Raw genomic sequence first — 55,319 nt, forward strand, 5'->3', positions numbered from 1 at the left:
ATGGATAAGTTGCTGAACAAAAAGATAAAAGTTAAGCAGTCTAACGAGCTTACCGAAGCTGCTTACTACCTCTCGCTAAAAGCAAAGCGCGTTCTCTGGTTATGTCTTATGCAGACGTATTTCACAGCTTCAGTAAGCGAAGATGATGATGAGATGGCTGTACTCGGTGACTCTACTTTCAAAGTAAAGGTGGCTGACTATGAGCAAATTTTTCAGGTAAGCCGTAACCAGGCTATCAAGGATGTTAAAGAAGGCGTGTTTGAGTTAAGCCGTTCTGCGGTAATCTTTTACCCGAAAGAAGGGAGTTTTGACTGCGTCGCGCGCCCCTGGCTAACAGAGGCTGGCAGCCGATCAGCTCGTGGTATCTGGGAAATCGAATTTAACCATAAACTCCTGCGGTACATTTACGGCCTGACGAACCAGTTCACCACCTACTCGCTCCGCGATTGTGGCAGTCTTCGAAATCCACGGACGATCCGCCTTTATGAAAGTCTTGCTCAATTCAAATCTTCAGGCTTATGGGTTACTACTCATGCTTGGTTAAATGACCGTTTCCTTTTGCCGGAATCCCAACAGAAGAACTTGGCAGAGTTGAAACGATCTTTCCTTGATCCTGCACTCAAGCAGATAAATGAGAAAACACCTTTACTTGCTAAGTATAGTATTGATGATTCAGGAAAATTTCTGTTCTCAATAATTGATAAGCAAAATCCCGTCTGACATAAATCAGCACACATGAGCCTGTCATTTGACAAATTTTTGTCATGAAGATGGGCGAATTTCCACACAGCACCGGCGCCCGGCAAGGTGGGCGGATTCCCACACGGCACCGGCGCCCGGCAAGGTGGGCGGATTCCCACACGGCACCGGCGCCCGGCAAGGTGGGCGGATTCCCACACAGCACCGGCGCCCGGCAAGGTGGGCGGATTCCCACACAGCACCGGCGCCCGGCAAGGTGGGCGGATTCCCACACGGCACCGGCGCCCGGCAAGGTGGGCGGATTCCCACACGGCTCCGGCGCCCGGAAAGGGTGGGCGGATTTCCACACAGCACCGGCGCCCGGCAAGGTGGGCGGATTCCCACACGGCACCGGCGCCCGGAAAGGGTGGGCGGATTTCCACACAGCACCGGCGCCCGGCAAGGTGGGCGGATTTCCACACGGCACCGGCGCCCGGCAAGGTGGGCGGATTCCCACACGGCACCGGCGCCCGGCAAGGTGGGCGGATTTCCACACAGCACCGGCGCCCGGCAAGGTGGGTGGATTCCCACACGGCACCGGCGCCCGGTAAGGTGGGCGGATTTCCACACGACAGCGGCGCCCGGCAAGATGGGCGGATTCCCATATCGACATGTATGTAGCTTGTGTTATCCGTGGATTGTGCAGCTCAGCGGGTCGCTGGTCGTATGGCGTAGTGTCCCCCGTAACCGGCCGCGTGCGGCCGCTAACTCGCAGTACGGCGCCGCGACCCGAAGGCGGGCCGCCGTTCCCGCGCGCAGGCGCGCGGCGCCCACTGCGCACCCCCGTGGGGGACATACGGCAGCTGTGTGGCGGTGAGCGGGATTAGGGCTTTGCAGGGAGGGGGCTGGGTCGGGCGATACGTTCAGCATTGCGGTTTCCGGCGATTTGCGGCCGGTGCCCGTTTAACTCCGGCGTGGTCGCCTTCCATGCCCTGACGGCATAAGAAAATAAAACCGCCATGCTGCGGTCATTCATGATTTTGTGGTGTAGCGATAAATAGTCATGCGAGAAACGTTGAAGCGCTTAGCAACTGCACCAACTGTCATTTCAGGATCAGCAAGTAAGATTCTAATTTGTTTAACATCTTCTTCAGAAAGTGACGGTTTTCTCCCTCCCACACGGCCCCTTGCGCGTGCAGCTGCAAGGCCTGAGCGCGTTCTTTCAATATTGCGGTTGCGTTCAAAGCTAGAGAATATCGCCATCAGATGAGTATAGATTTCCCCTATAACTGGCGCATTTGTGTCTATTCTGTCCTTGATGGCTATGAAAGTTATTCCGCGTTTCTTCAGGTCGTCGAGTAAAGTAATGACTTGACCCAATGAACCGCCGAGCCGATCTAGTGCCCAAACTACTAGGGTATCTCCCTCGCGCAATGCTTTCAGGCAGTTCTCCAGTTCCGGCGCACCTTTTTTGTCGCGCTTTGGGCCGCTACGTGAGGTCTGATCCTGATAGATTTGCTCACATCCAGCTTTTGTTAGTTCGTCAACCTGGTGCGCCACATCCTGAAGATGCGTAGATTTACGTGCATAGCCGATTTTCATTCTTTTCTCGCTAATTAGTTATGGGGTTATTGTTATGTTGATACAGTAACGAGTTTTGTTACATGAGGGGAGTCATTTTTCGGGAGAAGTCAGGACTTTTCAAGACTGTCACAAAAACCATCGTTTTTGATACATTAATTTAACCAATAGGTTGCAGATCAAATCGCCTGTAACAGCCTTTCTGGCTGTTTGTCGTTTTCAGAAGACGGCTGCACTGAACGTCAGAAGCCGACTGCACTATAGCAGCGGAGGGGTTGGATCCATCAGGCAACGACGGGCTGCTGCCGGCCATCAGCGGACGCAGGGAGGACTTTCCGCAACCGGCCGTTCGATGCGGCACCGATGGCCTTCGCGCAGGGGTAGTGAATCCGCCAGGATTGACTTGCGCTGCCCTACCTCTCACTAGTGAGGGGCGGCAGCGCATCAAGCGGTGAGCGCACTCCGGCACCGCCAACTTTCAGCACATGCGTGTAAATCATCGTCGTAGAGACGTCGGAATGGCCGAGCAGATCCTGCACGGTTCGAATGTCGTAACCGCTGCGGAGCAAGGCCGTCGCGAACGAGTGGCGGAGGGTGTGCGGTGTGGCGGGCTTCGTGATGCCTGCTTGTTCTACGGCACGTTTGAAGGCGCGCTGAAAGGTCTGGTCATACATGTGATGGCGACGCACGACACCGCTCCGTGGATCGGTCGAATGCGTGTGCTGCGCAAAAACCCAGAACCACGGCCAGGAATGCCCGGCGCGCGGATACTTCCGCTCAAGGGCGTCGGGAAGCGCAACGCCGCTGCGGCCCTCGGCCTGGTCCTTCAGCCACCATGCCCGTGCACGCGACAGCTGCTCGCGCAGGCTGGGTGCCAAGCTCTCGGGTAACATCAAGGCCCGATCCTTGGAGCCCTTGCCCTCCCGCACGATGATCGTGCCGTGATCGAAATCCAGATCCTTGACCCGCAGTTGCAAACCCTCACTGATCCGCATGCCCGTTCCATACAGAAGCTGGGCGAACAAACGATGCTCGCCTTCCAGAAAACCGAGGATGCGAACCACTTCATCCGGGGTCAGCACCACCGGCAAGCGCCGCGACGGCCGAGGTCTTCCGATCTCCTGAAGCCAGGGCAGATCCGTGCACAGCACCTTGCCGTAGAAGAACAGCAAGGCCGCCAATGCCTGACGATGCGTGGAGACCGAAACCTTGCGCTCGTTCGCCAGCCAGGACAGAAATGCCTCGACTTCGCTGCTGCCCAAGGTTGCCGGGTGACGCACACCGTGGAAACGGATGAAGGCACGAACCCAGTGGACATAAGCCTGTTCGGTTCGTAAACTGTAATGCAAGTAGCGTATGCGCTCACGCAACTGGTCCAGAACCTTGACCGAACGCAGCGGTGGTAACGGCGCAGTGGCGGTTTTCATGGCTTGTTATGACTGTTTTTTTGTACAGTCTATGCCTCGGGCATCCAAGCAGCAAGCGCGTTACGCCGTGGGTCGATGTTTGATGTTATGGAGCAGCAACGATGTTACGCAGCAGGGCAGTCGCCCTAAAACAAAGTTAACCCAGGATGAGAACCTTGAAAGTATCATTGATGGCTGCGAAAGCGAAAAACGGCGTGATTGGTTGCGGTCCAGACATACCCTGGTCCGCGAAAGGGGAGCAGCTACTTTTTAAAGCATTGACCTACAATCAGTGGCTTCTGGTGGGTCGCAAGACGTTTGAATCTATGGGCGCACTCCCCAATAGGAAATACGCGGTCGTTACCCGCTCAGGTTGGACATCAAATGATGACAATGTAGTTGTATTTCAGTCAATCGAAGAGGCCATGGACAGGCTAGCTGAATTCACCGGTCACGTTATAGTGTCTGGTGGCGGAGAAATTTACCGAGAAACATTACCCATGGCCTCTACGCTCCACTTATCGACGATCGACATCGAGCCAGAGGGGGATGTTTTCTTCCCGAGTATTCCAAATACCTTCGAAGTTGTTTTTGAGCAACACTTTACTTCAAACATTAACTATTGCTATCAAATTTGGAAAAAGGGTTAACAAAGCTATGCAATCGACGGCAAAAAGCTTCGTTCGCTTCGCGCACTACGCCTTTTCCGCGATTGATAGCGACGTTATGTGAATATTGAAATGAGCATTCCAAAGAAAGGAAGTAGAAAAATTATCGTGGGCGAAAATGAGTTTTTGTGGCTCATTAGGTCAAAACTCACATATTCGCAGGACTGTTTAGGTACAGAAATGACTGCGGTCGTTGAACCGGATGCCGGTCCTCACTGATGAAGAAGTGAACACCGTACGGGAATCGTGCCGGCAGCTTGGAGCTATCGGCCGGAACCTCAACCAGGTGGCCAGGGCCTTGAACATCGAGTTCAGGGAAAGTGACAAGCTCAAGCAAGAGGCCATCGAAAAACTGGCCGAACGGATCGACCAGCATTTGGACCATGTGTCTGAGCTGTTCGATAAGACCTGGAGCCGGTGGCACGATTGTCATTTTCAGAAGACGACTGCACCAGTTGATTGGGCGTAATGGCTGTTGTGCAGCCAGCTCCTGACAGTTCAATATCAGAAGTGATCTGCACCAATCTCGACTATGCTCAATACTCGTGTGGGCTCTGTTGCAAAAATCGTGAAGCTTGAGCATGCTTGGCGGAGATTGGACGGACGGAACGATGACGGATTTCAAGTGGCGCCATTTCCAGGGTGATGTGATCCTGTGGGCGGTGCGCTGGTATTGTCGCTATCCGATCAGCTATCGCGACCTTGAGGAAATGCTGGCGGAACGCGGCATTTCGGTCGACCATACGACGATCTATCGCTGGGTCCAGTGCTACGCCCCGGAGATGGAGAAGCGGCTGCGCTGGTTCTGGCGGCGTGGCTTTGATCCGAGCTGGCGCCTGGATGAAACCTACGTCAAGGTGCGGGGCAAGTGGACCTACCTGTACCGGGCAGTCGACAAGCGGGGCGACACGATCGATTTCTACCTGTCGCCGACCCGCAGCGCCAAGGCAGCGAAGCGGTTCCTGGGCAAGGCCCTGCGAGGCCTGAAGCACTGGGAAAAGCCTGCCACGCTCAATACCGACAAAGCGCCGAGCTATGGTGCAGCGATCACCGAATTGAAGCGCGAAGGAAAGCTGGACCGGGAGACGGCCCACCGGCAGGTGAAGTATCTCAATAACGTGATCGAGGCCGATCACGGAAAGCTCAAGATACTGATCAAGCCGGTGCGCGGTTTCAAATCGATCCCCACGGCCTATGCCACGATCAAGGGATTCGAAGTCATGCGAGCCCTGCGCAAAGGACAGGCTCGCCCCTGGTGCCTGCAGCCCGGCATCAGGGGCGAGGTGCGCCTTGTGGAGAGAGCTTTTGGCATTGGGCCCTCGGCGCTGACGGAGGCCATGGGCATGCTCAACCACCATTTCGCAGCAGCCGCCTGATCGGCGCAGAGCGACAGCCTACCTCTGACTGCCGCCAATCTTTGCAACAGAGCCTCCGTCGCCATGCTCACCTCGCTTTGGTGCACACGAGTATTGAGCATAGTCGAGATTGGTGCAGATCACTTCTGATATTGAACTGTCAGGAGCTGGCTGCACAACAGCCATTACGCCCAATCAACTGGTGCAGTCGTCTTCTGAAAATGACACTGTTTGTATATAATCATGAAAAAATGGTGAGTAGAGTTTCAGGGTAACAGGGGATGCTTATGTCGGTTTTCCACAACTGGCTACTTGAGATCGCATGTGAGAATTACTTCGTCTACATCAAACGCCTTTCCGCCAACGATACCGGCGCAACAGGTGGTCACCAGGTAGGGCTTTATATCCCTTCAGGTATCGTTGAAAAACTCTTTCCGTCTATCAACCATACCCGTGAACTGAACCCTTCGGTTTTTCTCACCGCACATGTGTCATCGCATGATTGCCCTGACAGCGAAGCCAGGGCAATTTATTATAACAGCCGTCATTTTGGTAAAACCCGGAATGAAAAAAGGATTACCCGCTGGGGTAGAGGCAGCCCACTTCAGGATCCTGAAAATACAGGGGCTCTGACGCTCCTGGCTTTCAAGCTTGATGAGCAAGGGGGGGACTGTAAGGAAGTAAATATTTGGGTATGCGCCAGCACTGATGAAGAGGACGTCATTGAGACCGCTATTGGTGAAGTTATACCCGGAGCGCTTATATCCGGCCCCGCAGGACAGATTCTAGGCGGACTATCTCTACAGCAAGCGCCAGTAAATCATAAATATATTCTACCTGAAGACTGGCACCTGCGCTTTCCGTCGGGAAGTGAAATTATTCAGTATGCAGCCAGCCATTATGTGAAAAATTCCCTTGATCCGGATGAGCAACTTCTTGACCGCCGGCGCGTGGAGTACGACATATTTCTATTGGTTGAGGAACTGCATGTTCTGGATATCATCCGGAAAGGATTTGGCTCTGTGGATGAATTTATTGCGCTGGCCAATTCTGTCAGCAATCGCCGTAAATCCAGAGCCGGGAAGTCGCTGGAACTGCACCTGGAGCATCTATTCATTGAGCACGGCCTGCGACACTTTGCGACGCAGGCCATCACAGAAGGTAATAAAAAACCCGATTTCCTTTTCCCTTCCGCAGGGGCTTACCACGATACTGAGTTTCCCGTAGAAAATCTGCGCATGCTGGCAGTCAAGACTACCTGTAAGGATCGCTGGCGTCAGATACTGAATGAGGCCGATAAAATTCATCAGGTGCATCTGTTTACACTCCAGGAGGGAGTTTCTCTGGCTCAATATCGGGAGATGCGGGAGTCGGGTGTCAGATTGGTCGTGCCATCATCTCTGCACAAAAAATACCCGGAGGCGGTGAGAGCTGAGCTAATGACGCTAGGTGCGTTTATTGCTGAGCTGACAGGGCTTTACGCAGATATTCCATAGATTATCTCCCGGCATAAATACCGGGAGGAGCGATCAGATTCGTTCAACCTTGCACGAATCGGCATTAACCGCTTTCAGGATATAAGGTTCAAGCAGTTTGGCTACGGCTTCAAACACGGGCACCACTACGGAGTTACCGAACTGCCTGTACGACTGAGTGTCTGACACAGGAATGCGAAAAGGCCTGCCATCTACTTTTTCAAAACCCATAAGGCGCGCGCACTCTCGCGGAGTCAGCCTGCGGGGCCGATGCGCCTGATTTTCTTCGTTCGCGAAGTCTGTTTCACCTGTGGCCATATCCCAGCCACGGTCTATCAGAATTTCAGACCCGTCTTTGTGATAGCGAGCAGAAAGCGTACGGGCAATGCTTTCTTTATTTTCAGGATTAACGAGGCCAAAACCGAATCCGTTACCCTTAGCTGCGTGCTTTTTGGCGTAGTTATAGAGATACTCCCAGAGTTTCGGCGTCAGTATATATTTGCTGTCAACCACGGGTTCCAGCAGTTCGCCAAATGACGGACGCTGTTCCGGATAAAAACGACTAATATCGCGCAGGGTAAAGCCCTGGTGAATGTTCAGATCACGGCGGAAACCGACCAAAACGATACGTTCTCGGTGCTGAGGTAAAAAGTGCTTTCCGTCGATAACTTTAGGATCGTTTTTGCCCATCTCAGCTGCATCCGCAACTTCATAGCCCAGTTCGTCGAGGGTATCCATGATGACTTTAAAGGTTTTACCCTTGTCATGGCTCTTCAGGTTTTTAACGTTTTCAAGAACAAAGATGGCAGGTTTTTTTGCGCGGATAATACGCGCCACATCGAAGAAAAGCGTTCCCTGAGCCTCACATTCGAAACCATGCGCGCGCCCGAGCGAGTTTTTCTTGCTTACGCCCGCAAGGCTAAACGGTTGACAGGGGAAACCTGCTAGAAGTACATCATGATCCGGCACATGCTCATTAATGTAAGCATAGGCATCGTTTTCAGGTACTTCAGGTTTATCACTGAGCGTGACTTCACGAATATCGAGATTGAAAGTGTGTTCCTGAGCATCGTTAAACCAGTTAGCTTTATATGTGCGCACAGCCTCTTTATTCCATTCACTGGTAAAAACGCACTGGCCACCGATGGTTTCGAAGCCCTTCCGTATACCTCCAATCCCAGCAAACAGGTCAATAAACCGGAAGGCATAGTCAGGGTGATGTGCAGGCGCTTCCGGAAGCATTTTTCGTAGAAGTTCCTCTTCGGCTAACGTCAGCGTCTTAGGTGAGCACTTACCATTAATCCAGCGATTAAGAGTCTCGCGACTCCACTCATTTTTACCAACTTTTCTAAGCAGTTCAGCCACGTACTTCTGGTCATAGATTTCCAGCACCTGCCCGAGCAGCTTTTTATCATTTTCCTGTCGCAGTTGTTCTTCCGCTTCTGCTTTCTCAAGCAGATCCTGCGCCAGTAATTCAAATTCAGACATATTGCCTCCATTGGGTCTTATGGGTGAAACTGTATCACTCATTTGACCCAGATTGAATGTTTTTATCTGGATATTTAAACAGGTTTATTGTTAGGTAACGCACGTTGGCCACGCTGGAGCGTCTTCTGGGCCTGCTGTCGGCCTTTGAGGTCGTGGTATGGATGACGGATGGCTGGCCGCTGTATGAACCCCGCCTGAAGGGAAAGCTGCACGTTATCAGCAAGCGTTACACTCAGCGCATTGAGCGACATAACCTGAATCTGAGACAACATCTGGCAAGGCTGGGACGGAAGTCACTGTCGTTCTCAAAATCGGTGGAGCTGCATGACAAGGTCATCGGGCATTATCTGAACATAAAACACTATCAGTAAGTTGGAGTCATTACCGGTTCTCTTTGTCTTTTAGTGATTCTATAAACCTCATTACGTCTGAATATAAAAATCTATTATTTGATTTATGTGGCTCATGAGGTTGTGGGATGGTCTTGTTTTTGAATGTGCCAGTTTTCTTAATGGCAAAGATTAACTCACCTTCTGTTATTCCTAACATTTCAGCAAATGTTTTTGCTTCTATAGTTACTGACTTCATTTAATTAACTCTCATGGTATCGATTTTCTTTACCGGCATCTTTAACAATGGTGCTCGTTTCTAGTGTTGCTGCGGTACGCTTCATCATCGTCTGCGGGGCGGTTGCGATAGTGAAGGAGCTGCCGGGCGTGAGCAAATCTATCAGGCGCTGGCCGCTGATAATCTCCATCCGTTCACTGGCAATACTGACAGATTTTGAACCTGCGCCGGTTTTCCCGGTATGGCAAAACAGACCGCGACAGTTATGACGTTTAAGCAACTTCTCGAACTCCTGTACGTGCTGTAAAGCAATATGGCCGCGATAGCGTTTAGCCTGAATAAGATAGCGATATTTTCCTATTATTACCTGGCCGTCAATGCCTCCATCGCCGGTATAGCGTTTGTTTCTGATGGTTCTGAAGCCATGCGCTTCAAATCCTTCCAGCAACAGTTCTTCAAACACAAAAGGATCAATTTTCCTCAGGTAGTTAATTTTTTGTGGGAAGCCCGGCAACGTCTTTATGCGCTCCAGCACCCGCCGCGCACTTTGCTGCTTCCTTTTGTGTCGCCTGTGCCGTACTGAACGCCGGAAGAATACAACGGCAAGCAGTGCGATGGCGCTGCAAGCCCATAGAATAAGGTTTTCTGTAGTGGGGAAGGGGATCATGGTCATAGTGGGCTTTCTGAGGGTAAAGAAAAGGGCGGTTAAACCGCCCTGGTGTTTAGCGACGGCTGTATACCTGCCACGAAGCGCTGCCTGACTGATTCTGGCAAATCCGCCCGTAAAGTACGGTGCCGGTCGAGTAGCGGGCGCCATTCAGATAGCAATAGCCGCTGGATTGCAGCAGTTCGTTGCGCAGCTTTTCTTCCTGCTTTGATAGCCGGGACTCCGCAGACTGCAAACGAACGGATAATTCGTTAATCTGGCGTTGCTGGTTATTCAGCTGGCTCTGCATCGCATTACCTTTATCCTGGCTGACGCAACCAGTTAAGAGAGCTGTACAGGCTAATGCACTTAATATTATTTTTTTCACGTTGGCTCCTTAAATTGAGATTATTCCTAGTTCGCCTATAAGCGAACTTTCCCGTATTTACTTATGATCTGGCTTATCATCGACTGGTTACTTCCACCTTCGCCATTATCCGGGCATTCATTAAGAAAAGCCTTCCTGGCATCCTTCGTGTGGTTGGGTAAAAAGCCGTGCTTGTTCTTTTTAACGATATTGAAGAAAGCAGCTTCAGCACTGTTACACTCGCTTCCGCCGCTATCGCCGGTGAGCTTGCCCGCCATGCACATAATAACTTTGCAGGGATCTTCAGCATGGCTGGCAGGAATATAAAGCAGACTACCAGCTGCTATCAGAGGTATTAAGAGTTTCTTCATTGTTTTGTCCTTAACAGTTTGTTCAGATATACACTCGCCAGAATGTTGATAACGGTAAGCAATATTAATAATAACGCTGCGTTATAAATAGATTTGTAACCTATATCGCCTGCAATATATTCGACAACAAAAACGAAAATCGTTAAAATTGTGTAAAACTTGATTAACTTTCCTGTAATTTTCTTAACAATATAAGCAACTGAATAAGAGCCGGATTTGATGATGCTGGCGAGTAACCTGATCGCATGGACACGAAATTTTCTAAAAATGGGCGGAATGGAAGATGCCTTTTTCTTCCTTCTGCTTTTTTGCCTTTCCGCAAAATCAATAAGTTCGCCCATTTTTATACCCTCCGGTTATATCTTCAGATCATCAAGTGATAAACCACTATCAAGCAGCTCTTTGAGCCATGTGGGTCGGCGGCCAGTCCCGGACCAGGTATTTTCTGCGTTCCTGGGGTCGCGGTATTTTGCTGGTCTATGTTCTCTGGGGTTGGCTACGCCCTGCATCTTCATGGCTTCCAGGCTAATGCCAGCGTCCAATTTTGCAGTTAGCCAGGCCGGGCGCTTCCCTATACCAGTCCACGTATTAAAAGGGTTATCCGGGTCACGATACACGGGTTCGCCTTTTGGTCGTTTTTCTGATTTCAGGGGAACCAGCATCACCTTCCTTCCTTCAGCGGTTTTCTTTTCGTTTCTTCTTGACACGATCTCATTAGCCCTTATCATAAACAAAAGTCGTCGAAATTACAATTACGCGGTGAAACATAAATGAGTAAACATCCAAAACTCCTGGTTCTCGCTCTGGCCTGCCTTGCTTGTGCTGGCCGTGCCAGTGCTGCGCCTGCCTCCGATGAAGTTGCCAGGCTTGCGCAGAGATGTGCGCCTGATGTTTCACCCTTAACGATGGCGTACATCGTCGGCCATGAGTCCTCAAATGGGCCGTACAGGATCAATATTAACGGTAGTATTCAGTTAAAACAGCAACCGCGTACTGAAGCTGAGGCCGTCAGCGTTGCGAAAGTTCTGCTGAAGGATAATAAAAGTTTTGATATGGGCCTTGCACAAATTAACTCAAATAATTTAGTGGGCCTGGGTCTTTCGGTTGACGATATTTTCAAACCCTGCATCAACCTGCGGGCGAGCCAGACCATCCTTAAAGCCTGTTATGATAGCGCCCTGAAATCCTACCCAGCCGGGCAGGTTGCGCTGAGACACGCGCTTTCCTGCTACAACACCGGCTCACTCACAAACGGGATTTCTAACGGGTATGTCACGAAAGTTATCAACGTGGCGCGTCAATCAACTGATTTGAAAATCCCTACGCTGCTACCTGACGGCCAGACCAGTGAGGACAGCACCGCGACTGAGCCTCAGCAGGCAAAAAGTACGGCGCCGCAGTATGACGGTGAACAAGATGTTTTTGGTTCGGGTGATGGCGATGCCTTCAGCCGAAATAATACGGATGCCTTTTTAACCAGACAGGAAACAGCGAAGGGGGAATGAGGTTATGGATGGAACGTTTGTACCTTGTATTGCAATCACAGATCCTGGAGCTATTTGAAGCAGGAAAAGTGAAGGAGGTAACGATAGAACGGGTTTCATTAAAGAAGTGGTATCCCGTTTTTCAGATAGACGATGAACAGCTGGGCCAGATCGCATGTTCCATTAGGGTTAACAAAGAGCATGAGCTACGAACCTGGGCTGATTTAAGGCTACTGGCAGAGTTTTTGAAAGATAAGTGTGGCGTTGAAGAATGCCGGTTAAATCTGCAATCAACAGAAGATAGTGAGTAAGGAGAAAGTATGACCACGTTGTTTAAGAAGTATGGCCCTGCGGTAGTTATGGGCGTTTTGTCCATTGCCCTGCCGCAAATTGCGCTGGCCGCTGGCACCGATACTGGTGAATCAACCGCTACATCAATCCAGACGTGGTTGAGCACATGGATTCCAATTGGTTGTGCTATTGCGATCATGGTTAGTTGCTTTATGTGGATGCTTCACGTAATCCCAGCCAGCTTTATTCCTCGTATCGTAATCTCGCTGATTGGTATTGGTTCTGCATCATTTCTGGTTTCCCTGACGGGCGTAGGAAGCTGAACAACGCGAAAAGGGGGGACTTTTGTCCCCCAAAGTGAGGACTACAAAGATGTTCGTTGACGGGAAAAGACCGCTTTTCAAAGGTGCGACTCGCTTACCTCGCGCGCTGGGTGTACCACGTAATGTAGCTATGATGATATTCATGATTTCTGCCTCGCTTTTTATGATTATTCATATGTGGGCGATTCTGGTGTTCGTCTTTTTGTGGATTCCTTCAGCTGCATTAACAAAATATGACGACCGCATGTTTCGAATTATGGGCCTGTGGTTGAAAACCAAATTCAGTAATTGGTTTGATTCTCCGTTTAAGCAGTGGGGAGGATCGTCTTATTCCTCTGTTGACTACAAACGTAAGGGTTTAAAATAATGAGAGCTGCCACCGCTACGAAGCCAAAAAAAATTGATGCCTACCGTAAGGAGCCATCAGTAAATAAAAAGTATTTGCCCTATTCTTATCACCTCAATGATTACGTGATTTCGATGGAAAACGGCGATCTGATGGCTTTTTTCAAGCTGGATGGCCGCACACATGACTGCGCATCAGATCGGGAACTGGTCACCTGGCATAAAGACCTTAATACGCTGGTCAAGAGCTTCGGAACAGACCATGTAGAGCTGTGGACGCATGAATATCACCATGAGGCTAAAGAGTACCCGGATGGTGAGTATGACCATTTTTTCCCTGCTTATGTTGATCAATATAACCGTAAGCTGCACGGTGATTCCAAGCAGCTGATTAATGACCTTTATCTGACCGTTATTTACAAACAGGTAGGGGATAAAACACAGAAGTTTCTGGCGAAATTTGAAAAGCCGACTCGTGACGAAATTCAGCAAATGCAGAATGAGGCGCTTGAAGGTCTGGAAGATATTTCTGAACAAATCCTGGAAGCAATGAAGCCGTATGGCATTCAGCAGTTGGGTATCTATTATCGTGACAAACGCGGTGTTGAAATTCCTGCGCCTGATAAAAAAGAACGTGAAGAACTTGCTGAAGTCGATGAATCAGACATTTTTGACGAAGCCATTGTTATCGAACGCAACGAGCCTGAACCTTCGCAGGCTCACGCTTATTCAAAAGCGCTGGAGTTCCTTTATTTCCTCGCAAATATGGAATGGGCCATCGTGCCTGTTTGCCGTGATCGTATCCGTGAGTACATCATGGACAACCGCCCTGTTAGCTCCCTGTGGGGGGATGTTGTCCAGATCAGAACGGTAGATCACAACTTCTATACCACCGGCATTGAATTTCGTGAATACGAAGAAGATACAGAGCCAGGCCAGCTTAACATGCTTAAAGAAGCCGATTTTGAATACCTTCTGACGCAGAGTTTTTCTTGCCTCTCTGAATCTTCAGCTAAAACGTTTCTGACGCATCAGGAAAAATCTTTGCAGGAAACGCGCGACCGTGCGCAAAGCCAGCTGGCACAGCTTGGTACTGCGCTCGATATGCTGACGTCCAGAGAGTTCGTGATGGGCTACCATCATGGAACCGTGCATGTCTGGGATAATGACCAAAACGCGGTACAGCGCAAAGCGCGTCGTGTGAAGGTTATGCTAACCGGCTGTGGCGTGGTTGGCGGGACTATCAGCCTGGCCTCTGAGGCTGCATATTATGCGAGACTGCCTGGCAACCAGAAATGGGCGCCGCGCCCGGTTCCGATAAACTCATGGAACTTCCTGCACTTCAGCCCGTTCCACAATTTTATGCGTGGCAAGCCTGACAATAACCCGTGGGGGCCAGCGCTGACCATGTTCCGCACGATCAGCGGTACGCCACTCTATTTTAATTTCCATGTGACCCCGCTTGAAGAACTTTCCTACGGTAAACGCCCGCTGGGCCATGCGTTAATAACGGGTATGTCGGGGGAAGGTAAAACCACGCTGCTTAACTTCCTGCTGGCGCAGTCAATGAAGTACAACCCGCGGCTTTTTGTTTATGACCGTGACCGCGGTATGGAGCCGTTCATTCGAAGCGTTGGTGGCTACTATAAAGTTCTGCAACAGGGTATGCCGTCCGGGTTTGCCCCGCTTCAGATTGAACCGACCAAACGCAATATTGCCCTCATTAAAAACCTGTTCCGCATTTGTGTGGAAACCACCAATAACGGGCCTATCAGCGCAACGATGGCTACCGAACTGGCTGAAGGCGTTGATGCGGTTATGGGGGAAGGCTCACTTATTCCACGCGAGGCGCGCACCGTTACTATCCTGGACGGGTACGTGAATGAAGTTGTGGAAAATGGCGTATCACTGAAAGGGCTGCTGCGCGAATGGACGCGCGAAGGCCAGTATGGCTGGCTGTTTGACAATGATAAAGACAGCCTGGATCTCAGCGCGAATGATATTTTTGGCTTCGATTTATCCGAGTTTATCGCAGCCAAAGAGGAAGTATCCAGCCCGGCCCGTACTCCGCTCATGATGTACCTTCTGTACCGGGTACGTGACTCCATCGACGGCAAACGCCGCGTCATTCAGTGCTTTGACGAGTTCCACGCCTACCTTGACGATCCGGTTATCGAGCGTGAAGTTAAGCGTGGTATCAAAACTGACCGTAAGAAAGACGCTATCTATGTGTTTGCCACGCAGGAGCCGAACGATGCGCTGTCCAGCCGTATTGGCCGCACGATCATGTCGCAGACCGTCACAAAAATCTGCCTGCGCGATCCGGAAGCTATCCGAGAGGATTATGCCTTCCTTACTGATGCTGAATACGACGCGCTGATGTCGATTACCGAACACTCCAGACAGTTCCTGGTTAAACAAGGGCAACAGTCTGCGATTGCTTCTTTCAATCTCTACCCTCGCAACAGCGACGATATTGATGCAGATATTAAGACAATGGACAACGTTCTTAGCGTGTTGTCCGGTGAACCACAAAACGCCGAAATTGCGCATGAGCTGGTTGAACGGCTCGGTAATGACCCTGAAGTATGGCTCAAAGAATACTGGCGCCTGACGGCTTAACAACGAGGCAAAACACCATGAAAAAAACACTGACGGCAGTATTGCTGACCACCGGCCTGATTCTGGGAGGCGCGCAAAGCGCTTCCGCAGGCATCATCGTGACCAACCCTACTGAGCTGGCTAAACAGGTCGAGCAGCTTCAGCAAATGGCGCAGCAGCTGGAGCAGCTTAAAAGCCAGCTGCAAACGCAGAAAAATATGTATGAGTCGATGGCAAAGACAACCAACCTGGGCGATCTGCTGGGGACGTCTACCAGCACGCTGGCAAATAATTTGCCGGACAACTGGAAGGAGATCTACAGCGACGCCATGAACTCCAGTTCTTCCGTCACGCCTTCAGTTAACAGCATGATGGGCCAGTTTAATGCGGAAGTTGACGACATGACGCCCAGCGAAGCAATTACCTACATGAACAAAAAGCTGGCTGAAAAAGGCGCTTATGACCGCGTTATGGCAGAAAAAGCCTACAACAACCAGATGCAGGAACTAACCGATATGCAGGAGCTGACGGAGCAGATTAAAACGACTCCAGACCTGAAATCGATTGCTGACTTACAGGCCCGTATCCAGACGTCACAGGGTGCTATTCAGGGTGAGCAGGCGAAGCTGAATCTGATGAACATGTTGCAGCAGTCACAGGACAAGCTATTACGTGCGCAGAAAGAACGTGCCACCCACAATTTTGTTTTTGGAACCGGCGGGGACGTTACCGCGTCACCTTCAATTAACTGAGGTAATTATGAAAAAACTACTGCTTGTTATCCCTTTCCTCCTGGTGGCCTGCGATGCCTCGCATGACGTGGAGTGGTACAAAAAACATGAGAAAGAGCGCAAGGCAACAATTCAGGAATGCAAGAAAGACGCGGATGAACTTCAGAAACCTGATTGCAAAAACGCGCGCGAAGCCGATCGTCAGCTGTTTGTGTTCGGCAAAAAAGACGGCGAAATCAATTCACCGAAAATTTAGGAGTAAGGAGGCAATATGGCATTCACCCTAGTCGCAGACATTTTCGCAAAAGTAGACGGGGCGATTACGTCAATGGTGAGCGCCAATGTTGCCACCATTATCTCTGATGTAACGCCTCTGATTGCCACCTGTCTGACAATCAAGCTGATGGTTCAGGGGATGTACTCAGCGTTTAATCCGGGGGCGGGCGACAGCCTGAGTTCGCTGATTAAAGAGTATCTTTCCATAGCCCTTATCCTGAGCTTTGCAACGGCGGGCGGCTGGTATCAACAGGAACTGGTCAACGTGGCGCTTCACCTGCCGGATGATTTTGCCGGGATACTGTCTGCCCCTAATAAAGTCGGTGCAAGTGGCGTACCGGCGATTATTGATAGCGGTATTGAAAAAGGTATCAAGATCGTCAACACCGCATGGGAAGCCGCAGACGTGTTTTCATCGAGCGGCCTGGCCGCGTATGCCATTGGCGGCATTATGATGATTGCTACCGTTGTGCTGGGCGGCCTCGGTGCGGGCTTTGTGATCATGGCTAAGATCCTTCTGGCCGTTACGCTTTGTTTTGGCCCGATTGCAATCTTCTGCCTGCTGTGGGGAGCGACAAAAAACATCTTTGCTCGCTGGCTGGCGTCGGTCATTAACTATGGCCTTGTCGTCGTCATTCTTGCGCTCGTGTTTGGTTTCATCATGCAGATGTTCGACAACCTCCTGTCCTCGATGAACTCTGATGCCGCTTACTCATCAATCACTGGTTCTATCTCCGCCTTATTACTGACGGTCATTTCCGTTTTCGTTCTGTTCCAGATTCCGCAAATTGCCGCCAGCTGGGGTAGCGGTATCAGCGCCGGAGTTGCTGACGCCGCACGCTCTACGGGTTCTTCCATGCAGGCGCTTGGCAATATGGGCAGCCACGGCATGTTTGGCGGTAATGCGTTCAGAGGCGGTAACAGTGGCGGCGGCCAGCAATCGGCAGGTGGAGGAAGTGGCAGCAACAGCGGAGGAAGCAGTGGTTCTAATTTAAGTGGTAAGGCAAGGGGCAGTCGCGGGAAGAAGGCTGCATAAAATTAAAACAAAAGTCGTTGAAATTGCAATTTCGGCGACTTATTATAATTAGTACGTTCAACAACCGATAATGGATGCCGTAATGCGCAGCTTATTGCTTATGGGAGTTCTTCTGATTAGCGCCTGTTCCAGCGGGCATAAACCGCCACCGGAGCCGGACTGGAGCAACACCGTTCCAGTAAACAAAACAATCCCGGTTGATACGCAAGGTGGTGCAAATGAAAGCTAATAAAAAAACAGGGCTTACACGTGAAGCCATTAAAGAGTTCAACGAAAGCCGTAAAGGGCTTGAAGTTGATCTGATGGATGAAGTGCTGAAGTCCCGGCGTACCGCCTGGATGGTTGCCACCGGTTCAGCGGTGGTAACTGTTTTTGCACTCTCTTTAGTTGGTTACGTGGTGCATAAGTACAGCCAGCCAATCCCCGCACATCTGCTAACGCTCAACGAGGCCACTCACGAAGTACAGCAGGTCAAGCTGACCCGCGACCAGACCTCTTATGGTGACGAAATTGATAAGTTCTGGCTGACACAATATGTCATTCACCGTGAGAGCTATGACTTCTATTCAGTTCAGGTCGACTATACGGCCGTTGGCTTAATGTCCACGCCGAACGTGGCAGAGTCTTACCAGAGCAAGTTCAAGGGCCGCAACGGTCTTGATAAGGTTCTGGGCGACAGTGAAACGACCCGCGTGAAGATTAACTCTGTGATCCTCGATAAACCGCACGGCGTAGCAACGATACGCTTTACTACGGTTCGCCGCGTGCGCAGCAATCCCGTTGATGATCAGCCGCAGCGCTGGATTGCCATTATGGGGTATGAATATAAATCGCTGGCGATGAATGCTGAGCAGCGTTATGTCAACCCGCTGGGTTTCCGCGTGACGAGTTATCGCGTCAACCCTGAAGTTAACTGAGGGCTGCCCCATGAAAAAACTACTTCTTTCAGCAGTCGTTTTGTCAGTCCTGGGAGGCGCGGCCACTAACTGTTACCAACGGTGCGAAAGTGATCCATATCCGACGCCTGAAATTAGATCCAGGGGTTAATCTGCTCTCCTGATTCGGGAGAGCTTATGGTCACTTTTGAGACAGTTATGGAAATTAAAATCCTGCATAAGCAGGGTATGAGCAGTCGGGCGATCGCCAGGGAACTGGGTATCTCCCGTAACACCGTAAAGCGTTATCTGCGTGCGCAGTCTGAGCCGCCAAAATATACGCCGCGTCCCGCAACCGCTTCACTCCTGGATGAATACCGGGACTATATTCGGCAACGCATCGCCGATGCTCATCCTTATAAAATCCCTGCAACGGTCATCGCCCGCGAGATCACGGAGCAGGGTTATCGTGGTGGCATGACCATCCTGAGAGAGTTCATACGTTCACTTGCCATTCCTCAGGAACAGGAGCCTGTCGTGCGCTTCGAAACAGAGCCAGGACGACAGATGCAGGTTGACTGGGGCACCATGCGTAATGGCAAATCACCACTTCATGTGTTCGTTGCCGTTCTGGGGTTCAGCAGAATGCTGTATATCGAGTTCACTGACAATATGCGCTACGACACCCTGGAAGAATGCCACCGTAATGCGTTCAGCTTCTTCGGTGGCGTACCGCGTGAAGTGCTCTACGACAACATGAAAACGGTAGTGCTACAGCGCGATGCTTATCGGGCCGGGCAACACCGGTTCAACCCTTCACTGTGGCAGTTCGGCAAAGAGATGGGCTTCTCTCCACGGCTGTGCCGCCCCTTCAGAGCACAGACTAAAGGCAAGGTGGAGCGGATGGTGCAGTACACCCGCAACAGCTTCTACATCCCGCTAATGACTCGCCTGCGTCCGTTGGGGATCACCGTCGATGTTGAAACAGCCAACCGCTACGGCCTGCGCTGGTTGCACGATGTCGCTAACCAGCGCAGGCACGAAACAATACAGACCCGTCCCTGCGATCGCTGGATCGAAGAGCAGCAGTCCATGCTGGCTCTACCGACGGAGAAAAAACAGTATGACGTGCAGGTAGACGAAAGCCTGGTGACCTTCGACAGGCAGCCACTGCACCACCCGCTATCCATCTATGACACGTTCTGCAGAGGAGCCGCATGATGGTGGAACTGCAACATCAACGGCTGATGGTGCTTGCCGAACAGCTGCAACTGGACAGTCTGATCAGCGCAGCGCCAGCCCTGTCACAGCAGGCAGTGGAGCAGGAATGGAGTTACATGGACTTCCTGGAGCATCTGCTTCACGAAGAGAAACTGGCCCGACATCAGCGTAAACAGGCAATGTATACCCGGATGGCGGCCTTCCCGGCAGTGAAAACGTTCGAAGAATACGACTTTACCTTCGCCACCGGTGCGCCGCAGAAGCAGATCCAGTCGCTGCGTTCACTGAGCTTCATAGAGCGCAACGAAAACATCGTGTTGCTGGGGCCATCCGGCGTGGGGAAAACGCATCTGGCAATAGCAATGGGCTACGAAGCGGTACGGGCGGGTATCAAGGTTCGCTTCACTACGGCGGCGGATCTCTTGCTTCAGCTGTCCACGGCACAACGCCAGGGGCGCTATAAAACAACGCTTCACCGTGGCGTGATGGCACCAAAGCTGCTCATCATCGATGAAATAGGCTACCTGCCGTTCAGCCAGGAAGAAGCCAAGCTGTTCTTCCAGGTCATCGCCAAACGTTATGAAAAGAGCGCGATGATCCTGACCTCCAACCTGCCGTTCGGGCAGTGGGATCAGACGTTCGCCGGTGATGCGGCGCTAACATCCGCGATGCTGGACCGGATCTTACACCACTCACACGTTGTTCAAATAAAAGGAGAGAGTTATCGACTGAAACAGAAACGAAAGGCCGGGGTTATCGCTGAAGCTAATCCTGAGTAAAACGGTGGATCAATATTAGACCGTCGGTGGAGATGTAAGTGGATCACTTTTTACCCGTCGTTGACACTAACGTTATGGCGCTTGAGGTTGGCCGCAATTCTCCTTATGACTATCGCATTAAAAGCGTTGTTTATAACCCTGTTAATGTGGTCAAAATTGACGCTATCGCCGGTGTGGCTACCCACATTGTTGTCGCGCCTGACGAAACCTATATCACTCATGCTTTTGGCGATTCTGAAAGCTGGACGTTTGCGCACAAAATGAACCATTTTTTTGTGAAGCCGAAACAGGCCATGAGTGATACCAACCTGGTGATCGTCACCGATAAGCGCACCTATAACATCGTCCTCCATTTCATCGGTGAAGAAACGAAGAAAAATGCAGACGGTACGGTATCAAAATCCTTTATTGAAACGCCGTGGGCTGTGCGCCAGGCCGTTCTTCAGCTGACCTATGAATATCCGTTTGAGCAGCAGGAAAAAGCCAAAAGCGCGGCTGATAAAAAACGCATTACGCAGAAGCTGAAGCAGACGGCTTTTGCGGGGGCGAAGAACTATCAGTACGTAATGAGCGAACAGCCTGAAATGCGCAGCATCCAGCCGGTTCACGTCTGGGATAACTACCGCTTTACCCGGTTTGAGTTTCCGGCCAATGCGGAGTTACCGCAGGTCTACATGATCTCGGCCAGTGGCAAAGAAACGCTGCCTAACTCTCATGTTGTGGGTGAGAACCGCAACATCATCGAGGTGGAAACCGTCGCTAAAGAGTGGCGTATTCGTCTGGGCGATAAAGTCGTTGGCGTTCGTAATAATAATTTCGCGCCGGGCGCCGGTGCGGTAGCAACCGGTACGGCTTCCCCGGATGTGCGCAGGGTTCAAATTGGGGAGGATAACTGATGGCCCGTAAAAGTGTCGATGTAGATCAGGAACTCGATGAAAACACCGGAGACGGTGAATTTGAAAGCGAGCGTGGCGGATTTAAAGGCAGTAACCGCCGTTCGGCTCCTGGTATGAAAGCCTTTGTCATACTGATGGCGCTGCTTGCTTTGGTATTCATCGGGATTACGGTCATGGGTAAAATTCGCACCCCGGCTAAAGCTGAAGCTGATAAAGACGGTGGTAAAGCGCAACAGGCCAATACACTGCCAAACTACAGCTTTAACAGCGATCCTGATGTTAATAAACCTGCAACTGCGCAGAATAGCGCCACTGATGCCCGTGCTGTGCAGGCTGCCGCACAGGCAGATGCAGATGCGGGCAGCAGCAATACCGCCGCGCGTACCTCTAATAAGCGTAAAGAACCTTCGCCTGAAGAACTGGCTATGCAGCGTCGTCTGGGCGGCGAGCTGGCCCAGACTAATCAGGCGGCTACAAGCAATAGTCCCGGAGTGCAGCCCCAGGACAACGAAACAAGCGAAGGTAGTTCAGCACTCGCTAAAAACCTGACTCCTGCAAGGCTGAAGGCTAGCCGCGCTGGAGTCATGGCTAATCCCAGCCTGACTGTTCCGAAAGGCAAAATGATCCCCTGTGGTACCGGCACCGAGCTGGATACCACTGTTCCGGGTCAGGTTTCCTGCCGGGTTTCACAGGACGTTTACTCAGCTGATGGACTCGTTAGGCTGATTGATAAAGGCTCATGGGTTGACGGGCAGATTACCGGTGGTATCAAAGACGGCCAGGCGCGCGTGTTTGTTCTCTGGGAGCGTATCCGCAATGACCAGGACGGGACAATCGTTAATATTGACAGTGCCGGAACGAACTCACTCGGCAGCGCGGGGATTCCGGGCCAGGTGGATACCCATATGTGGGAGCGTCTGCGTGGTGCGATCATGATTTCGTTGTTCTCTGACACCTTAACGGCGCTGGTTAACCAGACGCAGAGTAATAACATTCAGTACAACAGCACAGAAAACAGCGGTGAGCAGCTGGCGTCTGAAGCACTTCGCTCTTACATGTCTATCCCCCCTACCCTCTACGATCAGCAGGGTGATGCGGTGAGCATTTTTGTTGCCCGCGACCTCGATTTCAGCGGCGTTTATACGCTCGCAGACAACTAAAAAAGTGGGCGCTTAGCGCCCGCTTTTCTTCAGGAGTAATCATGACTGATGCAGCTTTCTATCAACTTGGCCCACTGCGCGAGTATTTAGAAGATCCTACTGTTTTTGAAATTCGCATTAACTGCTTTCAGGAAGTTATCTGTGATACGTTCAGCGGCCGCAGGGTTGTGCAGAACGCGGCAATTACGGCAGATTTTATTAGGAACCTTGCTAAATCGTTGGTGAGCAGCAACAAGCTGACCATGCAGGCCATTAATGACGTGATCCTGCCTGGCGGGATCAGGGGCGTTATCTGTCTGCCCCCTGCGGTGATTGACGGTACAACGGCCGTAGCGTTTCGTAAGGATTTGGCGGCCGATAAAAATCTGGAGCAGCTGACCAGCGAGGGGATTTTCAGTGACTGCCGGAAGATTACCGGCAGCAAGCAAAGCCTAACGGATGATGATTTTTTCCTTAAAGAGCTGCACAGCAGCGAAAAATGGCCCGCATTCCTGCAAACCGCCGTTGAGAAGAAACGCACTATCGTGATCTGCGGTGAAACCGGGTCGGGGAAAACGGTACTCACGCGCGCGCTGTTAAAATCGCTACATAAAGACGAGCGTGTAATTATTTTAGAGGACGTTCACGAAGTCACGGTCGATCACGTTGTAGAAGCCGTTTATATGATGTACGGCGATGCAGGAAAGATCGGCCGCGTCAGCGCCACTGATGCCCTGCGAGCCTGTATGCGTCTGACACCGGGCCGTATCATCATGACTGAGCTTAGGGATGATGCTGCGTGGGATTATCTTAAAGCACTTAATACCGGCCATCCAGGCGGTGTTATGTCAACGCACGCTAACTCTGCGCGCGATGCCTTTAACCGTATTGGGCTGCTTATCAAGGCGACCCCTATCGGCCGTATGCTCGATATGAGCGATATTATGCGAATGCTCTACTCCACCATTGACGTTGTGGTGCATATGGAAAAGCGGAAAATCAAAGAAATTTATTTTGACCCTGAATATAAAATGCAGTGTGTGAACGGGAGCCTGTAATGAAAAACTTAGCAACCTGGCTTCTGGCCGCAGCATTTACGACAGCCGCCCTGCCCGCCTTTGCGGTGGAACCATCCGTTCAGGTTGGCTACTCGCCTGAAGGAAGCGCCCGCGTTCTCGTCCTGAGCGCCATTGACTCCGCAAAAACCTCGATACGGATGATGGCTTATTCTTTTACCGCCCCGGATATTATGAAGGCACTGGTAGCAGCCAAAAAACGGGGAGTTGATGTGAAAATCGTAATTGATGAAAGGGGCAATACGGGGCGCGCCAGCATTGCGGCCATGAACTACATAGCGAACAGCGGCATCCCTTTGCGTACTGACAGTGATTTCCCTATCCAGCATGACAAGGTGATCATCGTGGATAATGTGACCGTTGAAACTGGCAGCTTTAATTTCACCAAAGCGGCCGAAACGAAAAACTCGGAGAATGCGGTGGTGATCTGGAACATGCCTAAGCTCGCTGAATCATTCCTCGAACACTGGCAAGACCGCTGGAATCGGGGGAGAGACTACCGTTCCAGCTACTGAATACTGACCGCCGAAAGGCGGTTTTTTTTGTTCAAAGAAACTGATCTCAGTATCGCGCACGGGGCAGCTGGCCAACGTCGCCGGCATCGCGCCGGCAAAAATCGAAAAACAGAAATATCAGCAAGATAGCTTAAACAGGTGTCGGGAAATTTCGTTGAGATATTTTGAAGGAATCACAGTGTAAGCAGGCGGCCTATTTCAAAAAAGGCGGCTGTACGGTAGTCACTGACTCTCTCGCAGATCTTCCCGCTCATGTACCAGTAATACCCGTCAGTGCTGACAATATCGAGCAAATACCGCATATCATAAACCGTATCGGGTATTACCTCACCCTCACCGGCCAGAACGCCGCTGGCAATAGAATGGTTCCCTCCTCGTACAAAGCCTATCCGCCAGGGCAACCACAAAGTAACGCGGTGGTTAATATCCTGTACCCACGGATTGCCCTTAGCGCTGCCTATATGGGGTCTGAGGTCCAACCATGCGAAAAACCACGTTAAGAAAGCAACCTTCTGAAAAGGCGACGTTTATCAGTTTTTTTTCCGGCCATAAAGGGGGCGGAAATTATTCCCTGCACGGGTATTCGCAAGGATTTCGGTAGTGCTCTGGCTCTGCCCCCCATAACCTGGCGGACAGAGCATGATTGGGAAAGCGGTACCCTCACGGCAGAAACGATTGACGCAGGCTATATTTCTATTATTCTGGAAATATAGATAAAGGAGGTATTATGGATTTAAACACTGCTGCAAACGCACTTCGAGAACTGGGCCACCCGACACGTCTCAGCATATACCGGGAGCTGGTCAGGGCGGGTCATGAAGGCCTGCCGGTTGGCGAACTGCAGAAGCACCTTGAGATTCCTGCCTCCACGCTCAGCCATCATCTTTCAGCGCTGATATCCGCTGGACGGCACTGTTGCAAATAGTCGGTGGTGATAAACTTATCATCCCCTTTTGCTGATGGAGCTGCACATGAACCCATTCAAAGGCCGGCATTTTCAGCGTGACATCATTCTGTGGGCCGTACGCTGGTACTGCAAATACGGCATCAGTTACCGTGAGCTGCAGGAGATGCTGGCTGAACGCGGAGTGAATGTCGATCACTCCACGATTTACCGCTGGGTTCAGCGTTATGCGCCTGAAATGGAAAAACGGCTGCGCTGGTACTGGCGTAACCCTTCCGATCTTTGCCCGTGGCACATGGATGAAACCTACGTGAAGGTCAATGGCCGCTGGGCGTATCTGTACCGGGCCGTCGACAGCCGGGGCCGCACTGTCGATTTTTATCTCTCCTCCCGTCGTAACAGCAAAGCTGCATACCGGTTTCTGGGTAAAATCCTCAACAACGTGAAGAAGTGGCAGATCCCGCGATTCATCAACACGGATAAAGCGCCCGCCTATGGTCGCGCGCTTGCTCTGCTCAAACGCGAAGGCCGGTGCCCGTCTGACGTTGAACACCGACAGATTAAGTACCGGAACAACGTGATTGAATGCGATCATGGCAAACTGAAACGGATAATCGGCGCCACGCTGGGATTTAAATCCATGAAGACGGCTTACGCCACCATCAAAGGTATTGAGGTGATGCGTGCACTACGCAAAGGCCAGGCCTCAGCATTTTATTATGGTGATCCCCTGGGCGAAATGCGCCTGGTAAGCAGAGTTTTTGAAATGTAAGGCCTTTGAATAAGACAAAAGGCTGCCTCATCGCTAACTTTGCAACAGTGCCCGTTTTTCCGATGTGCCGAAATGCCCGCTTACCAGGGTGTGCAGCTCATTCAGAATATAATCATACATCTGATAATGCGCTTTCCACGGCTCCTGTGTGGCATTGACATAAAACCCGGCACCCTGGCCGAGATCGTACTCTTTATCATCCGCCACCTGACTGCCGCGCGGACTGGTATCCGGCGCGACAATCACCAGGCCGTGTTCCGCTGCGTAACGCTGTGCCCCGGCTTTGGTGATAAAATTCTGCTCGTTGCAGGTCAGCCCGGAAAGCCAGTACAGCACAGGACATTTCTCTGTTTTTGCCTGCGGCGGCAGAAACACGGAAAAAGTCATCGGCGTGCCGGTCACCGCAGAGTGGTGACGCCAGACTTCCTGGCTGCCGCCGAAACAGACGTGATGTTCAATCCGTTCCATAGTATCTCCCTGAATACGTTATCAGTAATGAATGACTGTGCGGATGGATTTGCCGTCGTGCATCAAATCAAAAGCTTCATTGATTTTATCCAGTTCCATGGTGTGCGTGACAAACGGCGCCAGCTCGATTTTGCCGCTCATGGCATCTTCCACCATTCCCGGCAACTGGGTACGCCCTTTCACGCCGCCGAACGCCGTGCCTTTCCAGACCCGGCCGGTCACCAGCTGGAACGGACGGGTTGAAATCTCTTTTCCGGCACCCGCCACCCCGATAATTACCGACTGCCCCCAGCCACGGTGCGCACTTTCCAGCGCCGACCGCATCACATTGACATTGCCGATACATTCAAAGGTATGATCCACACCCCATTTGGTCATTTCGACCAGCACCTGCTGAACAGGTTTGTCATAATCATTGGGATTAATGCAGTCTGTGGCGCCGAACTGTTTTGCCAGCTCAAACTTGGATGGATTGGTATCGATGGCAAAGATGCGCCCCGCTTTTGCCTGACGTGCGCCCTGCACCACGGCCAGCCCGATACCGCCGAGGCCGAATACCGCCACAGAATCCCCTTCCTGTACCTTCGCGGTATTGTGTACCGCGCCGATCCCGGTGGTCACGCCGCAGCCGAGCAGGCAAACCTGCTCCGCATTGGCCTGCGGATTGATTTTCGCCAGTGATACTTCCGCCACAACGGTATATTCGCTGAATGTCGAGCAGCCCATATAGTGATAGAGCGGCTGACCGTTATACGAAAAACGGCTGGTGCCGTCCGGCATCACGCCTTTGCCCTGGGTTTCGCGGACGGCAACACAGAGGTTGGTTTTACCGGAGGTACAGAAATCACACTCGCCGCACTCGGCGGTGTACAGCGGGATCACATGGTCGCCCGGTTTCACACTGGTCACGCCCTCACCGACCTCAACCACCACCCCGGCACCTTCATGGCCGAGCACCACCGGGAACAGACCTTCCGGATCATCACCGGAAAGCGTGTAGGCATCGGTATGGCATACCCCGGTGTGACTGATTTTCACCAGCACTTCACCTTTCTTCGGCGGTGCCACATCAATTTCAACAATTTCAAGGGGTAAACCCGGCCCGAAGGCGACTGCTGCGCGTGATTTCATAACGGTTCCTCTGTGTCTGAGGCTTATCATGGCAGGCGATAAGCACGAATGCCGTCCACCATACCGCACAACAGCGCTGCCTGTATAGCGCCGGTCAGCAGGTGGCCGCCACCGGTGCCGGTTTTCTGATCAGCAGACAGATTGCCAGCAGCAGACCGTACAGTGCCGTGCCAATCAGCCACACCGTACCGTCCGCACTCTGCTGTGTCTGACTGAAAATAAAAGCAAACAGCAGCGGGCCCGCCACGCCGGTCAGATTGGTCAGGCTGACCAGCACACCCTGTAGTTTTCCCTGATTTGCCGCCGATGCCCCGGCAGAGATAATGCCCTGCAATGCAGGCAGTGCAATTCCGCCGCCTGCCAGCAGGATCAGGACCGGATACACCATCCATCCGGAAGTGATAGCAGACATCAGTAAAAACGCGGTGGCATCGGCAATAAATCCGGCGAAAATAATGGTTTTCTCACTCAGCCGTTTTGCCAGCGCCCCGGCAACCACCGCCTGAAACAGTGCATGCATCGCCCCGAGTCCCGCCAGTGAAAAACCGACCGCCGCGCTGTCCCAGGCAAAGCGGCTCTCCGTAAACAATACCCAGACAGTGGCCGGGATCTGCCCGATAAGCTGCGCGGTAAAAAAGACAAACAGCAACAGCGCCAGAGGTTTAAGCAGTGTGATAAAGCTGATACCTGCGCTTTCTTGTTTCTGCTCCGCCGGTTTTTCTTCTGTCTGTACCGCCGGTTTAAAGATAAAAAAGACCATCAGAAAGGTGCAGGCATTCAGTATTGCCGCAATGACAAACGGCAGATGCGGTGAGATATCCCCCGCCAGTCCGCCGATAGCCGGCCCGGCAATCAGCCCGGCACCAAAGGCCGCACCGAGACGGCCGAACCAGGCGGTACGCTCGCTGACCGCCGTGCTGTCCGCCACTACCGAAGCCGCAACCGCGCCGGTGGCACCAGTGATCCCGGAGATAATCCGCCCGAGATACAACATCCACAGCACATTGGACAGTGCCAGCAGTGTGTAATCAAACGCGGCACCCGCCAGGGATAACAGCAGCACCGGTCTGCGCCCCAGCTTATCTGACCATCTGCCCAGCAGCGGAGCAAAACAGACCTGCATCACCGCATACAGCGCCAGCAGAATGCCGTAATGGTTTGCCACATCCGCTTCCGGGAGATATTCCCGCAGCAGTGACGGTAATACCGGCATGATCAGACCAATTCCCATCGCGTCCAGCAGTGTAATCACCAGCGCGATGACAGCGGGTTTATTCATTTTTCAGATCCTGTGTTAATTCCCTATCATTGATAGAGTTGGAATATATCCCTATCAATGATAGAGTGTCAATCTGAAAATCGGAGGAGACGGTCATGGCACGGCTGAACAGAGAATCGGTTATTGATGCGGCACTGGAACTGCTGAATGAGACAGGGATTGACGGGCTGACGACCCGCAAGCTGGCGCAGAAGCTGGGAATAGAACAGCCGACACTTTACTGGCATGTGAAAAATAAACGGGCGTTACTGGATGCGCTGGCGGTGGAGATCCTGGCGCGTCATCATGATTATTCACTGCCTGCGGCGGGGGAATCCTGGCAGTCATTTCTGCGCAATAATGCAATGAGTTTCCGCCGGGCGCTGCTGCGTTACCGTGACGGGGCAAAAGTGCACCTCGGCACCCGCCCTGATGAAAAACAGTATGATACGGTGGAAACCCAGTTACGCTTTATGACAGAAAACGGCTTTTCACTGCGCGACGGGTTATATGCGATTTCAGCGGTCAGTCATTTTACCCTTGGTGCCGTACTGGAGCAGCAGGAGCATACTGCCGCCCTGACCGACCGCCCTGCAGCACCGGACGAAAACCTGCCGCCGCTATTGCGGGAAGCGCTGCAGATTATGGACAGTGATGATGGTGAGCAGGCCTTTCTGCATGGCCTGGAGAGCCTGATCCGGGGGTTTGAGGTGCAGCTTACGGCACTGTTGCAAATAGTCGGTGGTGATAAACTTATCATCCCCTTTTGCTGATGGAGCTGCACATGAACCCATTCAAAGGCCGGCATTTTCAGCGTGACATCATTCTGTGGGCCGTACGCTGGTACTGCAAATACGGCATCAGTTACCGTGAGCTGCAGGAGATGCTGGCTGAACGCGGAGTGAATGTCGATCACTCCACGATTTACCGCTGGGTTCAGCGTTATGCGCCTGAAATGGAAAAACGGCTGCGCTGGTACTGGCGTAACCCTTCCGATCTTTGCCCGTGGCACATGGATGAAACCTACGTGAAGGTCAATGGCCGCTGGGCGTATCTGTACCGGGCCGTCGACAGCCGGGGCCGCACTGTCGATTTTTATCTCTCCTCCCGTCGTAACAGCAAAGCTGCATACCGGTTTCTGGGTAAAATCCTCAACAACGTGAAGAAGTGGCAGATCCCGCGATTCATCAACACGGATAAAGCGCCCGCCTATGGTCGCGCGCTTGCTCTGCTCAAACGCGAAGGCCGGTGCCCGTCTGACGTTGAACACCGACAGATTAAGTACCGGAACAACGTGATTGAATGCGATCATGGCAAACTGAAACGGATAAGGGGTCTGACGCTCAGTGGAACGAAAACTCACGTTAAGCAACGTTTTCTGCCTCTGACGCCTCTTTTAATGGTCTCAGATGTCCTTTGGTCACCAGTTCTGCCAGCGTGAAGGAATAATGGCCGAGCATATTGATATGTCCGTGGCAAAGCGGGGAGAGGCGTGCGATATCTTCATCATTCAGTGTTTCACCCTGCGCCCGGAGATGATCCAGGGCTGCCTGCATATAAATAGTGTTCCATAACACGACGGCGTTAGTGACCAGCCCCAGTGTGCCCAGTTGATCTTCCTGACCGTCGGTATATCGTTTTCTTATCTCACCTTTTTGACCGTGACAGATGGCTCTGGCAACGGCATGGCGACTTTCTCCCCGATTAAGCTGGGTCAGAATGCGCCGGCGGTAATCTTCATCATCAATATAATTAAGCAGATACAGCGTTTTGTTGATGCGCCCCACTTCAATGATTGCCTGAGTCAGTCCGGAAGGACGTTCACTTTTCAGCAATGAACGGACCAGCACTGAAACCTGTACTTTGCCCAGCTTCAGGGAGCCAGCGGTCCGGATCATTTCGTCCCACTGAAGGACTATTTTTCGGGGATCTGATTGCCCTCTGGCAATATCATTCAGCACGCCATAGTCGGCATCATGGTCCATTCGCCAGAAAACCGAAGCACCGGCATCAGCCAGGCGTGGAGAAAACTGGTATCCCAGCAGCCAGAAAAGGCCAAAGACAAGTTCGCTGGCACCTGCTGTATCGGTCATAATTTCGGTTGGATTCAGCCCGGTCTCCTGTTCCAGAAGACCTTCCAGCACAAAGATAGAGTCCCTCAGCGTCCCCGGTATAACGATGCCATGAAAGCCGGAATACTGATCGGACACAAAGTTGTACCAGGTGATCCCTCTGTTATTACCAAAGTATTTGCGGTTCGGTCCGGCATTGATTGTTCTGACTGGCGTAACAAAGCGCATTCCATCTGCAGATGCCACTTCTCCTCCACCCCATATCTGTGCCAGTGGCAGCGTTGCCTGAAAATCAACCAGTCTGGCATTAGCGCTGGTGATAGTTTCAGCCCGCAGATAGTTCGCTTTTGTCCAGTTCAGCCGGTGTCGGGTCAGTGCAGGAACATTTGATCTGATCAGTGGTTCCAGACCGATATTGCAGGCTTCAGCCATCAGCACGGCGCTGATGCTGACGGGCAGATCATCAACTCTGGCACTGGCTTCACTAGCATGGAAAAACTCATCAGCAAATCCGGTATGGGCGTTAATTTCGAGCAGCAACTCCGTTAAATCCACCGGAGGGAGTAGATCACTGATCATTTTGCTCAGTCGTTTCAGACTGTCCGGCTCATCAAGACTGGCGAGGGGAGAAATTGTCAACCGGGGCTTCGGGCCAGAAACATCGAGTTCGACAGCCTCATTTTCGCAAAGACGTGCAGCAACCTGTCTGTAACGACTATCAAGCTGATGACCCAGAGATTTTATTGCTTCCTGCGGGTCTGTCGGGTGCCCCAAAGAACGATAAACCTTAATCCGGTTTGCCTGCCAGTCAGCACCCTGTAGTAATCTTGCACGAGGATCTCCCCACCGGTTACTGCCGGTAACGTAGACATCCCTCCGCCTCAGACTATCCTGCAGTTTACTGAGAAAGCAGAGCGTGTATCCCCTGCGGGTGATATGTTTTTCCTTGTTAATCACCAGCCGTTTCCATGACCGACTGATAATTTCCGTTGGTGCGTCGTCAAAAAACTGCCGCCGTGAGCTGAACTCCCGGCTGAGGTAGTCACAGGCATTCAGAGTGGTAACCCCGGCAGGTGCGGATGAAAATTTAACGGTATTCAGCAGATGGGGCAGGAAACGACGAACGCGCCCGTACTGCTCCACCATTTCTTCATGAAAATTATCGTCTGAGGGCCGGGCAATTTCACGGACAAGCGTGATGATTTCAGCCAGCTTTTGCCTTGGGATGTAGCTGAACACCTCAGCACGAATCGATTCGTCCGGTGTTTCTTCTTTCAGCAGGTACGAACATGCGCTGGCGAGCGCCAATGCAGATTTATCCAGATCCTTCAGCGAGCGGAGCCGTTTTTTCTGCCCAATCTTTCTGGCGTCACGGATGATAACGGCCAGCATGGCGTCCAGAACGTCCAATGCATCATCCAGCGCCAGCGTTTCCCATGCAAGGACAAAGGCAACCAGAACCGCCATCCTTTTCTGCGGTGACATCCTGGCAATATTGAACACCGAAGTCATACCAGCATAACGTGCGAGATTTTTCAGGCGCACAGCCGGGAGTGTACTCAGGTTTTCAGCATGCAGGCCAAAATCGTTCAGAGTTTTCCAGCGTTCAATTGCTTCATTAAACGCCGGACCACTGATGGTCACAGGGCCCTTTTTCAGTGATTCCAGTAAAGACAGGCGGCTGCAATCAGTTGGCCCCAGCAGCATCTCCAGCTGTGAACGCTGTTCGGCTGACGGTATCAGTGCCAGTTTGTTCCACAGGCGCAACGTCGCCTTTTCCCTTACCTCTGAAATCAACCGGGTCAGCGTAGTGGCTCCGGGGAGAATAATACGATGTTGCATAAGCCACCCTGTCGCCAGATCGAAAAGCAGGCCAGGACGTTCGTTGCTTATCCAGCTCCGGGTATATAAAAGACGGGTAAGGCGAAATGTCCAGGGCCAGGCAAATTCACGATACTGATAGTGCTGACGTATCAGCGCTGCATGCTCACGGCGGGTATTTTCCCTCTGACCGTATTCTGCAAGAACGGTGATATCACGAATCCCGAGCTGTCTGGCGGTAAAATGCCGGACGCCGGAAGGAATATGATTCATATCGGTGAGGAAGGTGCCCAGAAAACGGACACATCCAATTTGCAGGGCAATGCCCAGACGGTTGTGATCACCTCTGCTTTTTCCGATAAATTCCTTGTCTGCTTCATCAAGGTGAAAATATCGTGCCAGCTGAAGCTCATCCGGTTCACCGGTGAATCTGCCATAGCTTTCAGTCTGCTCAGTGGTCAGAAAGTCAACGGGCATATCGGCCTCCCTGCCTGACGGGCATTTAGTAACATTTTTCCAACCGTACGAAATGTTATAAATTATCGGACATCGTAAAACTGTTACATTAATATGTCTATTAAATCGTAAATTTGTAATAATAGACATGAGTTGTCCGATATTCGATTTAAGGTACATTTTTATGCGACTTTTTGGTTACGCTCGGGTCTCAACCAGTCAGCAGTCTCTTGATCTTCAGGTCAGAGCACTCAAAGACGCAGGTGTGAAAGCAAACCGTATATTTACCGATAAGGCATCCGGCAGTTCAACAGACCGGGAAGGGCTGGATTTGCTGAGGATGAAGGTGGAGGAAGGTGATGTCATTCTGGTTAAGAAGCTCGACCGTCTTGGCCGCGACACTGCCGATATGATCCAACTGATAAAGGAATTTGACGCTCAGGGCGTGGCAGTCCGGTTCATTGATGACGGGATCAGTACCGACGGTGATATGGGGCAAATGGTGGTCACCATCCTGTCGGCTGTGGCACAGGCTGAACGCCGGAGGATCCTAGAACGCACGAATGAGGGCCGACAGGAAGCAAAGCTGAAAGGAATCAAATTTGGCCGCAGGCGTACCGTGGACAGGAACGTCGTGCTGACGCTTCATCAGAAGGGCACTGGTGCAACGGAAATTGCTCATCAGCTCAGTATTGCCCGCTCCACGGTTTATAAAATTCTTGAAGACGAAAGGGCCTCGTGATACGCCTATTTTTATAGGTTAATGTCATGATAATAATGGTTTCTTAGACGTCAGGTGGCACTTTTCGGGGAAATGTGCGCGGAACCCCTATTTGTTTATTTTTCTAAATACATTCAAATATGTATCCGCTCATGAGACAATAACCCTGGTAAATGCTTCAATAATATTGAAAAAGGAAGAGTATGAGTATTCAACATTTTCGTGTCGCCCTTATTCCCTTTTTTGCGGCATTTTGCCTTCCTGTTTTTGCTCACCCAGAAACGCTGGTGAAAGTAAAAGATGCTGAAGATCAGTTGGGTGCACGAGTGGGTTACATCGAACTGGATCTCAACAGCGGTAAGATCCTTGAGAGTTTTCGCCCCGAAGAACGTTTTCCAATGATGAGCACTTTTAAAGTTCTGCTATGTGGTGCGGTATTATCCCGTGTTGACGCCGGGCAAGAGCAACTCGGTCGCCGCATACACTATTCTCAGAATGACTTGGTTGAGTACTCACCAGTCACAGAAAAGCATCTTACGGATGGCATGACAGTAAGAGAATTATGCAGTGCTGCCATAACCATGAGTGATAACACTGCTGCCAACTTACTTCTGACAACGATCGGAGGACCGAAGGAGCTAACCGCTTTTTTGCACAACATGGGGGATCATGTAACTCGCCTTGATCGTTGGGAACCGGAGCTGAATGAAGCCATACCAAACGACGAGCGTGACACCACGATGCCTGCAGCAATGGCAACAACGTTGCGCAAACTATTAACTGGCGAACTACTTACTCTAGCTTCCCGGCAACAATTAATAGACTGGATGGAGGCGGATAAAGTTGCAGGACCACTTCTGCGCTCGGCCCTTCCGGCTGGCTGGTTTATTGCTGATAAATCTGGAGCCGGTGAGCGTGGGTCTCGCGGTATCATTGCAGCACTGGGGCCAGATGGTAAGCCCTCCCGTATCGTAGTTATCTACACGACGGGGAGTCAGGCAACTATGGATGAACGAAATAGACAGATCGCTGAGATAGGTGCCTCACTGATTAAGCATTGGTAACTGTCAGACCAAGTTTACTCATATATACTTTAGATTGATTTAAAACTTCATTTTTAATTTAAAAGGATCTAGGTGAAGATCCTTTTTGATAATCTCATGACCAAAATCCCTTAACGTGAGTTTTCGTTCCACTGAGCGTCAGACCCCTCTTACGGTTGCGATAACTTCCTGCGTATATATTCCCGTGGTGAGCGATATCCCAGTGCACTATGCGGATGATGTTCGTTGTAATGACTGAACGCCACCGCCAGATTCATCACCGCTGCCTCGCTGTCCGGTTTCGGCATGATGCTGATGTAGTCCCGTTTTATCGTCATCACGAAGCTTTCTGCTATGCCATTGCTTTCCGGGCTTCGCACTGCTGTCGTACAAGGCTCCAGTCCCAGCAACCGGGCGAACGCCGGCACTGTTGGCAACTGCCTTCCGAAGCGTTTTTCCACCGCACCCAGCATGACATCCTGCACCGTTTCTTTGTCATAGCCTCCGGTGCTCGCTGCCCAGTCAATGATCTCCCTGTCGCAGCAGTCCTGCGCGAAGGTCACCCGCAGCTTTTCGCCATTATCACAGCGGAACTCAAAGCCATCTGAGCACCAGCGCCGGTTACTTTCCGCTACTGCTACGCGCCCCTTATGGGCCCGCTTACGGCAAGGATCAGCGGGTTTACGTTCAAGAAGCAGATTATGCGTTCTCATAATGCGATACACCCGCTTTGCATTAACCACAGGCAGGCCGTCCCGCTCCGACTCCCGTCGCAGCAGCGCCCACACACGGCGATAACCATACGTCGGCAGGTCAGCCACCGCCATGTTTATCCGGGACAATACGGTGGTATCGTCAGAACGGGGCTGCCGTCTGCGATCCTGTCAGTCAGATGGCCGGTGAACCCGAATGCTCAACTGCGCACGCGACACGCCAAGACTTCTGCAAACGTCGCTTATTCGTCGTTCCCAGGCAACGAGGGCGCATGCGCAATCCATTTTTTTGCCCGGCCGAACTCCACGGCCTCTTTGAGTATCTCGGCTTCCATCGTCTTTTTGCCCAGAAGGCGCTGGAGTTCGCGAATTTGCTTATTGGCGGCAGCGAGTTCGGAGGCCGGCACCACTTCCTCGCCCGATGCAACAGCCGTCAGTGAACCGTCTTAATATTGCTTGCGCCATTTGAATATCTGGTTTGCATTGATGCCATGCAGGCGCGCGACATGAGACACGGTCATACCGGGCTCCATAGTCTGCTGAATAATGGCAATTTTTTCCTGCGGTGTACGACGCCGACGCCGCTCAGGTCCTGATAACACTTCAACCATCTTATCGTTCTGACTGGTATTAAACATAGTTCCAAGACTACCTCTTATTTTAAGAGAGTCGAAGTGTCTGGTGATCTATGGGCCCAGTCTAGCCCTCTTCCAAGTGTAGGGAGATATAGTCAAAGTTTGCTTCTCCGCCGATGAGTCCGCCCTGCGTCGGATAGTCCGATTTTTTACCGGCGAAGCACGGCTCTCCTAACCCTATCTAAAGCGAATAACTTTTTTCAACAGGGCCGCGTGCCAATGCAAGAGCGATAGGCGCTCTACGCGCCAATTTGACCACTTAAAACAGGTAAATTGAGGGGTTGTAATGTGTTGATGTAACAGGCTTTTATTTTAATGTCTTGGCATATGTATAATGGTAGTCTAGCCCTCCTTTCAACAAGGAGTACTCATGGAAACCTACAATCATACATATCGGCACCACAACTTTTCACATAAAGACTTAAGTGATCTCACCTTCACCGCTTGCACATTCATTCGCAGCGACTTTCGACGTGCTAACTTGCGTGATACGACATTCGTCAACTGCAAGTTCATTGAACAGGGTGATATCGAAGGCTGCCACTTTGATGTCGCAGATCTTCGTGATGCAAGTTTCCAACAATGCCAACTTGCGATGGCAAACTTCAGTAATGCCAATTGCTACGGTATAGAGTTCCGTGCGTGTGATTTAAAAGGTGCCAACTTTTCCCGAACAAACTTTGCCCATCAAGTGAGTAATCGTATGTACTTTTGCTCAGCATTTATTTCTGGATGTAATCTTTCCTATGCCAATATGGAGAGGGTTTGTTTAGAAAAATGTGAGTTGTTTGAAAATCGCTGGATAGGAACGAACCTAGCGGGTGCATCACTGAAAGAGTCAGACTTAAGTCGAGGTGTTTTTTCCGAAGATGTCTGGGGGCAATTTAGCCTACAGGGTGCCAATTTATGCCACGCCGAACTCGACGGTTTAGATCCCCGCAAAGTCGATACATCAGGTATCAAAATTGCAGCCTGGCAGCAAGAACTGATTCTCGAAGCACTGGGTATTGTTGTTTATCCTGACTAATTGCTTTGATGTGTGATTTTAAACGCTCAAATTTATAAAACGAATAATATTGTCAACCTTGCAATAATAGACATAGGGACAACCATGTATAAATTTTTACCCTCAGGCGTCTTCACAATAGAGCCATATAGCAGTGGGTCACTTAGTGGGCTTAATTTTTCCATTAAAGATAATATTAATATTGCTCAGTATAAAACATCATATGGTAGCCCATCTTGGCAAGTAAACATAAGGCTGCCATTTATAAGGCACTGTTGCAAAAATGTGGAGGTGATAGGGGTACTACGCCGGAACCCCAGATTTTTCCGTCCGTTCAAATTATCCACGGTTGAACAGCTTGATCCCGTCCGCCCGCAGTTGACCAACAGGGGAAATATGCCTGTACAAAGTTTGCCGGGTTATCCCAAGTTCCTGGCATAGCGTACTGACCTTTGTTTCTGATTGTCCCATTGATGCCATTGCCAGTCGCAGTTTGACTGGCGTCATTTTATAAGGTCGGCCGCCGTTCCGCCCACGGGCTCTTGCTGATGCCAGACCTGCAGTCGTTCTTTCAGCAATCAGTTCGCGCTCAAACTCCGCCAGTGCGGCAAAGATACCGAAGACAAGCTTGCCAGCGGCCGTTGTTGTGTCGATAGTCGCCCCGTGACCGGTCAGCACTTTCAGACCGGTCCCCCTCGCGGTCAGGTCGTGCACTGTATTAATGAGATGACGAAGATCACGACCGAGGCGGTCCAGCTTCCATACGACCAGCGTGTCTCCGGGTCGTAGTGCTTTCAGACAGGCTGTAAGTCCAGGACGCTCTTCTCGTTTGCCCGATGCCCGGTCCTCATAAAAATGGGCACTGTTGCAAAGTTAGCGATGAGGCAGCCTTTTGTCTTATTCAAAGGCCTTACATTTCAAAAACTCTGCTTACCAGGCGCATTTCGCCCAGGGGATCACCATAATAAAATGCTGAGGCCTGGCCTTTGCGTAGTGCACGCATCACCTCAATACCTTTGATGGTGGCGTAAGCCGTCTTCATGGATTTAAATCCCAGCGTGGCGCCGATTATCCGTTTCAGTTTGCCATGATCGCATTCAATCACGTTGTTCCGGTACTTAATCTGTCGGTGTTCAACGTCAGACGGGCACCGGCCTTCGCGTTTGAGCAGAGCAAGCGCGCGACCATAGGCGGGCGCTTTATCCGTGTTGATGAATCGCGGGATCTGCCACTTCTTCACGTTGTTGAGGATTTTACCCAGAAACCGGTATGCAGCTTTGCTGTTACGACGGGAGGAGAGATAAAAATCGACAGTGCGGCCCCGGCTGTCGACGGCCCGGTACAGATACGCCCAGCGGCCATTGACCTTCACGTAGGTTTCATCCATGTGCCACGGGCAAAGATCGGAAGGGTTACGCCAGTACCAGCGCAGCCGTTTTTCCATTTCAGGCGCATAACGCTGAACCCAGCGGTAAATCGTGGAGTGATCGACATTCACTCCGCGTTCAGCCAGCATCTCCTGCAGCTCACGGTAACTGATGCCGTATTTGCAGTACCAGCGTACGGCCCACAGAATGATGTCACGCTGAAAATGCCGGCCTTTGAATGGGTTCATGTGCAGCTCCATCAGCAAAAGGGGATGATAAGTTTATCACCACCGACTATTTGCAACAGTGCCCAGTCCACGCCTCAGAACTTGTGGGCTCGCTTTTAAAAAGTTCCCGTCCGTCAGGGCTGGCGCAGGCGATTATGGAGGTGGGACGGGTCAACAAGACGCTGTACCTCCTCAACTACATTGATGATGAAGAATATCGTCGCAGGATACTGACTCAGCTTAACCGGGGAGAAGGCCGTCACGCCGTGGCAAGGGCGATCTGTTACGGCCAACGTGGTGAGATTAGAAAACGTTACCGTGAGGGGCAGGAGGATCAACTGGGTGCGCTGGGGCTTGTCACTAACGCAGTTGTATTGTGGAACACGCTTTATATGCAGGAAGCGCTATCACATTTGCGCAGCGCTGGTGAGATCCCGGAAGACGAGCATATCTCACGCCTGTCGCCACTGATGTACGGTCATATCAACATGCTGGGACATTATACGTTCACGCTGCCGGAAAATATTCTGAAGGGAGAGTTGAGGCCATTAAATTTCAATTCAAACAATGAATTATTGCCTTAACGTGGTTTTTTACACGATTGAACCTCGAACCCCTATATCGGCTAAAGCACTCCGGTAGCTTGATTCACCCCACGGCCACGGCAGGATCTTGGCCGTCGCAAGCGCCAGGGGAAAATCTTCAGCTGCAAGCCTGAGTGATTTCATGTGCGTGTAATCCATCGCCCAGATGATTTTTGTGAAGAAGAACTCGCGCTCGTTCATGTCCGGGCGCGCGTCCTGGCCCTCCGTGCCAACGGCCAGCAAGTAATCGGCCTGAATTGGCAGTATCAGCGCGCGTAGTAAGTCATGGATCGCCGGTTGCGGCAGTCTGCGCGCCAGATTAATTACCCGGTCGAACTTCAGTTTATCCTGCTTGCGCTTGTCGGTCTGCTCCATCAGATTTCATGGCCCCCTTCTTCATGCTCATGCTCATGGGTGTGTTCTTTTCCGGTATGGCTCTGTTCCGCCTGAGACGTCTGCGGCATGGCGTAATCGTCGTAAATGCTGCTGTCAAAGTCGTAGTCTGATGCTTCGGCATAATGCTCGTAATCGGCATACTCCTGCGCGCTCCACTGCTGATCGTCGGCAGCAGCATAATCATGGGCCAGTTCTGCATCATTTTGCTGTGCTTCATGACGCCGCAGGCCAACGGAATCATCCATAGGGTTCTGCTTAAGATGAAAGGCGTCCTCTGCGTTGCTCACCGGCTGATAATCAGTGCCGGTTGTCATGTTATGTTCATCGGGTTTCTGGTTAAACGCCATGCTTTCCCCCGTGGCTTCTGGCAGACCTTTTTCAGCTGATCGGGTTTCTAAACTGGTATCGCGGCCAATATCCTTAAACCTGGCCTCAAGCCCAAAGAAACGGTCAATTTCTGCGGCCGTGGTTTTCGGGCTGTCGCGGCTCACGCTCGATGCCAAAGATTTTTTATCGTCGGTAAAAATTTCCACCTCATGACGCGCACGCGAAATACCAACATAAAAAACGTCCTTAGAAGTGGTAAGCGATTTGGTATCTATGTTGAACAACACGCGATCACAGGTAAGCCCCTGGGATTTGTGGACGGTGGTTGCATAAGCATAGGAAAGATAAGAAGCCTGTTTTTTGTCCAGCTCAACCGTGCGCCCTTTTTTGTCCTCAAGCGTCAGTTTTTCACCCTCCACGGTTTTCACCGTGAAGCGGTCGCCGTTGGCAACGTCCAGCGTTTTATCGTTACGCGTTACCATGACCTTATCGCCCGGCGCCAGTTCGGCGCTGACTGCCTGGTATACAGACAGCTTGGTGTGTGTACGCGGGCTGAAAGCGATCTGCTCACCGCTGCTGCTTTCAACCGTCAATTTGTTGCCCGGCCCGGTATCAAGAACCTGGTAAGACTCGCCCCGCTTCATACCATTTTTGTAATCCTGTTCGGGGATAATGATTTGCCCTTTACTGAAATAACGGCTGTCGCGGCGTTCCGCCTGTGTCGAATCCACGCGGTCAAGTAGCGTGAACGTTTCGCCGGTTCCGGCAAGCCCCAGATTGCCCCGGATGTAGTCATTGAGGGTTTTGCGTGAGGCGTTCGTACCAGAGATTATCAGGGTGGCATCCTGTTGTTCTGAGGACAGAGACAGGTAGCGATCGGCAAGTTGAGCGAGTCGGGGCGCTTCTTCCTTCAGTTCGTTCACGCCGGTGATATTTTTCAGGGCGCGCGCGGCATTACCTTCAGCGGCATACTTAACCGCCTCAAGCAAAACTTCATTCTTCTGTCGCTGAATGTCTTTCATGTAGCTGGTCTGCATACCTGCTTTAATCAGCTGCTCAAAAGGCTTACCGGCTTCTACCGCTTTCGTCTGTGACGTATCCCCCAGGAATACCGCGCGAGCGTTATGCTTCTCGATCACCTCCATCAGCTGTTTCATCTGCCGGGCGGGTATAACCCCGGCTTCATCAATGAATACGACTGATTTTTCATCCAGCTTTTTATCCTTCGCTTTGAGGAAGGCGGCAACGGTGCGGGCCGGTAATCCATCATCTTCAAGCGCTTTTTTCTGTGTCCCATAGGGGGCCAGCGCCGTGACCTTCAGCCCTTGTGACTCCAGCAGCTCTTTAGCGGCCATCGTCATATAGCTTTTACCGGTACCGGCGTAACCATGTGCGGCCACAAAACGATCTTTGCTCGTCACAATTTCTGTAACTGCGCGCATCTGCTCATTCTTGAGGGTTTTCCCGGCGAGCAGCTGGCCTGCAATCTCTGCGGTCAGCTGTCGCGGCATCTGCCCCCGGCCGCGTGATTCGATAGTCAGAATGGAACGCTCAAGGCGAATACCCTCCACGGTAGTGACGCGGTGGCTGGTCTTTTTAAGCCTGCCGTTTTTAATACCATCATCTACCGCAAAACGGGCTTTATCCGCACGCATCCCGCTATTCGTCAGCGAGTCGATCCACTCTTTGCGCGTCAGAGTTTCGGCCATAACTGAAGCACCGACCTTCAGCGTTGATTGATACCGGGCTTCGCCCTCGATGATGGCGCCCTTCTGTACCGCCTTCAGGTACGCTTTTTCAACATCGGCCATTGTGGCATGGCCCAGCACCTGCTTATTAGCGATCTGAATCAGCTTCTGGCGTTCAAAGCTGGCATCGCGCTCTGACAGCGACTTAACTGCAAACTGGATAGCCCGGTCAGCTTTAACCTCAGGGCTGGTAAAATCCGGGGCCATGTTGCGCGCAATATCAGCCTCCAGAGGTTTACCGTGTCCCTGCCATTCACGGTTATCAAAATCAATGCCTAGCGTTTTGGCGCGGCTGGCCCATTCCTGGTGAATTTCTTCACGGGAATGCTCTGTTTTCTTTTCACGCGTCGCCATCGAGACGCGGCTTTTCGTCTGAGCATCGGCGGTTTCCCGCGTCAGGCCCATTGCAGCGAGTCCCTTTTCAATTTGCTCCGACCGGCGGGAAAAAGCGCGAATCTGTTCGTCTGAAAAATGGGCCATATCGAACGTGTTATTTTTGCTGTTGTAACGCAGCTCATAACCGGCTTTGGTCAACTCCAGCGCCAGCTCCTGTTTGTAAACATCGCCCAGGTGCATTTTGTTACGCATCAGCTCATCATTTTTGAGCGCGCGCCACTGGCCGTCCTCGCGCTGGGTCATGTTCATGACAAAAGCGTGGGTGTGCAAATCAGGATCTAGCGCCCTGGACGTTTCGTGGCGAAAAGTAGCGACGACAAGGTTATTGGTATTCTGGGTTACTGATTTCCCCTGGCGAGTCGTCCGGGCCTGCGCGAGTTTTTCAGCTTCACGCACAGCAGCGGCAACAGCTTTTTCATGAGCCTCGATAATGGTTTTATCGCCGTGTATCAGCGCCTGCATGGATACCCCTTTAGGCGCTGAAAACGTCAGGTCGTAGCCCAGACGCTCTTTTTTGGCATCACCCACGTGTCGCTGCATATGCGTGAAGGTATCTATCTCTCCGACAAGCAGCTCTTTAAACCGGGCTGATTCAACGTCCCCGGATAAGCCGAGGGCTTCAGCTCCGGTTCCCTGCCAGGACGTGAATGATGAATCCTTACTGTAGTAATCATCCTTTGCATCAGAGTAGTAGCCCACAACGCTAGTGACGTTCTGGCGGGTAATCGTGGTTATATCAAGCATCAGATCTCCCTCAGTTCAATGCCAGGAACAGGGTTTTTGCGATGGTATTTAACGTGTTTAGCCTTGAACTTAGCGACGGGCATATCACCAGGCAACGCCAGATAGCCGGTGAGGTTTGGCAACATTGATATTTCGGTAGGCGTTACGGCACGAACAACTTTAACGTCGCGGCGTTTACGGACAATCCAGGGCTTCTGAGGATCGGATTCTTTACGCTCAACTTCGCCTTCTATCTCACCGAGTGAGCGCGACATTTGATCCAACGTTTCATCACCGAGACGGCTGCCGCCCAGCACGATGTTAGAACGCATGTTAGCCAGAATTGTCTGAGCCATATCCCGACCATAAACCTTAACCAGCTGAGAATAGGTTTGATAGCCAGCATAAACACACAGACCGCTTTTACGCCCTTTGGTCAGTGCATCGTTGAGGTTTGGCAGAAACTGGAGTGATTCCAGCTCGTCAATAAATACATTAATGCGGCTTTCTTTTTCACCCATACCCAGCACGATAGAAAAAATCGAATCCAGCCAGCAGGAAATTAGCGGATTAAGTGACCTTTTCATTTCTTCCTGCCAGGTGATAAACAGGGTTCCCGGCTTTCCATCATCAAGCCAGTCACGCAGGGAAAAATTACCTTCCGGCATTTTCAAATGTGGGGCAAGATTCTTACTGAGAACAAATCGCGCGCTTCCAACTGCTTTTTCAGACCCGGAAAAAATAGCTTCGGCAGGCGTCCCCATTAAAAATTCTTTTAATTTTTTCTGGTCAACGTTACAGGCCCAGTGAATAACTTCTTCCATAGTTACTGTGCTATATAGGCTGTGAAGTTTTTTCGAAACTTCACTAAAAATAAGACGGCCATAGCCGAACCATTCTTCAGTAGCCATATCAGGGCTTTCCTGAACAATAGAGTTCACTAAGCGCTCGTAATCATATGAACGGCGAATTTCATTGAAAAACACCCAGCCTTCAGTGCGTTTATCATAGGCGTTTAAAATAACATCGCCGGGACGATAGAAATTCTTTAAGAAGCCCCCATTTGGATCTAAAGCAATATTTTTGCCGCCTCTAATGATGCTCTTAAATAACAGTTCATTGAAAATTGTGGTTTTACCAGTACCGGTTGTACCGGCAATCGAAAAATGCAAGTTCTCAGCGTATGTAGGTATGGGGATATTAGCCACGGTTAACTGGTTGACACCTCTTTCGCGTGTTTTATCAGCGAGTGTTCTGGCGCGAACAAGCTCTGTACCACGATAAATCTTTTTGAATCTTTCGCCTTTAAACACGCGTGATTTATCATAAATGATAAAAGCGATCAGACCGCCAACACCAATAAACCAGCCAGCAATTAAAGCTGACCATAAAGGCCATAGCGAAAAAGTATTCTTAACCAGATACGGAATCAGGTATTTAGCCGTGGATGGATCAATACCGTAGGTAAATTTTGCAACTAGAAACCATACCATCACTGGAGGCAAAGTAATTGCAAATAAAAATGCTAAGCCTCTTTCTCTATCGTCCATTTCAGCGCTCCTTTTTTGGTTCCCAGACTTTGTAGCCGTTACGTTCAACCTCTGCTTTTGCCGCTTTGGTTTTGCCCGGTTCTGCTATCGAGCGCAGGAGGATTAGCGTTTCAATAGCGAGTGATTCATGCAACATCATCTGTCCTGCCGGTGGGAATTTTACGCCAGATAGCGTTTCGGTTATTGCCTTCAGCTCATCGCGCAGTGGGCCAAAATCCGCATCTGAAGCACGGTCAAAAAGATAATCCAGTTTGCGATTTACGTCGCTCAGCCGGTCGGCAACTATTTTCAACCCGGACTCCCGATCACCTGGGCCAGCTTCAATGCAGCGCCGCAGATAATCTGACCGATTACCTCCTGAAACCAGGTCTATATAGGCCAAAAGTTCATCTGATACTTTTGCGGTTATTATTGGCATTCAGTCCTCACATTGTGCATTTTTTAAACAAAAAATTGGGATCTAACAAGCTGAAATCTTAGTATTACCAAAGTAATAAAGCAAACTCATTATAAAACAATGAGTTATTGGGTGTTTTTAATACCTAATTATTACCGAATATTGTTGCTATTTATTTTTTTATCTTTTAAATCAGTATGATAGCGTGATTTATCGCGCTGCGTTAGGTGTATAGCAGGTTAAGGGATAAAAAATCATCTTTTTTGGTAGGGGCGATCTACGTAGGTTAAGGACTAACTGGCTAAAAAGCGTTCAATATTCCGTATTCATGCTTGCATGAATACCAGTACAACAAAAGTACATCAAAATTACATCAAAATTACATCACTTGAAGGTTGACAGTACAACAAAATTACATCATTCTTTGGTCATGAGGTAGCCAGTACAACAAAAGTACATCAAAAGTACATCAAAATTACATCAAAATTACATCATTCTAAATGAGGGTACTATGAAGCCCAAAAGTATCAGGGCGGCACTTCAGTTGATGTTGCCGGAAATAGAAGAAATGCTGTCACTGGGAGTTTCCAGGGAGGAAATTTATAAGGCAGTTTCTGAACGCTTCGGCCTGGAAGGTGTGAACGTTCGTAGCTTTGATACGTCCCTATATAGAGCGCGGCAAATCCGGAAAAATGGAATGCACAATACACATGAAAGGATGCCGAACAATGATGATAGTGTATTGCACAATACACAAAAAGGAGGTAGCGAGAAAGGTGCAGAGGAAAGTGTATTGCACAATACACAAACGCCGCCTGAGCCTGAACCGCAAGGAAGTGAAAAAAAAGAAAGTCCCGGCATTATTGATAAAGAGTTCTTCAATAAAATCAGTGAAGATTTCGACCCTAAGATGTTCAATAAAAAATTCTGAGGTGATTTATGAAAGTAGCGGTAATTAATTACAGTGGCAGCGTTGGTAAAACCTTAATTTCATCCTACCTGTTAGCCCCGCGTCTGACTGGAGCAAAATTCTATGCGGTTGAAACTATCAACCAGTCTGCTTCCGATCTGGGGATTGAGAATGTTTCCATTTTTAAAGGTGATGACTTTTCACGGTTGATTGAAGATATTGTTTTTGAAGATGCCGGGATTATTGATATTGGTGCGTCAAACGTAGAAGCGTTCCTGATGGCAATGTCCCGCTTTGACAGTGGCGCGAATGAATTTGATAAGTATGTAATCCCGGTTACGCCTGATAATAAGGCCATTGATGAAAGCCTGAAAACAGCACATACGTTAAGTAAGGCAGGTGTAAGCAGCGATAAAATCATCTTTGTTCCAAACCGCATTAGTCCAGATAGTGAAGTAGAGGATGTACTGGCGCCGGTATTTGAATTTGTCAAACGAACGAAAGTTGGCAAAATCAGCAAGAAATCTGTTATTTATAACAGTGAAGTTTTCGAATATCTCGCGTATCACCGTATCTCATTCGAAGCATTGACCGCTGAAGATCCAGAAGAATTTAAAGCCCGCGCTAAACAAACAACGGATGCTGACGAGCGCAAAAAACTGGCCCGCCGTTATACCTACATGAAACAGGCAATTCCTGTTAAAGCTAATCTCGATAAAGCATATGCGGCTTTAATGGGAGAATAAAATGGAAAAGCAGCCAGATAAATTTGAAGTTCTGATGGATTGGTTTTTAGGTGACGCGAAGGAAATCACCGCAAGTCAGAAAGAAATGACTGAGATACTTTCTGCGCTTTCGGAAAAGCTGGCAAAAGACACCGAAAGTTTAGGAGAGACGGCAGACTCTCTTAAACGGACTTTAGTAGAAAACCAGCGTTCAATTAGCCTGGCAATTAGTGATGATGCTAAGGCGCGTGAGGAATTTCTGACGAAGTTCCGCCGCGCGCAGGCGTCCAGAGCTGAGACGTTAACCCGTCAGATCCTTTTTATTACAGCTGGCTGCACTATTGTGGGCGCCGCCGTGGGTGCCGCGATAGCCATAATTCTACTGAGATAATGTAAACCGGGCATGTCCCGGTTTTTTTTCAAGCGAAGCGCGGAGGCCGCAGGCCGGAGGCATTAGTGGCCGCCGCCCGAAGGGGCGAGACGCGTAGCGGCTCGATGCGCAGCACGGCAGAACGGCCCCGCAGGGGTAATGCCCGGTTTAATTCAACGTGACAGTCACGTGGAGGAAAAATATGAATGACCGACAGCGTGAACAAGCCCGTATTCGCCAGGCCCGGCGCCGCGCGCGACTCAAAGAGGAAGGCGCTAGCGTGACAGTCACGCTAACAAAACAGGAAGAAGCAATGTTACAGGAGCTTTGCCGGGTTCGTCGTCCAGGACGAACAGCCTATTCCACGAATGAGTTTTTCCAACTGCTGCTGATCCGAAACTGGCAACAGTGGCAGGAGCAAAAGGCGCAGCTGGGGAAATGCCAGGCTTGCGGAAAGCTGAAAGCGGAGGGAGGTTGCGGCGGCGAACGGCAGAGCGAAACCTTTAACTGCTGGCTAGCCGTCGAAGCAAACGAGCTTAATGTGTAGTGTATTGTGCTATACAGAAATTGCCAAAAGCAGCGCGGAGTAATAACTGAAACGGCCGCGCAGCGGAAAGAAAAAAGCCCGGTCAATCCGGGTTTTTTTCTTTCGGCGGCTCAGTAATCGTCTAGATCTCCGCAGCCCAGCGGGCAACAATTACGCTCAATACCGTGGCTGCAATAATCGTTTTCCCGATCCTGCCGGATTTCTTCCGCGATCTCGTCTTGGGTCAGATAGTCAAATTCACGCCGCGCTACCGCGATCAGTTCTTCCCGATACTCGGCCGGAACGCCAGCAAGATAGCCGTCAATAACCGCGCTCAGGCGGCGCTGATACAGTTCATAAATCAGGCCGCAGCGGGGCTGCTGTTCGCGCGCAAAACTCTCACACTGGCGACGAAAATCTTCAAGAGTCTGCTCAAGGGTTTGTGTGGTCATGTCGTTTGTCCTCGATCTTTCTGTTAAAGACCCGGCTTGGCCGGGTCGTCAGTGCTATTTAGTTTGTTGCAGCAGCTGGTCTAATTTTGCCGCCAGTGCATACGTCGATGTGAAAGCGCCTTGCAGGCGCTGATTAGGCAGCTGGTTGAACGCTTCGAGGCAGGCGCGCAGCAATAATTCTTTCTGAGATTCGACTTCTTTTTTCAGCTGGGAAGGGGTGGTAACAGTGGTCATGCTTACTCCTTAGTGATCCGATACCGGCAATTTTTCGGGTGGCGGTATTGCCTCCCGATGATTTAATTATCGGTGATTACGCCTTTAAAGTCAATACAAGTACGGAATTTATTTACATGTTTTTATGCCCGTCAGGGCATGGAAGGCGACCGCGCCGGACTCCACCGGACACCGGCCGCAAATCGCCGGAAACTGCGGGACTGACCGGAGCAACAGGCCAACCCCCTTCCTGCTAAGCCATAACCCAGCCCGCCGCCACGCAGCTGCCGCACGTCCCCCACGGGGGTGCGCAGTGGGCGCCGCGCGCCTGCGCGCGGGTACAGCGGCCCGCCTGCGGGTCGCGGCGCGCGTACTGCGAGTTAGCGGCCGCCGCGCGGCCGGTTACGGGGACACCGCACCGTCACGGCCAGCGCCCCGCTGAGCTGCACAATCCACGGATAACACAATAGCGCACTGGCAAAGGATGCCGACGCCTGAAGGGCGTTGGCACCCCGAAGGGGCGGGGCGAGACGGGAACCGGCTCGATGCGCAGCACAGCAGAGCGGCCCCGAAGGGGTAACGCCCTGTGTGGCATCAGGATTTAGCGCAATGGCAGAACATGAGCTGGAGAGATCACCGGCAAGCAGCAGCAAAGGGGCGGCGCAGCCGCCCAGATGGCTGTTTGCCGATACCGGCGATTAATTAGAGCGGTGTTTAATATCCCCCGCGTGGCGGGGGACTAGGTTTCAGCAAGTCATGTTAAATACGTGTCCGTCATGTAAACTGAAATCCCCAATAAACAGATCCCGCGCATAGGCTACGATGTCAAAATATCGGGCTACGGATTCAGGAATTTCATTCAGTAGACCGCTATCATTCAGGTATTCCTCTGCAAAAGTTTCTTCGTCCTTAGCTTCGCCCATATAGGCATCTCTAAACAGGTCGAAATCAGTGCTATTAAACAGATCAACAAAGGCCACAAACGCCGCTTCGTTTCCTTCCTCGCGGGCTTGTTTAAAGCCGTTAATAAAATCCCAGTTGATATGGCACTCTGACGCCATATCAGACGGAATACCCTCCCAATCCTGGAACATAAATTCTGGATCAGCCTCATTTGCGTGTAACTCGCGGCAGCGCTCGTAAAACTCCTCTGAGCTATCAAAATCGGTCAGATCGAGCCAGGCTCCCGCAATGCTTCCGCAGTTGTATTTATGGTAAGTGCCAACATAAACAGAAGGGGTCGTAATATCAGTCATGGTGTACTCCTTAAAGCGCCGATACCGGCAATTTTTCGGGCGGCGGTATTGCCTCCCGATGATTTAATTATCGGTGATTACGCCTTTAAAGTCAATACAAGTACGGAATTTATTTACATGTTTTTATGCCCGTCAGGGCATGGAAGGCGACCGCGCCGGACTCCACCGGACACCGGCCGCAAATCGCCGGAAACTGCGGGACTGACCGGAGCAACAGGCCAACCCCCTTCCTGCTAAGCCATAACCCAGCCCGCCGCCACGCAGCTGCCGCACGTCCCCACGGGGGTGCGCGCAGTGGGCGCCGCGCGCCTGCGCGCGGGTACAGCGGCCCGCCTGCGGGTCGCGGCGCCGTACTGCGAGTTAGCGGCCGCCGCGCGGCCGGTTACGGGGGACACCGCACCGTCACGGCCAGCGCCCCGCTGAGCTGCACAATCCACGGATAACACAATAGCGCACTGGCAAAGGATGCCGACGCCTGAAGGGCGTTGGCACCCCGAAGGGGCGGGGCGGCCGCTTGCGGCCGGGCGAGTCCGGCGCAGGGTGTGGCCTGCCAAGCGTAGCGCGGAGGCCGAAGGCCGGAGGCGTTAGCGGCCGCTGCCCGCGTAAGCGGGGCGAGACGGGAACCGGCTCGATGCGCAGCACAGCAGAGCGGCCCCGAAGGGGTAACGCCCTGTGTGGCATCAGGATTTAGCACAATGTCAGAACATAAACTGGAGAGATCACCGGCAAGCAGCTGCAAGGGCGGCACAGCCGCCCCGATGGCTGTTACTTGTCTTTGTCGCGTAGCACTTTGATTAGGCCGGTTACGGCCGTAATCAGAGCGGCCAGCGAGGTGATGATTTGCGGTAGGTTTTCGAGGATGGTAGAGGTCATATAGCACCTGTAGAGAAGTTGGCGGGGTGTCGTTTCCGACGGCCGCACTGTAACCGGGCGAATAAGGCAGGTTGTCAACAGCTTGAGCGAAGCGTCTGTTGACAACCTGCCGCGCCCGGTTTCACTGCGGTCATAGGCGGAACGACCCACGCCAACGGAACGGCTTTATGACCGGGCAGCTGAGATACCGGCGAACCTGGCTGGCGGCTGACGCCAGCCGCCAAGCGCCAGCGCGGAGGGCGAAGCCCGGAGGCCAAGCGGAGCGCGGAGGCCGAAGGCCGGAGGCGTTAGCCCGCTGCCCGCGTAAGCGGGCGAGACGGGAACCGGCTCGATGCGCAGCACAGCAGAGCGGCCCCGAAGGGGTAACGCCCGGAGTCTGCCGCTGTTTATCTCTCGTTCCATCTGAAATCGGCGGTAAGGCCATTAAAAGGGTCAGTTTATCAGGGGGCGTTAGCCCCCATGTTGTTAATCATCAGGCAATATCGTCTTTGTAGCAGGCATAACCGAAGCTAAGCTCTGTTTTCATATAGTGGCGGGCAAAGTCCCAGGCATCGTGGCCGAAGTCCTCATAATCTGCCAGGACGATTTCGCGGGCTTTGTGCCATTGCTGTACGGAAGAAAGCGGCAGAACAGGGCAGGGAAGCGACCAGTCAGTGACGGTGTTGCAGATCATATCTGCCAGACGCTCCAGGGAGCCGTAAACCAGCTCTGTGCGCAGATCCGCCACCATGCGTTGTTTACGCAGTGATGCCAGATAATCAATCTCTTTGGTTATATCAGAATTTAAGCGGGTCTGGTAATCCATGATGTACTCCTTTGCGCGCCGATACCGGCAATTTTGCGGGCGACGGTGTTGCCTCCCGATGATTTAATTATCGGTGATTATGTCCTCAAAGTCAATATAAGTACTGAATGTGCATACAAAATTTATATCTTGCAAAGCGTTCATAGAGTGCCTGAATCGCTTTCTGACAGCCTCAATAAAAAGGCGGGGATTACCCGCCTTTTTCTTACAGCTGCTTACGTGGCTTTTTACGCGTCATATACAACGGTATCGCGCAGTCTACCGCGTACAAAAAGCACGCCAGCGCGCCGCAACCGTACAGAAACGCAAGCGGCTTATTATCGAAGTAGCTGAAAACCCCTGTCGCCGCACACAGGCCCAGAACAGAGACGCAGGCGCAGGTGATCTGCACCAGATCCCTGTATCCCGCACGAACGATAAACCAGGGCAGGGCAAGCGCAGCGGCGCTAAAAATTAATGCGAGAGGGACAAAAACGAGATAGTGATACATGTGAACTCCTTGATGGTTGCCGATACCGGCGATTGTTCGGGCGGCGGTATTGCCACCCGATGATTTAATTAGAGGTTTTGCGCGTCCAGGAGATTGACCTGAGCCGGGGTAACGTGAAACTTTTCCCCTTTATGGATCACGTTATGCGGGGCGCTAATTTCATCACTGATAAAGCTAACCGGGTAACGTTTTTTACCGCAAATCCGCTCGCTAAACCACGCCACTTTTGCCGCTGGCCGATCCACTGGATGAACAATCACACCGGCCATGCTGCAACCCGTTGCGGGTCGTCCAGCGTAATGCTTACCGGGACTGTATCCCGGTAAAAAAACTTAACCGGCGGCACACCTGCCTGCGTAGCGGCTGCGACAACTGCAAGCCCGATAACCGCTATCCGATTAATAAGCATTTTATTCCCCTTACTCATGCTGATATCACCTTGCCAGCTGTTACCAGTTTACGAAATTCGCTTTCATGAATTTCACGCCCATGCTCAAGCGTTGAATACACGTTGCCGATAAGCCAGTTACCAGCCGTTTTTGTCTCGGTATACCACCATGCTTCTGTCAGAGTAAGCAGCGGTTCGCTATCCTCGCCCTTCTCATAGATCCAGATTTTAGTGACGTCTTTACCCGTTTCGTTGCTGCCCTGAATGGTAGGGTCAAAGGTATGTTCAATCTCTATATCGAAGTAACGCTGAAGGAAGTTAGTAAAGTGCATGACGACTCCTGTAAGCGCCGATACCGGCAATTTTTCGGGTGGCGGTGTTGCCTCCCGATGATTTAATTATCGGTGATTACGCCTTTAAAGTCAATACAAGTACGGAATTTATTTACATGTTTTTATGCCCGTCAGGGCATGGAAGGCGACCGCGCCGGACTCCACCGGACACCGGCCGCAAATCGCCGGAAACTGCGGGACTGACCGGAGCAACAGGCCAACCCCCTTCCTGCTAAGCCATAACCCAGCCCGCCGCCACGCAGCTGCCGCACGTCCCCCACGGGGGTGCAGTGGGCGCCGCGCGCCTGCGCGCGGGTACGGCGGCCCGCCTGCGGGTCGCGGCGCCGTACTGCGAGTTAGCGGCCGCCGCGCGGCCGGTTACGGGGGACACCGCACCGTCACGGCCAGCGCCCCACTGAGCTGCACAATCCACGGATAATGCAGGAGACGAATCATGATAGGAGGCTGAAGGGGAAATGAGCGGCAGCAGGGGAAGGGGTTGCCAAGCGGAGCGCGGAGGCCGCAGGCCGGAGGCGTCAGTGGCAGCTGCCCGCGTGAGCGGGGCGAGACGCGTAGCGGCTCGATGCGCAGCACAGCAGAACGGCCCCGGAGGGGTGACGTCCGGGGGTTCGCTTTTAAAGATTTTCGACCACATCAGTAAATCGTAGTGACACCATGAAGCAAAAGTATCGTGCAGACCAGAATCAACAACAGTAACAGCAGACCTTTTTTTCGACGTAATAAAACCGGCCCCAAAGCGCCCGCAAGAAGCACACTCAACACGATTTCCGTTATGCTAATCGTATTCATAATCTCTCACGTTTCCCTTTTTAGAACTCTGCCACACACGGATAAAACCTTATAACAAAGCAACAAAACCCGTTATTCAGACACGGTAATGCCTAGTTTTTTTGCCAGAATTTCAGATGACAAAGAAACCCTTATCGACTTCCCGGTTACAAGGTGAATGATTGTGGCTTCATGCCCTTCAACAGAGTGGGATATTAACTCACGCTGAATGATATGCGTCTCTCCATCATTTCCCGTCACGGCTATTAGGCTCTCTGTAGAACAGGGGTTGATACTACTAATGTTGGTGTTGTTTTCGGTTTTGTTCAGCATCGCTGATCCTCAAATATCGGTTTGTGTTACGTCTGCCGCTTTGCGCTGGATAAGCGACTTAAAGAAATCCGACGCCTTCAGAATATCGCTATCCTGGAAGTCGGGAAATGTCGCTTCTGTCAGCTCCTGCGCCGTACCTGCCCGTATAACGGTTTCATCGCGGATCATCGTTCGCTTAACGCCATCAGCCTGTTTTTTGCTGAAGGAGTGCCGGAAAATAATCGCGTATTGGCCGCCGCTATCCTGATGAACAGAAGTATCCCAGCGATGATTACCCTGTTTACGATAGTGGTGATAGATTTGCTGGCCGTAGCGCTCCTGATCGGAATTACGGTAATCGAACATTAACAGTTCCAAAAGCATTAACCGATCTGGCAATTGCCAGGCGGTAGGGTGTTGAAGTGTCGCTAACATAGTTTCCCCTGAGCGTGACAGTCACGATAAGGCGGGCTTTGCCCGCCTGGTTATCAGTTAATCAATGGCACGATAAATACGATTCTGGCTTTCGTTCTCCAGCGTATTAACGTACTCCCGCAACAGGTGATACCGGTTAGCCATCGTTTCGTTCAGTTCGGCTTTGCCTTCTTCATATGCCAGCCCGCAAAAGTAACTGTAGGCATACAGACAAACAATAATCCCTACTTCGCGCGCGCTGCATTCACCTTCAAAATAGTTAGGTAACGAGAGCCAAAGAGGTTGGGGCGCTTCCATAAAAAACGCGCCATTGCTGGCCTGAAGGTATTCCCAATACCCTCCCTGGTAGTCTTTAGCGTAACGATTCAGAAAGGACTGAATGAAGTGATCTGCGCTGAAGAAAGCGCCACGAAATGCCGCAGGCATGAAGTTCATGCGGGCGTTTTCAGAAATGTAGCGGGCGGTGATTTCGATAGTTTCCATGATACTTCCTCTTTAAGCCGATACCGGCGATGGTTAAGCGGCAGGCACATCACCTGCCACTTTTTAATTATCGTACAATGGGGCGTTAAAGTCAATACAAGTACGGATTATATTTACCTAATTTTATGCCCGTCAGAGCATGGAAGGCGACCTCGCCGGACTCCACCGGACACCGGGGGCAAATCGCCGGAAACTGCGGGACTGACCGGAGCGACAGGCCACCCCCCTCCCTGCTAGCCCGCCGCCACGCGGCCGGTTACAGGGGACACTGAGAAAGCAGAAAGCCAACAAACACTATATATAGCGTTCGTTGGCAGCTGAAGCAGCACTACATATAGTAGAGTACCTGTAAAACTTGCCAACCTGACCATAACAGCGATACTGTATAAGTAAACAGTGATTTGGAAGATCGCTATGAAGGTCGATATTTTTGAAAGCTCCGGCGCCAGCCGGGTACACAGCATCCCTTTTTATCTGCAAAGAATTTCTGCGGGGTTCCCCAGCCCGGCCCAGGGCTATGAAAAGCAGGAGTTAAACCTGCATGAGTATTGTGTTCGTCACCCTTCAGCAACTTACTTCCTGCGGGTTTCTGGCTCGTCAATGGAAGATGGCCGCATCCATGATGGTGACGTACTGGTTGTGGATCGCTCGCTGACGGCCAGCCACGGCTCAATCGTAGTCGCCTGCATCCATAATGAATTTACCGTGAAGCGGCTACTGCTGAGGCCCAGACCCTGCCTGATGCCGATGAACAAAGATTTTCCTGTGTACTACATTGACCCGGATAATGAGAGCGTTGAAATCTGGGGAGTGGTTACGCATTCCCTTATCGAGCATCCGGTATGTTTGCGCTGATTGATGTCAATGGCATGTACGCCAGCTGTGAGCAGGCATTTAGGCCAGATCTGGCAAACCGAGCAGTGGCCGTTTTATCCAACAATGACGGCAACATTGTGGCCCGTAATTACCTGGCGAAGAAAGCGGGCCTGAAAATGGGCGATCCGTACTTCAAAGTCAGACCCATAATCGAGCGTCATAACATCGCTATTTTTAGC

The 55,319-nt window shown here is 51.4% G+C and carries 59 protein-coding genes and 10 pseudogenes (1 of these 69 running past the window's edge); 37 read left to right on the forward strand and 32 right to left on the reverse strand.

Translation table 11 applies throughout. From position 1 onward, the window contains the following. Positions 1-720 (forward strand): replication initiation protein, encoded by a 720-nt coding sequence (locus L1P05_RS17165; RefSeq protein WP_001749982.1) that lies wholly within the window; start codon positions 1-3, stop codon positions 718-720. Between the two features lie 990 nt (positions 721-1,710). On the opposite strand, the gene L1P05_RS17170 is transcribed toward L1P05_RS17165, so the two are convergent. Continuing rightward, entirely contained in the window at positions 1,711-2,280 is a 570-nt protein-coding gene (locus tag L1P05_RS17170; RefSeq protein ID WP_001749988.1) for a recombinase family protein, read from the reverse strand. 392 nt (positions 2,281-2,672) lie between these two features. After that, a complete protein-coding gene (intI1, locus tag L1P05_RS17175; RefSeq protein ID WP_000845048.1) occupies positions 2,673-3,686 on the reverse strand; it encodes a class 1 integron integrase IntI1 in 1,014 nt (337 codons plus the stop codon). 155 nt (positions 3,687-3,841) lie between these two features. On the opposite strand from intI1, the gene dfrA14 reads away from it, so the two are divergent. The 4 genes and pseudogenes from dfrA14 to L1P05_RS17195 all read left to right on the forward strand — a co-directional run bounded on the left by dfrA14 (position 3,842) and on the right by L1P05_RS17195 (position 5,709). Next, positions 3,842-4,315 carry a trimethoprim-resistant dihydrofolate reductase DfrA14 gene (dfrA14, locus tag L1P05_RS17180; RefSeq protein ID WP_004201280.1) on the forward strand — a complete coding sequence of 158 codons (474 nt, stop codon included), beginning with the start codon at positions 3,842-3,844 and terminating at the stop codon, positions 4,313-4,315. A gap of 220 nt (positions 4,316-4,535) precedes the next feature. Next, positions 4,536-4,706 (forward strand): annotated as a pseudogene (mobC, locus tag L1P05_RS17185) (plasmid mobilization relaxosome protein MobC); the annotation flags it as partial. A 46-nt stretch (positions 4,707-4,752) separates the two neighbouring features. After that, positions 4,753-4,827 (forward strand): annotated as a pseudogene (locus L1P05_RS17190) (EAL domain-containing protein); the annotation flags it as partial. 117 nt (positions 4,828-4,944) lie between these two features. Then, positions 4,945-5,709, forward strand: a complete 765-nt coding sequence (locus L1P05_RS17195) for an IS6-like element IS6100 family transposase (RefSeq protein WP_001389365.1) — start codon at positions 4,945-4,947, stop codon at positions 5,707-5,709. A 139-nt stretch (positions 5,710-5,848) separates the two neighbouring features. Here L1P05_RS17195 and L1P05_RS17200 read toward each other — a convergent pair. Beyond that, positions 5,849-5,914, reverse strand: a pseudogene (locus tag L1P05_RS17200) (EAL domain-containing protein); the annotation flags it as partial. A 61-nt stretch (positions 5,915-5,975) separates the two neighbouring features. On the opposite strand from L1P05_RS17200, the gene L1P05_RS17205 reads away from it, so the two are divergent. Beyond that, positions 5,976-7,184, forward strand: coding sequence for a type II restriction endonuclease (locus L1P05_RS17205; RefSeq protein ID WP_001749969.1), 1,209 nt, complete (start codon positions 5,976-5,978; stop codon positions 7,182-7,184). A gap of 33 nt (positions 7,185-7,217) precedes the next feature. Here the strand turns inward: L1P05_RS17205 and L1P05_RS17210 are convergent, their stop codons facing one another. Further along, positions 7,218-8,651, reverse strand: coding sequence for a DNA cytosine methyltransferase (locus tag L1P05_RS17210; RefSeq protein ID WP_001288432.1), 1,434 nt, complete (start codon positions 8,649-8,651; stop codon positions 7,218-7,220). A gap of 98 nt (positions 8,652-8,749) precedes the next feature. Here L1P05_RS17210 and L1P05_RS17215 point away from each other — a divergent pair. Then, positions 8,750-9,022, forward strand: a pseudogene (locus L1P05_RS17215) (IS1 family transposase); the annotation flags it as partial. A 10-nt stretch (positions 9,023-9,032) separates the two neighbouring features. Here L1P05_RS17215 and L1P05_RS17220 read toward each other — a convergent pair. Genes L1P05_RS17220 through L1P05_RS17245 form a run of 6 tightly spaced genes read right to left on the reverse strand, consistent with a single transcriptional unit; the run spans position 9,033 to position 11,264 of the window. Beyond that, complete coding sequence (locus tag L1P05_RS17220) at positions 9,033-9,239, reverse strand: hypothetical protein (protein WP_001749967.1); 207 nt, start codon at positions 9,237-9,239, stop codon at positions 9,033-9,035. Positions 9,240-9,243: 4 nt separating this feature from the next. Further along, entirely contained in the window at positions 9,244-9,885 is a 642-nt protein-coding gene (locus tag L1P05_RS17225) for a restriction endonuclease (protein ID WP_001749966.1), read from the reverse strand. 55 nt (positions 9,886-9,940) lie between these two features. Next, the gene (locus tag L1P05_RS17230; protein ID WP_001452736.1) at positions 9,941-10,252 is read right to left on the reverse strand and encodes a hypothetical protein; all 312 of its coding nucleotides are present in this window, start codon (positions 10,250-10,252) and stop codon (positions 9,941-9,943) included. Positions 10,253-10,287: 35 nt separating this feature from the next. Beyond that, complete coding sequence (locus L1P05_RS17235) at positions 10,288-10,602, reverse strand: TrbM/KikA/MpfK family conjugal transfer protein (RefSeq protein ID WP_001749965.1); 315 nt, start codon at positions 10,600-10,602, stop codon at positions 10,288-10,290. Next, positions 10,599-10,943, reverse strand: coding sequence for a hypothetical protein (locus L1P05_RS17240; RefSeq protein WP_001749964.1), 345 nt, complete (start codon positions 10,941-10,943; stop codon positions 10,599-10,601). The genes L1P05_RS17235 and L1P05_RS17240 overlap by 4 nt, the downstream gene beginning before the upstream one ends. A 15-nt stretch (positions 10,944-10,958) precedes the next feature. After that, positions 10,959-11,264 (reverse strand): H-NS family nucleoid-associated regulatory protein, encoded by a 306-nt coding sequence (locus L1P05_RS17245; RefSeq protein WP_000960954.1) that lies wholly within the window; start codon positions 11,262-11,264, stop codon positions 10,959-10,961. Positions 11,265-11,372: 108 nt separating this feature from the next. On the opposite strand from L1P05_RS17245, the gene L1P05_RS17250 reads away from it, so the two are divergent. From L1P05_RS17250 to L1P05_RS17320, 16 genes are all read left to right on the forward strand, one after another. Beyond that, positions 11,373-12,107, forward strand: coding sequence for a lytic transglycosylase domain-containing protein (locus L1P05_RS17250; RefSeq protein ID WP_001749963.1), 735 nt, complete (start codon positions 11,373-11,375; stop codon positions 12,105-12,107). A gap of 8 nt (positions 12,108-12,115) precedes the next feature. After that, the gene (korA, locus tag L1P05_RS17255) at positions 12,116-12,397 is read left to right on the forward strand and encodes a transcriptional repressor KorA (protein WP_000440698.1); all 282 of its coding nucleotides are present in this window, start codon (positions 12,116-12,118) and stop codon (positions 12,395-12,397) included. Positions 12,398-12,406: 9 nt separating this feature from the next. Next, positions 12,407-12,700, forward strand: coding sequence for a hypothetical protein (locus L1P05_RS17260; protein WP_001749962.1), 294 nt, complete (start codon positions 12,407-12,409; stop codon positions 12,698-12,700). A gap of 49 nt (positions 12,701-12,749) precedes the next feature. Further along, positions 12,750-13,067 carry a VirB3 family type IV secretion system protein gene (locus L1P05_RS17265; protein ID WP_000496058.1) on the forward strand — a complete coding sequence of 106 codons (318 nt, stop codon included), beginning with the start codon at positions 12,750-12,752 and terminating at the stop codon, positions 13,065-13,067. Then, entirely contained in the window at positions 13,067-15,667 is a 2,601-nt protein-coding gene (locus L1P05_RS17270; protein WP_001749961.1) for a VirB4 family type IV secretion/conjugal transfer ATPase, read from the forward strand. Before L1P05_RS17265 ends, L1P05_RS17270 begins: the two co-directional genes overlap by 1 nt. 17 nt (positions 15,668-15,684) lie before the next feature. Continuing rightward, positions 15,685-16,398, forward strand: coding sequence for a TrbJ/VirB5 family protein (locus L1P05_RS17275; RefSeq protein ID WP_001749960.1), 714 nt, complete (start codon positions 15,685-15,687; stop codon positions 16,396-16,398). A gap of 7 nt (positions 16,399-16,405) precedes the next feature. Continuing rightward, positions 16,406-16,633: an IncN-type entry exclusion lipoprotein EexN gene (eexN, locus tag L1P05_RS17280; RefSeq protein ID WP_001749959.1), complete on the forward strand. Its 228-nt coding sequence runs from the start codon at positions 16,406-16,408 to the stop codon at positions 16,631-16,633. A gap of 15 nt (positions 16,634-16,648) precedes the next feature. Continuing rightward, positions 16,649-17,689 carry a TrbL/VirB6 family protein gene (locus L1P05_RS17285; protein WP_001749958.1) on the forward strand — a complete coding sequence of 347 codons (1,041 nt, stop codon included), beginning with the start codon at positions 16,649-16,651 and terminating at the stop codon, positions 17,687-17,689. A 100-nt stretch (positions 17,690-17,789) separates the two neighbouring features. Beyond that, positions 17,790-17,918 (forward strand): conjugal transfer protein TraN, encoded by a 129-nt coding sequence (locus L1P05_RS17530; protein ID WP_071882546.1) that lies wholly within the window; start codon positions 17,790-17,792, stop codon positions 17,916-17,918. Beyond that, positions 17,908-18,606, forward strand: coding sequence for a VirB8 family type IV secretion system protein (locus tag L1P05_RS17290; protein WP_000646594.1), 699 nt, complete (start codon positions 17,908-17,910; stop codon positions 18,604-18,606). The genes L1P05_RS17530 and L1P05_RS17290 overlap by 11 nt, the downstream gene beginning before the upstream one ends. Positions 18,607-18,762: 156 nt before the next feature. After that, positions 18,763-19,785: an IS21 family transposase gene (gene istA / locus L1P05_RS17295; protein WP_012846921.1), complete on the forward strand. Its 1,023-nt coding sequence runs from the start codon at positions 18,763-18,765 to the stop codon at positions 19,783-19,785. Continuing rightward, entirely contained in the window at positions 19,782-20,564 is a 783-nt protein-coding gene (gene istB / locus L1P05_RS17300) for an IS21-like element ISSen3 family helper ATPase IstB (RefSeq protein ID WP_012846920.1), read from the forward strand. Before istA ends, istB begins: the two co-directional genes overlap by 4 nt. Before the next feature lie 74 nt (positions 20,565-20,638). Beyond that, complete coding sequence (locus L1P05_RS17305; RefSeq protein ID WP_019706045.1) at positions 20,639-21,460, forward strand: TrbG/VirB9 family P-type conjugative transfer protein; 822 nt, start codon at positions 20,639-20,641, stop codon at positions 21,458-21,460. After that, positions 21,460-22,620: a type IV secretion system protein VirB10 gene (gene virB10 / locus L1P05_RS17310; RefSeq protein ID WP_000101710.1), complete on the forward strand. Its 1,161-nt coding sequence runs from the start codon at positions 21,460-21,462 to the stop codon at positions 22,618-22,620. Before L1P05_RS17305 ends, virB10 begins: the two co-directional genes overlap by 1 nt. Positions 22,621-22,661: 41 nt before the next feature. Further along, the gene (locus tag L1P05_RS17315; protein WP_000128596.1) at positions 22,662-23,657 is read left to right on the forward strand and encodes an ATPase, T2SS/T4P/T4SS family; all 996 of its coding nucleotides are present in this window, start codon (positions 22,662-22,664) and stop codon (positions 23,655-23,657) included. Then, positions 23,657-24,190 (forward strand): phospholipase D family nuclease, encoded by a 534-nt coding sequence (locus tag L1P05_RS17320; protein ID WP_000792636.1) that lies wholly within the window; start codon positions 23,657-23,659, stop codon positions 24,188-24,190. Before L1P05_RS17315 ends, L1P05_RS17320 begins: the two co-directional genes overlap by 1 nt. 173 nt (positions 24,191-24,363) lie before the next feature. On the opposite strand, the gene L1P05_RS17535 is transcribed toward L1P05_RS17320, so the two are convergent. Beyond that, positions 24,364-24,669, reverse strand: coding sequence for a DUF6710 family protein (locus L1P05_RS17535; protein WP_011742557.1), 306 nt, complete (start codon positions 24,667-24,669; stop codon positions 24,364-24,366). Between the two features lie 248 nt (positions 24,670-24,917). On the opposite strand from L1P05_RS17535, the pseudogene L1P05_RS17330 reads away from it, so the two are divergent. Both L1P05_RS17330 and L1P05_RS17335 read left to right on the forward strand, forming a co-directional pair. Beyond that, positions 24,918-25,097 (forward strand): annotated as a pseudogene (locus tag L1P05_RS17330) (ArsR/SmtB family transcription factor); the annotation flags it as partial. Positions 25,098-25,161: 64 nt separating this feature from the next. Continuing rightward, entirely contained in the window at positions 25,162-25,866 is a 705-nt protein-coding gene (locus tag L1P05_RS17335) for an IS6-like element IS26 family transposase (protein WP_001067855.1), read from the forward strand. A 45-nt stretch (positions 25,867-25,911) separates the two neighbouring features. Here L1P05_RS17335 and L1P05_RS17340 read toward each other — a convergent pair. The 3 genes and pseudogenes from L1P05_RS17340 to tet(D) form a co-directional block, all read right to left on the reverse strand. Further along, positions 25,912-26,334 (reverse strand): annotated as a pseudogene (locus L1P05_RS17340) (alpha/beta hydrolase-fold protein); the annotation flags it as partial. A 21-nt stretch (positions 26,335-26,355) separates the two neighbouring features. After that, positions 26,356-27,465, reverse strand: coding sequence for an S-(hydroxymethyl)glutathione dehydrogenase/class III alcohol dehydrogenase (locus tag L1P05_RS17345; RefSeq protein ID WP_000842134.1), 1,110 nt, complete (start codon positions 27,463-27,465; stop codon positions 26,356-26,358). 94 nt (positions 27,466-27,559) lie between these two features. Next, a complete protein-coding gene (tet(D), locus tag L1P05_RS17350; protein WP_001039466.1) occupies positions 27,560-28,744 on the reverse strand; it encodes a tetracycline efflux MFS transporter Tet(D) in 1,185 nt (394 codons plus the stop codon). A 95-nt stretch (positions 28,745-28,839) separates the two neighbouring features. Between tet(D) and tetR(D) the strand changes: the two genes are divergently transcribed. Further along, the gene (gene tetR(D) / locus L1P05_RS17355) at positions 28,840-29,496 is read left to right on the forward strand and encodes a tetracycline resistance transcriptional repressor TetR(D) (RefSeq protein ID WP_000113282.1); all 657 of its coding nucleotides are present in this window, start codon (positions 28,840-28,842) and stop codon (positions 29,494-29,496) included. An 11-nt stretch (positions 29,497-29,507) separates the two neighbouring features. Beyond that, positions 29,508-30,068 (forward strand): annotated as a pseudogene (locus L1P05_RS17360) (IS6-like element IS26 family transposase); the annotation flags it as partial. A 19-nt stretch (positions 30,069-30,087) separates the two neighbouring features. Here the strand turns inward: L1P05_RS17360 and L1P05_RS17365 are convergent. Then, complete coding sequence (locus tag L1P05_RS17365) at positions 30,088-33,093, reverse strand: Tn3-like element Tn3 family transposase (RefSeq protein WP_001143760.1); 3,006 nt, start codon at positions 33,091-33,093, stop codon at positions 30,088-30,090. A gap of 163 nt (positions 33,094-33,256) precedes the next feature. On the opposite strand from L1P05_RS17365, the gene L1P05_RS17370 reads away from it, so the two are divergent. Both L1P05_RS17370 and L1P05_RS17375 read left to right on the forward strand, forming a co-directional pair. Then, positions 33,257-33,814, forward strand: coding sequence for a recombinase family protein (locus L1P05_RS17370; RefSeq protein ID WP_001235713.1), 558 nt, complete (start codon positions 33,257-33,259; stop codon positions 33,812-33,814). Positions 33,815-33,996: 182 nt separating this feature from the next. Next, positions 33,997-34,857, forward strand: a complete 861-nt coding sequence (locus tag L1P05_RS17375; RefSeq protein ID WP_000027057.1) for a broad-spectrum class A beta-lactamase TEM-1 — start codon at positions 33,997-33,999, stop codon at positions 34,855-34,857. 149 nt (positions 34,858-35,006) lie between these two features. On the opposite strand, the pseudogene L1P05_RS17380 reads toward L1P05_RS17375, so the two are convergent. Then, positions 35,007-36,160, reverse strand: a pseudogene (locus tag L1P05_RS17380) (IS3 family transposase). 394 nt (positions 36,161-36,554) lie between these two features. Here L1P05_RS17380 and L1P05_RS17385 point away from each other — a divergent pair. Beyond that, the gene (locus L1P05_RS17385; RefSeq protein WP_001516695.1) at positions 36,555-37,211 is read left to right on the forward strand and encodes a quinolone resistance pentapeptide repeat protein QnrS1; all 657 of its coding nucleotides are present in this window, start codon (positions 36,555-36,557) and stop codon (positions 37,209-37,211) included. A 318-nt stretch (positions 37,212-37,529) separates the two neighbouring features. Here L1P05_RS17385 and L1P05_RS17390 read toward each other — a convergent pair. Together L1P05_RS17390 and L1P05_RS17395 are read right to left on the reverse strand one after the other, a co-directional pair. Next, positions 37,530-38,051, reverse strand: a pseudogene (locus tag L1P05_RS17390) (recombinase family protein); the annotation flags it as partial. Between the two features lie 49 nt (positions 38,052-38,100). Next, a complete protein-coding gene (locus tag L1P05_RS17395; protein WP_001067855.1) occupies positions 38,101-38,805 on the reverse strand; it encodes an IS6-like element IS26 family transposase in 705 nt (234 codons plus the stop codon). Between the two features lie 65 nt (positions 38,806-38,870). Between L1P05_RS17395 and L1P05_RS17400 the strand changes: the two are divergent. Beyond that, positions 38,871-39,368 (forward strand): annotated as a pseudogene (locus L1P05_RS17400) (Tn3 family transposase); the annotation flags it as partial. Positions 39,369-39,377: 9 nt separating this feature from the next. Here the strand turns inward: L1P05_RS17400 and L1P05_RS17405 are convergent. Genes L1P05_RS17405 through L1P05_RS17420 form a run of 4 tightly spaced genes read right to left on the reverse strand, consistent with a single transcriptional unit; the run spans position 39,378 to position 44,926 of the window. After that, entirely contained in the window at positions 39,378-39,743 is a 366-nt protein-coding gene (locus L1P05_RS17405) for a DUF6710 family protein (protein WP_012561167.1), read from the reverse strand. Continuing rightward, a complete protein-coding gene (mobF, locus tag L1P05_RS17410; protein WP_012561166.1) occupies positions 39,743-42,979 on the reverse strand; it encodes a MobF family relaxase in 3,237 nt (1,078 codons plus the stop codon). Before mobF ends, L1P05_RS17405 begins: the two co-directional genes overlap by 1 nt. Then, complete coding sequence (locus tag L1P05_RS17415; protein WP_000342688.1) at positions 42,979-44,508, reverse strand: type IV secretion system DNA-binding domain-containing protein; 1,530 nt, start codon at positions 44,506-44,508, stop codon at positions 42,979-42,981. The genes mobF and L1P05_RS17415 overlap by 1 nt, the downstream gene beginning before the upstream one ends. Position 44,509: 1 nt before the next feature. After that, a complete protein-coding gene (locus tag L1P05_RS17420) occupies positions 44,510-44,926 on the reverse strand; it encodes a hypothetical protein (RefSeq protein ID WP_001749975.1) in 417 nt (138 codons plus the stop codon). Positions 44,927-45,416: 490 nt separating this feature from the next. Between L1P05_RS17420 and stbA the strand changes: the two genes are divergently transcribed. From stbA to L1P05_RS17440, 4 genes are all read left to right on the forward strand, one after another. Continuing rightward, complete coding sequence (gene stbA, locus L1P05_RS17425; protein WP_001749974.1) at positions 45,417-45,836, forward strand: plasmid stabilization protein StbA; 420 nt, start codon at positions 45,417-45,419, stop codon at positions 45,834-45,836. 8 nt (positions 45,837-45,844) lie between these two features. Beyond that, the gene (stbB, locus tag L1P05_RS17430) at positions 45,845-46,561 is read left to right on the forward strand and encodes a StbB family protein (protein WP_001749973.1); all 717 of its coding nucleotides are present in this window, start codon (positions 45,845-45,847) and stop codon (positions 46,559-46,561) included. 1 nt (position 46,562) lies between these two features. Beyond that, complete coding sequence (gene stbC, locus L1P05_RS17435; RefSeq protein WP_000414913.1) at positions 46,563-46,931, forward strand: plasmid stabilization protein StbC; 369 nt, start codon at positions 46,563-46,565, stop codon at positions 46,929-46,931. 181 nt (positions 46,932-47,112) lie between these two features. Further along, positions 47,113-47,457 carry a hypothetical protein gene (locus L1P05_RS17440; RefSeq protein ID WP_000999874.1) on the forward strand — a complete coding sequence of 115 codons (345 nt, stop codon included), beginning with the start codon at positions 47,113-47,115 and terminating at the stop codon, positions 47,455-47,457. 110 nt (positions 47,458-47,567) lie between these two features. Here the strand turns inward: L1P05_RS17440 and ccgAII are convergent, their stop codons facing one another. The 10 genes from ccgAII to ardB all read right to left on the reverse strand — a co-directional run bounded on the left by ccgAII (position 47,568) and on the right by ardB (position 54,264). Beyond that, positions 47,568-47,888 (reverse strand): protein CcgAII, encoded by a 321-nt coding sequence (ccgAII, locus tag L1P05_RS17445; protein ID WP_001749971.1) that lies wholly within the window; start codon positions 47,886-47,888, stop codon positions 47,568-47,570. Positions 47,889-47,942: 54 nt separating this feature from the next. Next, entirely contained in the window at positions 47,943-48,122 is a 180-nt protein-coding gene (ccgAI, locus tag L1P05_RS17450; protein WP_000214483.1) for a protein CcgAI, read from the reverse strand. A gap of 725 nt (positions 48,123-48,847) precedes the next feature. Further along, positions 48,848-49,357, reverse strand: coding sequence for an antirestriction protein ArdA (locus L1P05_RS17455; RefSeq protein ID WP_000129958.1), 510 nt, complete (start codon positions 49,355-49,357; stop codon positions 48,848-48,850). 1,345 nt (positions 49,358-50,702) lie between these two features. Next, complete coding sequence (locus L1P05_RS17460; RefSeq protein ID WP_012561126.1) at positions 50,703-51,035, reverse strand: hypothetical protein; 333 nt, start codon at positions 51,033-51,035, stop codon at positions 50,703-50,705. 205 nt (positions 51,036-51,240) lie between these two features. Next, positions 51,241-51,525: a protein CcgC gene (gene ccgC, locus L1P05_RS17465; RefSeq protein WP_001750002.1), complete on the reverse strand. Its 285-nt coding sequence runs from the start codon at positions 51,523-51,525 to the stop codon at positions 51,241-51,243. 68 nt (positions 51,526-51,593) lie between these two features. Next, a complete protein-coding gene (locus L1P05_RS17470; protein ID WP_020319888.1) occupies positions 51,594-51,794 on the reverse strand; it encodes a hypothetical protein in 201 nt (66 codons plus the stop codon). Between the two features lie 154 nt (positions 51,795-51,948). Further along, entirely contained in the window at positions 51,949-52,245 is a 297-nt protein-coding gene (gene ccgD, locus L1P05_RS17475) for a protein CcgD (protein WP_000545925.1), read from the reverse strand. An 882-nt stretch (positions 52,246-53,127) separates the two neighbouring features. Beyond that, positions 53,128-53,367: a hypothetical protein gene (locus L1P05_RS17480; RefSeq protein WP_000932975.1), complete on the reverse strand. Its 240-nt coding sequence runs from the start codon at positions 53,365-53,367 to the stop codon at positions 53,128-53,130. Between the two features lie 9 nt (positions 53,368-53,376). Then, positions 53,377-53,781: an antirestriction protein ArdAB regulator ArdR gene (gene ardR / locus L1P05_RS17485; RefSeq protein WP_000881513.1), complete on the reverse strand. Its 405-nt coding sequence runs from the start codon at positions 53,779-53,781 to the stop codon at positions 53,377-53,379. A 57-nt stretch (positions 53,782-53,838) separates the two neighbouring features. Next, positions 53,839-54,264 carry an antirestriction protein ArdB gene (gene ardB / locus L1P05_RS17490; protein WP_000447669.1) on the reverse strand — a complete coding sequence of 142 codons (426 nt, stop codon included), beginning with the start codon at positions 54,262-54,264 and terminating at the stop codon, positions 53,839-53,841. 414 nt (positions 54,265-54,678) lie between these two features. On the opposite strand from ardB, the gene mucA reads away from it, so the two are divergent. Both mucA and mucB read left to right on the forward strand, forming a co-directional pair. After that, positions 54,679-55,119, forward strand: a complete 441-nt coding sequence (mucA, locus tag L1P05_RS17495) for a translesion error-prone DNA polymerase V autoproteolytic subunit MucA (protein ID WP_000861760.1) — start codon at positions 54,679-54,681, stop codon at positions 55,117-55,119. Beyond that, positions 55,107-55,319, forward strand: partial view of a translesion error-prone DNA polymerase V subunit MucB gene (gene mucB, locus L1P05_RS17500; protein WP_001749980.1) — the 5' portion only. 1,053 nt of this gene lie beyond the right edge of the window; only the first 213 of its 1,266 coding nucleotides appear in the window; its start codon is at positions 55,107-55,109; its stop codon lies off the right edge, out of view. The genes mucA and mucB overlap by 13 nt, the downstream gene beginning before the upstream one ends.

Source organism: Edwardsiella piscicida (assembly GCF_021733145.1).
In the GTDB taxonomy this organism is placed as follows: Bacteria; Pseudomonadota; Gammaproteobacteria; order Enterobacterales; family Enterobacteriaceae; genus Edwardsiella; species Edwardsiella piscicida.

Excerpts from the sequence above, each read along its gene's own strand:
- istB (WP_012846920.1), top strand. The coding sequence starts at position 19,782 with ATGATGGTGGAACTGCAACATCAACGGCTGATGGTGCTTGCCGAACAG.
- L1P05_RS17415 (WP_000342688.1), bottom strand. The coding sequence starts at position 44,508 with ATGGACGATAGAGAAAGAGGCTTAGCATTTTTATTTGCAATTACTTTG.
- L1P05_RS17240 (WP_001749964.1), bottom strand. The coding sequence starts at position 10,943 with ATGGGCGAACTTATTGATTTTGCGGAAAGGCAAAAAAGCAGAAGGAAG.
- L1P05_RS17210 (WP_001288432.1), bottom strand. The coding sequence starts at position 8,651 with ATGTCTGAATTTGAATTACTGGCGCAGGATCTGCTTGAGAAAGCAGAA.
- eexN (WP_001749959.1), top strand. The coding sequence starts at position 16,406 with ATGAAAAAACTACTGCTTGTTATCCCTTTCCTCCTGGTGGCCTGCGAT.
- ccgAI (WP_000214483.1), bottom strand. The coding sequence starts at position 48,122 with ATGACCACTGTTACCACCCCTTCCCAGCTGAAAAAAGAAGTCGAATCT.
- L1P05_RS17375 (WP_000027057.1), top strand. The coding sequence starts at position 33,997 with ATGAGTATTCAACATTTTCGTGTCGCCCTTATTCCCTTTTTTGCGGCA.
- istA (WP_012846921.1), top strand. The coding sequence starts at position 18,763 with ATGGTCACTTTTGAGACAGTTATGGAAATTAAAATCCTGCATAAGCAG.
- L1P05_RS17470 (WP_020319888.1), bottom strand. The coding sequence starts at position 51,794 with ATGGCCGGTGTGATTGTTCATCCAGTGGATCGGCCAGCGGCAAAAGTG.
- L1P05_RS17260 (WP_001749962.1), top strand. The coding sequence starts at position 12,407 with ATGACCACGTTGTTTAAGAAGTATGGCCCTGCGGTAGTTATGGGCGTT.
- L1P05_RS17345 (WP_000842134.1), bottom strand. The coding sequence starts at position 27,465 with ATGAAATCACGCGCAGCAGTCGCCTTCGGGCCGGGTTTACCCCTTGAA.
- L1P05_RS17235 (WP_001749965.1), bottom strand. The coding sequence starts at position 10,602 with ATGAAGAAACTCTTAATACCTCTGATAGCAGCTGGTAGTCTGCTTTAT.
- L1P05_RS17250 (WP_001749963.1), top strand. The coding sequence starts at position 11,373 with ATGAGTAAACATCCAAAACTCCTGGTTCTCGCTCTGGCCTGCCTTGCT.
- ardB (WP_000447669.1), bottom strand. The coding sequence starts at position 54,264 with ATGGAAACTATCGAAATCACCGCCCGCTACATTTCTGAAAACGCCCGC.
- L1P05_RS17290 (WP_000646594.1), top strand. The coding sequence starts at position 17,908 with ATGAAAGCTAATAAAAAAACAGGGCTTACACGTGAAGCCATTAAAGAG.
- L1P05_RS17370 (WP_001235713.1), top strand. The coding sequence starts at position 33,257 with ATGCGACTTTTTGGTTACGCTCGGGTCTCAACCAGTCAGCAGTCTCTT.
- mobF (WP_012561166.1), bottom strand. The coding sequence starts at position 42,979 with ATGCTTGATATAACCACGATTACCCGCCAGAACGTCACTAGCGTTGTG.
- stbC (WP_000414913.1), top strand. The coding sequence starts at position 46,563 with ATGGAAAAGCAGCCAGATAAATTTGAAGTTCTGATGGATTGGTTTTTA.
- L1P05_RS17530 (WP_071882546.1), top strand. The coding sequence starts at position 17,790 with ATGGGAGTTCTTCTGATTAGCGCCTGTTCCAGCGGGCATAAACCGCCA.
- L1P05_RS17205 (WP_001749969.1), top strand. The coding sequence starts at position 5,976 with ATGTCGGTTTTCCACAACTGGCTACTTGAGATCGCATGTGAGAATTAC.
- L1P05_RS17440 (WP_000999874.1), top strand. The coding sequence starts at position 47,113 with ATGAATGACCGACAGCGTGAACAAGCCCGTATTCGCCAGGCCCGGCGC.
- ccgC (WP_001750002.1), bottom strand. The coding sequence starts at position 51,525 with ATGTATCACTATCTCGTTTTTGTCCCTCTCGCATTAATTTTTAGCGCC.
- L1P05_RS17195 (WP_001389365.1), top strand. The coding sequence starts at position 4,945 with ATGACGGATTTCAAGTGGCGCCATTTCCAGGGTGATGTGATCCTGTGG.
- L1P05_RS17220 (WP_001749967.1), bottom strand. The coding sequence starts at position 9,239 with ATGAAGTCAGTAACTATAGAAGCAAAAACATTTGCTGAAATGTTAGGA.
- L1P05_RS17480 (WP_000932975.1), bottom strand. The coding sequence starts at position 53,367 with ATGCTGAACAAAACCGAAAACAACACCAACATTAGTAGTATCAACCCC.
- L1P05_RS17275 (WP_001749960.1), top strand. The coding sequence starts at position 15,685 with ATGAAAAAAACACTGACGGCAGTATTGCTGACCACCGGCCTGATTCTG.
- L1P05_RS17395 (WP_001067855.1), bottom strand. The coding sequence starts at position 38,805 with ATGAACCCATTCAAAGGCCGGCATTTTCAGCGTGACATCATTCTGTGG.
- L1P05_RS17320 (WP_000792636.1), top strand. The coding sequence starts at position 23,657 with ATGAAAAACTTAGCAACCTGGCTTCTGGCCGCAGCATTTACGACAGCC.
- L1P05_RS17335 (WP_001067855.1), top strand. The coding sequence starts at position 25,162 with ATGAACCCATTCAAAGGCCGGCATTTTCAGCGTGACATCATTCTGTGG.
- L1P05_RS17165 (WP_001749982.1), top strand. The coding sequence starts at position 1 with ATGGATAAGTTGCTGAACAAAAAGATAAAAGTTAAGCAGTCTAACGAG.
- L1P05_RS17385 (WP_001516695.1), top strand. The coding sequence starts at position 36,555 with ATGGAAACCTACAATCATACATATCGGCACCACAACTTTTCACATAAA.
- L1P05_RS17305 (WP_019706045.1), top strand. The coding sequence starts at position 20,639 with ATGGCGCTTGAGGTTGGCCGCAATTCTCCTTATGACTATCGCATTAAA.
- L1P05_RS17460 (WP_012561126.1), bottom strand. The coding sequence starts at position 51,035 with ATGGATTACCAGACCCGCTTAAATTCTGATATAACCAAAGAGATTGAT.
- virB10 (WP_000101710.1), top strand. The coding sequence starts at position 21,460 with ATGGCCCGTAAAAGTGTCGATGTAGATCAGGAACTCGATGAAAACACC.
- intI1 (WP_000845048.1), bottom strand. The coding sequence starts at position 3,686 with ATGAAAACCGCCACTGCGCCGTTACCACCGCTGCGTTCGGTCAAGGTT.
- L1P05_RS17265 (WP_000496058.1), top strand. The coding sequence starts at position 12,750 with ATGTTCGTTGACGGGAAAAGACCGCTTTTCAAAGGTGCGACTCGCTTA.
- L1P05_RS17170 (WP_001749988.1), bottom strand. The coding sequence starts at position 2,280 with ATGAAAATCGGCTATGCACGTAAATCTACGCATCTTCAGGATGTGGCG.
- L1P05_RS17455 (WP_000129958.1), bottom strand. The coding sequence starts at position 49,357 with ATGACTGATATTACGACCCCTTCTGTTTATGTTGGCACTTACCATAAA.
- L1P05_RS17245 (WP_000960954.1), bottom strand. The coding sequence starts at position 11,264 with ATGCTGGTTCCCCTGAAATCAGAAAAACGACCAAAAGGCGAACCCGTG.
- L1P05_RS17315 (WP_000128596.1), top strand. The coding sequence starts at position 22,662 with ATGACTGATGCAGCTTTCTATCAACTTGGCCCACTGCGCGAGTATTTA.
- mucA (WP_000861760.1), top strand. The coding sequence starts at position 54,679 with ATGAAGGTCGATATTTTTGAAAGCTCCGGCGCCAGCCGGGTACACAGC.
- L1P05_RS17285 (WP_001749958.1), top strand. The coding sequence starts at position 16,649 with ATGGCATTCACCCTAGTCGCAGACATTTTCGCAAAAGTAGACGGGGCG.
- L1P05_RS17405 (WP_012561167.1), bottom strand. The coding sequence starts at position 39,743 with ATGGAGCAGACCGACAAGCGCAAGCAGGATAAACTGAAGTTCGACCGG.
- L1P05_RS17420 (WP_001749975.1), bottom strand. The coding sequence starts at position 44,926 with ATGCCAATAATAACCGCAAAAGTATCAGATGAACTTTTGGCCTATATA.
- ardR (WP_000881513.1), bottom strand. The coding sequence starts at position 53,781 with ATGTTAGCGACACTTCAACACCCTACCGCCTGGCAATTGCCAGATCGG.
- L1P05_RS17225 (WP_001749966.1), bottom strand. The coding sequence starts at position 9,885 with ATGATCCCCTTCCCCACTACAGAAAACCTTATTCTATGGGCTTGCAGC.
- L1P05_RS17365 (WP_001143760.1), bottom strand. The coding sequence starts at position 33,093 with ATGCCCGTTGACTTTCTGACCACTGAGCAGACTGAAAGCTATGGCAGA.
- L1P05_RS17270 (WP_001749961.1), top strand. The coding sequence starts at position 13,067 with ATGAGAGCTGCCACCGCTACGAAGCCAAAAAAAATTGATGCCTACCGT.
- stbB (WP_001749973.1), top strand. The coding sequence starts at position 45,845 with ATGAAAGTAGCGGTAATTAATTACAGTGGCAGCGTTGGTAAAACCTTA.
- ccgAII (WP_001749971.1), bottom strand. The coding sequence starts at position 47,888 with ATGACCACACAAACCCTTGAGCAGACTCTTGAAGATTTTCGTCGCCAG.
- stbA (WP_001749974.1), top strand. The coding sequence starts at position 45,417 with ATGAAGCCCAAAAGTATCAGGGCGGCACTTCAGTTGATGTTGCCGGAA.
- korA (WP_000440698.1), top strand. The coding sequence starts at position 12,116 with ATGGAACGTTTGTACCTTGTATTGCAATCACAGATCCTGGAGCTATTT.
- ccgD (WP_000545925.1), bottom strand. The coding sequence starts at position 52,245 with ATGCACTTTACTAACTTCCTTCAGCGTTACTTCGATATAGAGATTGAA.